We start from the raw sequence: 57,671 nt of genomic DNA on the forward strand, positions 1-57,671 counted from the left end.
AGTGCAGGAATCGCCAGAGCCTGTATTACATAGCCTGTGATAACAAATGTCCAGTATTTCTTCGTTTTATCTGCTATAAATCCGGATATGAGCCTTAGTGAATACCCGCACAATTCTCCTATACCGGACACAAATCCGATGGTTGCAGCGGATGCCCCTGCGAGGTTCAGATATTCGCCCAATATGCTTCTGGCGCCTTCATGAGTCATGTCCGAAAACAGACTTACGATTCCCATCAGGGTTATAAATATTATGGCGCCAGACAAAGCCCTTTTTTTATCCATGTTCTACTCCACTAATCCCGATTTGCTTATTTCATTATCCTGAAATTCAAAGTTTTATTATCGTCGCAAGTTTCTTTCCGCATAGAATTCCAAATATGCAGCAACAACAACTCAGTACCACATATAATCCGCCATTCATATATTGTTTCTTCTCAAACAAATTAAAAGCTTCAAGGGAAAATGTAGAGAATGTGGTAAAACCTCCACACACCCCTGTCTTCCAGAAAAGAATGGTATTATCAGATACACTTTCTCGGTTACTGGTAATTCCAACAACGAATCCAATTAGTATGGCACCGAGGATATTTGTAATCAGAGTTAATATCGGAAAATAAGTCTTAACAGGAATCAGACTTATTGCATATCGCGCTACTGCACCCAAGGCACCACCAAGTGCTACAAATAGAAAATTCATATCAACCTCTCTATTGTCATATATACTGAAATTTAAAAAGTATTCTCTGCCTTACTCTTAAGATAGCTATCAGCCTTTTTAAGCATCTCTTTTTTGTTATCATACTCTATGGTATTGATAGCATCTTCAAGTTTAAGAATCTTCAGAGCTTTGACCTCGTCTGGTCTTGTTATGCTCGGAGATGAGTCTTTATACTTAGCAAGGAAATAAACTACCTGCTTTGTCACTCCAGGTTTTTCTGAAAGCGTATACTGTTCGCTTGCTCTAAATTCAGTGTCTAACTCGACTTTCAGATTTGTTTCTTCCTTTATTTCACGAAGCGCAGTTTCTATTTCAGTCTCGCCTTCTTCCATATGTCCTTTTGGAAAGCTGTGAGATCCGCTCATTTCCTCAACTAAAAGATATTTTATTACTCCACCGTCTATAGTGTATACTATTGCCCCGCAAGATTTTTCAAACTTATCATTGAATTCTTTTTTACCCAGTTCCATGTAAATATAAAGAGAAGGATCTTCTCCTAAAGCAATAACATACTCAGGCATTTCTTTCTGAATAAATCCCAACTTACGGTACAAATTTATTGCCTTGGCATTAGCTGGATGGGGATCAACCCACAGATTTTCAGCTCCTTGTTTAAAAGCTTCTTGAATAGAGTATAGTAGCGCCTGCGTTGCAATCCCTCGGCCCCTGGCAAATTCAAATAACTTAATATCCAAAGAAGCATTTTTAGTTTCCGAATCAATACGATATTGAGTCTCACCGCAGTATTTGCCATCTTCAAAAATTGAATAATGATTTTGCTTTGGTCTTGCAGATATGAATCTATCTAACCATTCTCGTACTGCTTCCCCTGTCTCATGCAATCCTCCTGGCCAGATATACTGCATGACGTCTTCATCTGCCCACAGGTTTTGTATATTCTTGATATCATCATATGTTGATTCTTTAATAGTTATCACTTAGTTCAGCCCCTAAATCTTTAGTTTGTCTTAGTCAGTTTTAACTGAATTCTAATCAGCGAAATGAATCACTTCTACAGATTATAATGTCCTAATTTTCTCCACAACTTTTTTAAACTCATCATATCTAATTTGCTCAGAAAAGGTTTCATACCCTTATTTTTTAATAGTTGAAACAAATAAAGAAAAGCCTTGTCATCAAGGCCTTTCCATTATAAAATCCATCTTTAGTTATCAGTTCTCGAATCGGCGAATTAACAAAAATATTGCGTCTTTGGGCTAACCTTCTAGGATGTCCAGTTCATCATCAATAGCTCTGGATACAAACTGGTTTATTGTGATTCCTTCATTGGCAGCATATAATGCAATTTTCTTGTGCTGTTCGGGTTTAATACGGACATTGAAGGAGCCTTTAAACTCACGCTCAGGCTCTTTACCAATCTTTTTGCAGTAATCCAGGTAATTATCTATACAGTCATGCATTGACTGGGAAAGCTCTTTTACCGATTCTCCATGAAAGTTCAGAGAATCATTGATTCCGAGAACATGACCGATAAAAATCTGATCTTCCTGGTCAAATTCTACCTTTGCATGATATCCGTTGTATTCCATCAGTGAACTTATCATTCTATCTCACCTACTTCCTTAAGAAATGCTATGACCATCTTTACATGATACCTGTACAGCTCATTGCCTGGGTGTGGACCGTCAAATTGAAGGATGCGCTTGGTTTCAACATGATAATAGCCTATTCCTGATCCTCTTCCGCCCTCGAACTTTTCGCAGCCACATTGCTTCATAAGTGCGTCCAGTTCTCTTATTGTAAAACTTGTCGGTGCGGGTTTGGACAGTATTTTTTCTAGTAATTTTGATTTCTTTGGCACAGTAATTCCTCTTGCAACTATTTTCTAGTTACAATATAACACTTTAGCCCTACCTCGTCAATTCCAACAGAGTAACAGCTAGCATTTCCTTATTTCATACATATCTTCATGTTTCAGATACAATACCTGATATGTCGGGATTATTAGTGTGTTCCATGGATCAGATATATATACTCCGCCTGTAGACGTTGCTGATTTCTTGAACTGGATCCATAGGTCATCTATCATATCTGACATGATGAAAAGTTTAAGATAAACTTTATCTGCTTCAGATTCGCCAATTTCGTAAAAACGTATCCCACCTACACAAGTAACATCTTCCAGAGTATATGACCGTAAATTTCTTTGCATTACAGGCCGGATGTTGTGTCCAAGGCAGGCTGCGCTGATAGCATCACCGGGCTCTTCGAAGCCCTGCATTATCCATGTGAAGCATATTGCGAGCAGTGTCATATCCGAATCACGGATACTGTCCACGTAATGTAAGGTGTTAACATCGTTTTCTGACAGTGAGAAAATGCCCTTGCCTATGATAGACATATATTTTGCGAATAAAAAGCAGTCAACCATATCATAAGAGTCATACTCTGCAGGCATAATACGGAAGAACTTCTTTATGCGCTCAAATGGGTTATATACTACATTCTGCTGATTAAACCACGTGAAGAAACCCGCTTGAAAACAATTATATGTTTCCGGGCGTCGATCAACATACATTTTCGATATTATAGGCGTTTTATCTGCTTCTTTAGAAAGAATAGGTGAATAAAGATAACTTATATTTGAAGTGTACACTTTCCCATATTTTTCAAAAGATCTATTGATCACATCTGTATCATAAAAGTCATTTGGATTAGTCCTGCAACAAGGAAGGGGTAATAAATAAGCATTAAATCCTGTCCCTTTCTCATACGGACTGCATCTGATTCCTTCAGCGTGATAAAAATTATGTTCAAAAACAAATCTCCCATCCGTCCCTGTTCCCGGGTGGAAAGGGCAGGTCTTTACATAATGGAACTGATGGATTATGCTATGATATCCATCTTTCAGGCATTTGGGGCATATTCGCATATGATATGTACCAAAATAAGATCTTGCAGTGTTATAATCCATATGCGCAAAGATTTCCATTTTGTCTATATACCACTGGGGCAAAATTTTATTAAGGCACTCGATTGTTTCTAAACTGTTTCTGCAATGTCCATCCATCTGAAATCCTTCTATATATTTCTTCTCGTTGGTCGCTTCAGCTCCAAGCATTTTGAGCGCATGTTTACTTGAACATATGTTGACCCTGCAAAAGTTTGCAAGAATGCTGAATATGGATTCATAAGGTCTCACCCATTTTTTATCCCATCTGTATTTTCTGGAAAAAAGTAAATCCTCTTTATTTAGTGTATTCATCATCTGATTCACCATAGCCCGAAAGCGCTACACAACTTTCAAGTTCCTTTCTCGTAGGGAATGCAATTGGACTGCTTCCCAGTTTTCCATGCTTATTGAGGCAGATCACCAGTGAATCTATGAAATATTTCATGGGAATATCTTCTGCCGCAATCCTCTTTTGGATCCTTACACTCTGAAATGCTTCCCAGAAGTCATTGCTGATATCAAAAAAGGTCTTACCATCTGCGTAAGGAAAATAAAAATCCACAAGTCCATCCGATAATATTTCATAGTCTGTAATGCAAACATGAAGTTTATCTACCGAAGCCATGCAGAACTGGAGCTCTTTGGGATCCTGTATACCAAAGAACTGGCTTTCATTGATCATGAAACGTCCAACTATCTGATCTTTGCCCTGAAGTTTAAAGGAATGCTTAAGATCCTTAAGTTCCCTTGTCCCGTACATGAACACAGATAACTGGATATCTTTTCCGCTAAGATTGTTATATAAATCCATAAGCCAGTAAAAATCCTTTTCCCTTAGTTTCCAGGCTTCATCAATGAACATGACTGCTTTCTTAAAGGGGGTCTCGTGAGCACGTAATATAAGCTCATTAAGAACTCGTTCTTTTAGTATTAGTGCGGTACTGTATCTGGGACATTCATAGCCCATAGCCATAAGTATCGAGGCATAGAAGTTTCTCTCAGTTTCGGGGTGATCAGTCACATTCCATATAATGACCATTTCACGGCTCCCATATTGATTTCTTATGGATTCAGCTACATAGTTCATGCACACCGTCTTGCCTATCCTGGCTCTTCCATAAGTAATACTCCCACAAGCTCCTATGCCGAGCCATGAATTGATTCTCCGTTCTTCATCAAGGATGCTCTTAGTCGGAAATACAAGCTTACGGGAAGTAAGATAGCGGATAGTCATCTGTGATATGAACTGTTCTGATATATTATTAGCTGATACAGCTTCTTTTGCAGAATACACGCATTAACCCTCCTTTCTGTTTTGGAACATCAACGTATAAAGGTCTTCCGGTGAAAGACCTTTAATATCTTCATATCTTAGTACAGCCCCAGTTTCCTGTTTTTTACGTACAGTCTCCAGGTTAAATGTATTATCACTTTGCTGTTCTGCTGCTATGCCCTTGCTAATCTCACGTCTGACTATATCTGCCCTGGTAGCGTTTCTCCGGCTTTTCTTTCCCTTGACATCAAGGCTTGATATATATGCATCTATCGGTGTATCAAATATTAGTTTTGATCTCCCACGCTCTCTGGCAAGCTTCAGGGCATTCTTTCTCGTCCTGACGGAATGTGATTTTGTACCGAATTCCCCACTTGCCTTAAGCGTGTCTATATATCTGCCATCCTGATCATATGCCTCAATACTGGAAATATCCCTGGGGTCATAAAGGATGGTCAGTGACTGTCCAAGGTAGAGTTCAGTGGCAGAGAGTATCTTGCTACGATACTCAGTACCCATAAACTGAATATATGCGTGTTTGCCATGTGCTGCCCTACCTCTGACAGTGCGTTTGTCCATCCTCATGTTCAGACGTTCTATGACTGATATGATCATATCTTCGTCAGCCACATATGGGTAAAGCCCTGCTTGAAACAATTTGCAGCTCATGCACTCTAAGGGTGAAAGTCCATCTACCCCTTTATGGGGTGTGTTATTATACTCAGCTATGAGAACATCTATCAGTTCAGTCATCTGTTCATATGTGACATCATATTTTATTGCATTTTTTTCAGGGTTTTTTCTGACAGGATCTTTGGTATCTGACCCGGTTGTTGATGGCAGCATATGGAATCCTCTGGACTCTAGCGTTCCGAAAAATCTTTCAACAATTCCTCTTGTTTCGGGAGTTGCAACAGATCCATAGTTAACGCAGCAGCCAAGCTCATCTACAAGTTTTCCTACCGTGTATGCTGACAGATGCGATTTTGCATTATCCAGCATTATTGAATCAAAGACTGCATATTTGAAATCAGAAAACGCGGTTGAATAGAAACCGCCATTAGATGGATACTGAAGTCCTTCGATGGTCAGATCCAGCAGAGTTTTCGGTATGATGGCATTTTTAATAGCATCCATGACATCATACTGGTCGTAATTAAATTCCTGAGAAAGGGAATATCCAAGGATACATCTTGTTGCTATATCTATCACGGCTATTAACCACGCCCTTGTAGCAACAACCTTGCTAACAGTGCCGTCTGTATTGGGTACATCAATTACATATTCGATATCTATGATGTGGCCGTCAATCTGTACTGTAGCAAAAGGAGCCACCGGATTGACTGTAAGCCTGTGCCCAATCCCTGTAGACGCAAGCTTCTGGGCAGTATTTTTATCAAATCTTCTGGTATTTAAAGAAATGTTATCAGCTTCAAGTTTATGGACGTAGGCACACATGCTGACATATCCACGGTTTTCTGTAGTAAATGGGTACTGCCACTCTGTGATGCCAAGATTGCGGCATTCTTCAAGAAATAACCTGTGAAGTGATGTTATGTTCATGTTCCTGACAAGCGTATATTTCCTGTCACCAAAATAACACCCTATTATGAACTCTTTCAATTGAGGATACTTCTCCAGAAGCTGATCAAACTCTCTGCCATGTCCTGATCTCGTTTCTCTAAAGGGTTTACTTCCTGTTAAAAGACCGTGATATCCAAGAATATTCCCTGCATCATTTGAAGAAAGACATCTTTCTATCAGCGATACCATTCTCGAACCGGGGATACCTGTCATTTCAGTAATCTTTTTTACAGATTCGCCATCTATGTACATATCTACAGCCTGCTTATTTAGCATATACCTACTTCTTTTAGATTCAGGGACAGTACTGATAAGCGGTTCAGTCCACATGCTCCTTGCCTGGCGGAGTTCTTCGATATTATATTTTTTATTAGCCAATGGAGATCACCTCCGTATCTGCAGAGATGCAGTCTGTATTCATATTGCTCAGTGTGACCAATCCTCTATAGTACAGATCTGAAATATAATCCAGCGCTCTGTACTTTTCTAGGCGCCCCATCTTTTCAAGTTCACCGATACATATATGCCTTTTTGCCTGGATAAAACTTAGGAAGATCCTGTCTGCATTTAATCCACAAGCTGTGAATCTTCTGGCCCTGGCTGCAAGAAGCGATATATTTCGGATATAGAAAGGTCCTATTTCAATATTCTTTTCGTTTCGGAATACAAAATTGACATCATTCTGTAAGCACCACGCCGACTGGCAGGCAACCTTCACATGATCCTTACTATCATCAGAACTGCAAAGATATGCAACACCTTGATATTCTTCTGTTCCGTCTTTATATTTTACCCATGCATTGAACAGAACCTTTGACTCCTTCCCTCCTATATAGACAGTAGTTTCCAAAGGATATTCACAGTACCACTCCACATCAGGATTCATCTCAAGAGTAAGAATATTCTCATATTCAAGGTTAGAAAATACTGCTACTCTTCTCCGAAGTTTTCTGCTGTGAAATACCCAATAGTTACTGCCATAGCTTGAACTTCTCAGCCTGAAAATAGGTTCCTCGTATCGATACATTTTTAGTGCACCTCCTATCGATAAAATTAAGTTTATATAACGATAATATTATCGGCATAATTATATCCTTGGCACTCATATTCGGCTTTTTACACTTTTATCTTTAAAATTACGGCTTTTTACAAAAATAGCTTAAATGGTACGGCTTTTTACGATTTTTAGCTTTAAAAATTTAACCTAAATGGAGAGTAATGTAAAATGTGAAAAAAAAGAAAGCCCATGGTTGTGAGCTTTCTCGTATATGTATATTTTACTGTTTTAGGTTAATCTGACACTACACAATACCAGACAAATTATTCCCACTACTATCCATATACATGAATTTTGCTAACACGTTATTAAGAAACTTCATTACAAAAGCCGGATACCATGAGTGAAAGGTGATGTCATGATATCCGACTTGTTATATGTTTTTTACTTATTATTTTGTAACTATCTCTCCGCCGAGGAGCGCAAGAAGGCGAAGGAATCCGCAGTAGCCCTTGTTGTCAAGGAGCTTGTTGATGTCATAGCCTGCAGGGATCACAACGCTGATCTTTTTGCTTCCAAGAGGGAAAAGAACTTGCATATCCACGTTACTTATCTTGGCAAAAGTTTCAAGCATTTCTCTGTCAAAGCATGAGATCCTGTCGGTCTCCAAACGGAAGAGTCCGCCTGCCGGTGTAGCAGATAAGTTTTTGATGACAGCGTCCTTGTACTGTTCATCTGTCAGCTTTGCCATCTTAAGTGTTATTGCTCTTGCAGCCTCACGGCCTCCTGCTGCTACTGCTGTAGCCTGACTTGTTGCCGGAAGGGCAACTGCGATGGCATCAGTCGGGATCTCAGCTGATGAGGATCCGGATGACTGGCTGCCACTTTCGCCTTCACTTGGAACTACTGTGATGGAATCATCTACTACAACGACAATATTTCCACCACCTGATCCGCCATTTGATGTGTTGCTTCCACCATTTTCATCATCAGGATTACTGCTTCCGCCACCCTGGATTGCTCTGGCGATAAGTCCGAGCTGTGCCAGTGTAAGGCTTGTAACTCCTGTAACAGAGCTGACTGTCAGGATATAACCGTCACCACTCTGGTTTGGAGTAAGAACGTATGAACATGTGGCTGTCTGAGCATTAGAAACAGGAGCATCTGATATCCTGTTTTCTTCAGCAATAGAAATGTTTATTATTCCTGATCCGACAGTATCTTCCAGATAATACTTATCAGTTGCATTTCTGTGTACAAAATCACTGGCGTCATTATCTTGATATCTATCAAAGGTAACTGTGTTATTTCCGACATCCGTAATGGTAACTGACCAGTACTGCACTTCAGCAGGATTGCCGTTTTCTACAGTGGCATTGTCGTAATTACCCACAACTGTACGGTTATTATTTTTTACGGTTCCGAAATTATTAGTTACTGTGCCATCATTTATCTCTACGGTTCCAAAATTGTTACTTACTGTTCCCTCATTCTCAGTAACTTTGCCCTTATTCGTTTTTACCTGAGCTACATTTCTTCCAACAACTCCGGTTTCTTCATTTAATGTCAATGTACCATCATTAAGAGTAACTGTCCCATTATTGGTGTCTATGAATCCAGCGCTGTTTTCCCCTACGGTTCCATTATTGATAGTTACATGAGCACCAGAACTATTTCTAGTAATATCACCATTATTTTCACTTACTGTTCCATCAGTTATCTCAATAGTACCTTTATTATCTATGACAGTTCCAGCATTACTATTATTACCAATTATGCCGCCATCATTGTTATTCGTAACTTCTCCATAATTATACCCTATTGTTCCGCCATCATTGTTATTTGTGACAGTTCCCCGATTGATCTCGACAGTTCCGTTATTATCAGTCAGAGTTTCACCCTCAGGAATCTGATATAAGTTAGATCCTGCAGGATTTGGATCATCAAATGCCCTTACAGTTAACGGAGTTGCCATGATCATTGTTCCGGCCATCATCATTGCCGTGCTGACAGCAGCCAGCTTTTTTATTGTACCCTTCCTGTTCACCATTTTTCCCTCCATAAGATTGCCAATACAATATGAAATATAGTTTCAATTTCCACAACAATTTTATCAATTATTAGTCAGTTTAGGAAGTAACTTTCTGTTACCTTTTTTGCATTTCCCTATAAAGTTGAAAGATTTGTTATAAGATTCATCGTTCCGTGTATAAGCCAGCCGGGAATAATTGAACCTCCACATTTCTTTTCATTGATAATTGCAAGAAATACAGCGATGATCATAGGAACTACCATTAGAACAATGCCCTGGACTAAATTGATATTGCTAAGATTAAGCACAACATGGATTGCTCCAAACACGAATGACTGAATAAATGTACCTACAGCAAAGCCAAATTGCTTTTGAAGTCTCTTTTGCAGAAATCCACGAAACAAGATTTCTTCTGAAAATGCAGTATGAATGTATGAAAAGATAATTGCAGCCGGAATCCCTGCAGCTCCTACCCCGGCATAACCTTGCTGATTCCAATCAGCTTTCATAAATAAATTATATAAGAGAAACCCGGCAGCTTCACAGATTACAAATACGCAAACAATCCAGATCAATATATTCCGCCTGTTTCCTACCGGTTTTTTGAGCCCGATCCATGAGAAGAAGCTCTCCTTTTTTCTGGCTGTTACAAGCCACCAGATAAAGGGGATCAGGGAAAAAAGAATTATCTGTACTACTGCGCTGAATAATTCACCAAGTGTCATTGCCATTGTTTATTTCTCCTCCTTGAGTAAAAATTTCATATTTATTTCAATTTATTGTAATTTTATTTCACAAATAATAATGCCATAAATGCATAAAAAAAGAAAGCCCATGTTTATGAGCTTTCTTCCAAATATTGTTGTGTCTTTAGTTGTTTTACTGCTGCTCGTAAAGTGCTGCAAAATCTACCAAACGGTCCCTGATATTTATATGCTGGGGACAGTTCTTTTCACAAAGTCCGCATTTTATGCAATCCGATGCCTTTCCGTGATTCATGGAAAAACGCTCATAGTACATATTGGACTTGTTTCCGGTTACAACGTGCATATTGAAAAGACCGAAATACTCGGGAATATTGATGTTCTTTGGGCAAACTTCCGTGCAATATCTGCAGCTGGTGCATTGGATGGTTCCCGTGCTGTTCAAAATCTCGGTTATTTCATCCACCAGCTTGTACTCTTCTTCGGAAAGAGGCTTGAAATTCTGCATATAACAGGTGTTATTATTCAGCTGCTCCAGATCGCTCATTCCGCTGAGCACAATCTGCACATTCTCAAGAGATGCAGCGTACCTGATCGCAAGAGATGCAGGGGTCAGCATCGGGTCATTCATAGGTTTGTAGAAGTCATCAAATTTCTTAAGTGCTGCCTCCGGAAGCTTTACCAAAGCGCCGCCCTTTATCGGCTCCATGACCATCACCTTTTTGCCGTGTTTTTTGGCAATCTCATAGCAGGGTCCCGACTGTATTGCAATGCTGTTCCAGTCCAGGTAATTGATCTGAAGCTGCACAAAATCCACCTCCGGATGATCTGTAAGTATCCTGTCCAGGGTTTCTGCGTCATCATGAAAAGAGAATCCGATTTTCCTGACATATCCGGCCTTTTTGAGCTTTTCGATAAAGCCGAAACCACCGAATTTCTCTGTATTTATATACCTGTCTCTGCCCAGGTTATGAAGCAGATAATAATCAAAATATTCAACGCCGCAGCGTTTTAGCTGGTCATCAAAAAAGACCTGATAATCCTCAGATTTTGTGACCCTGAGAATAGGCATTTTATCCGCAAGAATAAAGCTGTCTCTGGGAAATCTTTTCACCACAGCCTCTTTTACAGCTTCTTCAGAGTGCTCCTGATGATAGGGATAAGCGGTGTCAAAGTAAGTAAATCCGCGCTCCATGAAAAGATCTGCCATCTTCTTGAACTGCTCAATATCGATTGAGGCAGGATTCTCCTTATCCGTTAGTGGCAGTCTCATTGTTCCGAATCCAAGCTTCTTAGTACTCATAGAACGGCTTCTCCTTTCATTTGGACATCTGCATGACCTGCCCCTGCGCGGCTTCTTTTGCTTCTTCTGCCTTTTCGTCTTTGGGGGATTCTTCTCCAGTCTTCATTTTCTCGACATATTTAATGTCGTACTTCAGCTCTTTTGCCAGATAAAGAAGTCCTCCGAACTTCTCGACATCTCCGCTCTCGTGAGCAGCCTTGGCATACACTTCCATCTTCTCCTCACGCATACGTCTGGGATAAGTCTTAAGCAGATTAACTGCCATGTAGAAATACGGCTCATCGATGTTGCCCAGGCAATCAAAGAGAAAATCGCAGCCCTCGAGGTTTTTGGGTTGTCCGATCTTTTTTAACAGCTCAATTGTGTTGCAGACAGCGTATTCATTCTTGTAATCGTTGAAATACAGGTACTTTCTTATATCTACATGATTGTTTTTTACTGCGTTAACTGTTTGTTCCAGCTCATAATCTGAGAGCACCCTCTCAAAAATATCGGTACTGATGCTGCCATCATAGGCAATTACGGAAAAGTTCGATTTTGCAATCTTATCAGGATATTTTTTACTGTCACGAAGCAGCTCTTTCTCCCACTGATATCGTATGGTTCCCCAATTTTCGATGGCCAAGGCGGAATCCGGCTTGCGGAAGCTGTCATGGAACTCGTCACGGGCGCCTTGAGGCATTTGCTCAAAATAATATCCTCTTTCCCTGAAAAACTTCTCAAGTTCTCTTCTGACGCTGTAAAGCCCGGCTTCATCCGGAAGTTTGATGATGACGCCATCTATCGTGTAAAGCTCATCTTTTCGTTTGTTATAACCGCATATAAGGTCCACCGGAAGATGGCCTCCAAGTAATGAAAACCACTTGCCCGATTCACTGACACTCAGAAAACGCGCCTGTTTCCCATCTTCAAAGATATGCAGATGAAAAGTCTCCTCGCTTAACAGCTCCTTTATTTTTTTATGGCCAAACATTTTGTCAAAATGCGGTGTCTCCCCGTATTTTACTACGTCATTCCAGCTTAATATGCTGCTATATTGTCTTCCTTGTGTTTGCTATTGTATTTTCTTTTTACGCTTGTGTGGCAATCCGACGAGCATTAAAAATGGCAGTCCTAATGTGCAGGCAGGCATAAATAGCAAAATATTTAAAGTTGTAAGTGCATCTGATCCTATAAGAGACTCTATTCCCATGCAAATGAAGATGGAAATAAAAAAACCAATGAACCCACCTATTCCCATAATTGAAAGGATTGCAAATGTAGCCAGCGCACGTCTTAAAACACCGCCTTTATTTGCAAAATCATATAACTTTTGAAGCATGTATTTCTTGTATTTCCTATTCTAAAAATTTTGAAAGGCTCAAACCTCTGCTTTTGCCTTCTCCAAGGCTTCGATCACCCTGTCGCAGAACCTGTCAAATTCAGGATCCTCCTCGTACTCATCCGGGTGAGCGAGGACGTAATCGAGAGCCATGCGAGCGCCTTTGTGGAAAGGTATGTTTGTCGTCATCTGAGGAACAAGTCTCTTTAACTTGCTGTTATCAAACACAACTGATACAGCCTTGTCTCCCAAAAGCCCGCCTCTGAAATCGTAGCCGTACTTCTCTCCCGCTTCACTGAGGAAATCAGAAGATACGTGATAGGGCTTAAGTTCCACGCCAAGTGCATCGGCAATTGTACCATAAATCTGATCCCAGGTCAGTATCTCATCTCCTGTTATCTGGAATGCTTCGCCGATAGCGTGTCTGTTACCCATAAGTCCCGTAAAACCGATCGCAAAGTCGCTGTTAAAGGTAAGCGCCCAAAGAGACGAGCCATCCCCCTGAATAATCACGGGCTTACCCTGCTGCATTCGTCTGATAACCTGATAGAACCCCTTATTTCCGTGTACTCCCAGCGGAATATGCCTCTCATCATAGGTGTGACTGGGCCTTACGATGGTGACAGGAAAGCCCTCTTCGCGGTATTTTCTGAGTAAAAACTCCTCGCAGGCAATCTTGTTTCTGGAGTATTCCCAATATGGATTGGCCAAAGTTGTTCCTTCTGTGATCACGTATGAAGCTGCAGGTTTATTGTAGGCCGATGCAGAGCTGATGAAGATATACTGCTTCGTTCTTCCGGAAAAGAGCCTGTGATCACGCTCTACGGCTTTGACATCGAAGGCGATAAAATCGCTGACAACATCAAAGGTCATACCTTCAAGTTTGCTCTTTACATCAGCTTCGTCATTGATATCAGCTGTTATTTGTTTCACGGAAGACGGCACTTCGCTCTTTCTGTTTCCTCTGTTTAAAAGAAATACCTCCCACTGAGGATCCTGTGCCAGCCTCTTAACTATTCCCATGCTTATGGTTCCGGTTCCACCGATAAAAAGTGCTTTCATGTTATACCCCCATTATCATCTAAGTAACTGTTATCCCAATGCGTTCTGATAGATCCTGTTAACGTCAGCTGCTTCAAGAGGTCTGATCCTTGAAAGCTTCACTGTATCCTGCATTGTCGCGTCCAGTGAAAGAGCCGAAAGATCTTTTTCCGTGGGTTCGATTCCAAGGTCACGAAGGCTTACAGGCATTCCGATGGACCCAAAGAATTCAACAGTCTTCTCAATACCCAGTACTGCGGCTTTTTCATCGTCTGCTTCAGCTATTTCCCATACTTTTCTTGCGTAGCGGGCAAATCTAGGAAGTGCCTCCTTGTAAAGCTCTTTTGCCCAGGAACCCCAGACTGCTGCGAGGGAATCACCGTGGGTTACGTCATAGCGCGCAGAAAGGGCATGTCCGAGCTTGTGCACCGAGAAATCCTTGCCTCTTCCGCATTCTGTGAGATTGTTGTGTGAAAGGCTTGATGCCCAGAAAACTTCGCACATTGCGTCGTAGTTGGTGGGATCTTCTACTGCAATCCTGCCGTTTTTGATGACTGTTCTGAGAAGCCCCTCTGCGATCTCGTCTGTCATGTCGCAGTGACTGTCGGGGATGAAATATCTCTCCATTGTGTGCATCATGATGTCTGTAACTCCGGCTGCTATCTGATTCTTGGGAAGGGTTGCACCCAGCGCCGGATTGACGATAGCAAATCTGCATCTGTTAAAGTCAGTATTTATGCCTGCTTTCTTGCCGATTTCTTCGTTGGTAAGAACTGCGGAATCGCTCATCTCGCTTCCTGCCGCAGCTATTGTGAGCACAGCTCCCACGGGAAGGGACTTGGTAAGCGGAACCTTCCTGGTCCAGAGCTCCCAAAGGTCATTCTCCGGATTTGCAGCCCCGTGAGCAATGGCTTTTGCTGTATCTATCGCACTTCCACCGCCTATACCGATTATCATGTCGGCTCCGAATGAAAGAGCTGCTCTTATGCCCTCTTTGGCATGAGCAAGCGTAGGATTTGGCTTGGCTCCACCGAATTCCTGATACGCAATTCCGGCATCCGCAAGAGATTTCTCGACTCTCTCAAGGAGACCGCTTTTTACAACGCTCCCCTTTCCAAATACGAGAAGTGCCTTGGTTCCGTATTTTTTGGCGGTTTCCCCCGTCTCTTTCTCAACTTCTTTTCCAAAAATCACCTCTGTGGGTGCATAAAATCTGAAATTATCCACGATGGTCCTCCTATGCTTTACTTTATGTCTTATATTTTGTGCAGATATATTCTGCAAATTTCTGCATAACTATGTATTCTGATGCTCCCATTAATTCTAAATTCTACGCCTCTAAATTGCTATACTTTGGCGGATAAAATTTGCATAAATATTCCCTGACAGTGTTTTCTACTTATACGAAAAAAAATAGTCTGTGGGCGTAGAAAGCCAACAAGATAAAATTTGCATAAAGAGTTATTTTCTACCTATACAGACAAAAATGGCCTATGGGCGTAGAAAGTCGAAGAGATTATTCTACCTATACAGTAAAAAGTGGCTTATGGGCGTAGAAAATTTCAGATCAAATGAATTGTAATGATATTTCTTTCTACCTATACAAACAAAAGTGGCCAGTGGGCGTAGAAAAAGCAGCCAACCGAAAATGTAGCTCTAAAATGGTCCCTTGACTCCGTCCCTAGGGACCAAAAATGACCCCTGGGGGACGGGGTCAGGGGACCATTTTCAGAATCAAAGACCAGAGAGCATTTGGACAAGATTAAGGTAGACGGGCTTGACGTTGACGCGCTTGGTGAGGCCGCCCTGAAGAGACATGTGGTCGCCGACTGTGACGGGCATGACATTCCAGATGCCGGGTTTTATAGCCGCGCCATCTGTATACTCGGCAGATGGCGCGCCGATAGGCGCACCTGCAGAAACAGTGTTCACCAGGCCATCGTTTTGCTGCCAGGACTCATCGACATAGAATCCACCTGCAGTCGTTCCGGTGTACCTGCTCATATACGTGGATCCCTTCATAAACAGGCTCTCCGTGATCGCCGGATCAGGCTCTAACAGCCCGTCATCTCGCACCCTGGTCGATGCGCATGGATATGCAAAATAGTAAACATCCTCAAATGTAGTAATGCTCTCATTTATCGCCAGCGCATTATCAATATGCATATCAAACGAAGCATAGTCCCATAGCTCTCTCCCGTCATACACAGGCGTGGATACATTGGACATGGCTTTGCTCTTCTCGATGTACTCCTCAGGCACTTCTATCTTAGACACATCAAATGACTCATCTTCATACAGATCGTAAGCAGTAGTGCCGTTGGTTGGTGCAGCAAGTGTAACTACCGCCAAAAGCCCCTCTCCGGATCCTCCCTTAAAGAAGCCTGACAGCTCGGCGGGATCCGTAGCCGTAATCTCCTGCTCAGCCCCATTCCTCAATATCTCCGAAAACAGCCTGACAGTAACTCCACCGAAGGAATGTCCCAAAAGCACAAACTTTGAACCCTCAAAATCCTCCACCAAAGCATTTCCCGAATAATCTCTTCCAAATCGCTCATGCCCTGCCTTTTTGCTGTGCGCTGCTCCGTAGTCTACTCTTGTCCCTGTAAGCTGCGCATATAGCTCGCAGGCTCTGTCCCAGGCGCTTCCCTTGGGGTCGACAGAAGCCGCATAGCTCTCGTATCCCTTTTCATTCAGGTATCTTATGACATCACCGTGGGAAGTCCCCCAATAAGGGAAATACTCATACTGTGCGTCATAGCTCCCCCAACCGGAAAGCCCGTGAACGAAGATAAACTTCACATCAGACCGCTTAGGTCCGTGAAATCCTACGGCAAAAGACATTGCGCTCACCGCCGCTAACAGACAGGCCATCCATACTACGGTCATCTTAACTCCGTTGCTCCTTATAAGGAAAAACGGATACGGTCCTTCAATACGTTTTGTGTAATTGAAATACAGCATAATAAGCCCGTAAGCCAGCGTTACAGCAGCCGGAAGCCACACCCAGGCCACTGAAACTCTCTTTTCAAAAAACTCATATGTAAGCGTAGAAACAATGGGAATTACAAGATGATGGTAAAGACCGCTTCCGGAAAAGAGAAGTTCCCTCGCCTTTCCCGACATAGGAACCAGGATACATGCCGTCACAAAGAAGGTCATGACAAGCATGCATACACTGAGATATCGCAGCACTTCCACAGGCTCTTTTGCCCCAAAGATCACCAGAAGTATTGCAGAAATAAGTGTGATCAGATTGGAAATCTGCGTGTAAAAGATGAAGTTTTTCTTGAGCCCGTGCCACTTAAGGCTCTTTTTAAACGCTATAAGTTCCAGGATAATAATGATAAAACACAGAATTCTTGCCATACAAAGCCCTATTCTTCCACCATTTTTCTGATGGTCTCCCAGTCATAGCAGCGCCTGAAATTATCTCCGGGAAGCTCGCATCCCTGATTCCATGGGCGGTCAATGACAAAGACCTTCAGTTCCGGCAGATGGCTGAAAAACTGAAATGCAGCCGGAGAATCCTCGATGGCCACATCAAACTTCATTTTGTAATAATCTTCCAGCTCAAGACTGAAATCACTGTTCTTGATAAAGCTGTCTCGACCGTACTTGTTGAGACAGTACAGCTTGACATCGGCGAGGTTATGCTCATCCAGCCACTGCCTGGATGCCTCATATGCACTGTACGGGCGTCCTGTGATTATGGAAATTTCATGTCCCTTATCAATCCAACCCCTGATGGTCTCTACGGCCCCGGGGGTCTCGTCATATGATAAAAGAACTTTTGACGAATGCCCTTCGATCATCATCTTCTCATACTGCTCATCTGTCAGTGAAAAAGTCTTTTGAAGATTAAAATCCCTGATATCCTCATAGGGCACATTCAAGTCGAAAAGTTCTTTCACAAGCTGCGAAAAATGCCTGCCTGTCTCGCACAGACAGTCATCGTAGTCAATATAAATATTCATAGTCAGTCTCTTTTGGTCTCTCCCTTAGCTGTATTGTATTTGTAGACATAATTTACTTTTACGCCTTTTCCCTGCTCCGTATCATGGAACAGATTCGTTATCCTGTTGATAACCTTCTCTATATCTCCCTTGCTGCACTCTGTAAGCATGATCAGGAAACTCAGACTCCCGTTCTGCACCATTATATCACTCATTCTAAGGGTCTTTTCCGCAACGTTGCAGAACTGGTCATCAATCTCCATGACATGCTGGGCGTCAGTGTCATCGGTATCGAGCTCAAACAAAAGAATTGCCGCATCTCCTCCATATCTTCTGTAAAAGCGCATGATATACTTGTAAACCGCTGAAAAATAGTCTTTTCCAAGCAGCAGAGCTCCTGATTTGTCGTTCCTCTCCTCCAATATCTGAACCAGACGATCGAGCCTGTTCTCAGTGCACTCTACATTACCGTCGCCGGCGCTTTCAGAGCCATAAATCGCATAGCCATGCTTGCCGTTTTGCTTTACTTTGTAAAGCGTATTGTCCGCCATGGCAAAAAGGTCATTGTACTCTCTGCCATGTTCGGGAATCATGACAACACCTATGGATATCCCCAGTGGAATTCCATGATCCGCTCCCAGGATTTTCCCGGCTGCTGTCTGAAGCTGCTTGTTAAGACGATTGGTCAGGGATCTGACAGCTCTCTCCTGCGTCAGGTCATCGTAAAATCCCATGAATTCATCACCGCCGATTCTACACAGAGTATCGGTTTCTCGGGAATTCTTGCGCAAAATGTCCGAAAACGCCTTCAGTATCTGGTCTCCTTTTTCATGACCAAACAGGTCGTTGACCAGCTTAAAGCTGTCAAGATCCAGGATCATAAGAGCGCCGTTCTTTCTATTACACAGCTTGGATACACGCTCAGTGCCCTTTGCCTTGTTCAAAAGACCTGTGAGCCTGTCAACGGTGGCCTCTTCCTCAAGGTTCTCCATCCTTCTGCTGTTTTTGATTGAGTTATCGATACGTCTTATAAGGACATCTTTGTTGAGCGGTTTTCTGACAAAGTCAGATGCACCCATGACAAGGCCCATCTCTTCAACTTCACTGTCATCTTCTCCGGATATGAAAATAACCGGGATCTTGGGCCTGCCTGAGTGTTCTTCAAAACGTCTGATCATGATGTACGTCTCAAACCCATCAATTTCAGGCATCATAATATCAAGCAGAATCAGATCCGGTGTGTTGTTCTCTATGTACTTCATAAGCTGCTTCCCTGAACTGACGCAGGTCACATGCATTTTTTCTTCTGCGAGAAGCATCTTGGCATGATTTAAGCTGACCGGGTCATCGTCCACAACCACAATATTGTATTCAAGCATTGATTTTCCTCCGGATAAAGAAAAAGAATGTCCAACTACATTATATTAAAAGAAGAGCCGCATGGATACCCTTAGTATTCATGCGGCTTTGCATCTTAAGTATTGTCTGATTTGTCTTCCTTCATAGTCTCCTGGCCGCTGGCCCTCATTATCTTTATTCCCTCAAGAGCAACCTGATATATCATGGCCATCTCTCTGGAAGCCGGATCGTTATAACTGCATTTGGATTTAAGTGCCTTGAAATGCTGCTCTGCTTTTTCGATAACAGGCTTGGTTATCATGATTCCGTCACAATACAGCGTTCCTGTCTCCGGGTCATATTTTGAATCTTCATACTTGGTCTTCGCAAAATCCCCTGCGCCCATTGATGCTGCCAGTTGATTTAAAAGATCCAATTTATCTGCCATATGCCGCCACCTCGTTTCAGAATGTAGTGTATAATCTGCAAAAACACTAAAAAAAGTAGATATGTATATTATAATTCCTCTTGCATTCGGTGCGCAACCCTTCTACAATATTCTTATAAGCGGTTACAAGTTAACGCCATTTTGCACAAGAAGGGAGAAGTTTTATGAACAAAGCAGAACTTATCGAAGCTATCGCAAAGCAGACAGGTCTTTCAAAGAAGGATGCTGGCGCAGCAGTTGGGGCATTTACCAATGCTGTTTCAAAAGAGCTTAAGAAAAAAGGCAAAGTTCAGTTAGTTGGATTCGGAACATTTGAGACAGCTAAGAGAGCAGCCAGGGCAGGCAAGAACCCTCAGACAGGCAAGGCTATCAAGATTCCCGCAGCTACAGTTCCTAAATTCAAAGCAGGCAAGGCTCTTAAAGAAGCTGTTAACGGCAAGAAGAAATAATTCATATTACAATAAATCAGGCCCTATAACCAATCGGTTATAGGGCCGTTTATATTATCAGGATTTGATCACATCATCTGCAAACCGTAAAAGCGCATCTTCAATTCTCTGAATGTCCACATCAGCAACAGCTGAGATATCGTTGTTATCCTCAATATACTTCATTTCGTATTTACTGTCCATGGCTTATTCCCTCCTTCTCTTATGTAATATTTCATCTATGTATAGGGCAGATGATATATCTCTTCCTGTAGATTCCGAACATTCTTAAAATCATATCAAGTATCATCATTTCTTAACCCTCCATTTCTCTTGCTCTTTATTATGTATTTATCTTAGCAAAAGAAATGTCACAGATTTATCACACACGAAAATGGCTTAAACACAGGGTTCTGAGGGTGCTGTCACATTTATCTGATTCTTATGTCTGTCAATGCAACTCGATCACCGGTAAGAGCCACGTAAATCTTGGCCGGATTCTCTTTTATCACAGTAACATTTTCAATGTAAATACCGAGATTCTCTGTGGTTGTGATAATGCTGTTGCCCTTGCGCTCAAAGGTCACTTCACATTCTACTCCTTCTTTGTTTTTCTCCTTCCATTCTTCCCAGCCCGGGAAGTTATCTTTTTTCTTCATGGTGAACTCGTTCTCGGAATAATGATCCTTGATCTCATTCTCACCATTGATCTTGATAAGTGCGTACTCATGGTAGTTCTCACCGAAAACCTGTCCGTCATCGGAAGAAAAAATTGCAATATACGGGCAGTGCCAGATAAAGCTCGCTACAGGCAAACTCATGGCATGGAAATTGATCCTGAGCCTGTTTTTAAGCTCTATACCTTCTGTGGCAGCTGATCTGGTCTGACTTATCTGTATGTTCTTGATGTCAGATTCCATATGATCGATATAGCTTATTTCATCGGATATTCTCGGTATGGATTTCTCGTCAACGACTTCATCTGTCTGCTCGATGGTAATACCGCTTATTTCACACTTTTCGCCTGTGATACCGATATATACTGAAGTCGAACCATCCGTAAGCGCAATGATATCCTGCTTTTCGTGGTGAGGTCCTCTCATGATGATTTTGACATGATCATCATACTTGGCTGCAATGATCTCATATTCATCATCTCCAAGCTTCTCATATCCCGCAGCATCATCAAGCTGTATCTCCATTATCCTTCTTGCATGAGTGGTTATGCTGCTGTCATCAAACCATATCTCCCCATATTCAACGTAATGATATGCTTCAATGGCTTTTTTGTTGTCATGAACACGTCTGTCATATGAGTCAAAAAGGATGATCGATGGGCCGCCAAAGCTGCTTTCTGACTCCCTGTTGTCTTTACTTTTGAATCTGATCCTGATTATGTTACCACTCACAGGAATACCCATTGAGATGTTATCTCTGTAAGCATCGCAGGTGAGCTCTTTTTCTACCAGTGATATATCGTCATGCTGCTTACCGCTTGATTCTTCATCAATGATCTTGACCATAAGTCCCGCAAACTCAGGGTCAAACTCAATTCCGGCTCCTTTGACAAAGGCTTCTCTGGCTACGAAATCGGGCTTGGCATCGCGATATCTCTTTTTACTTGTCATTGTGACATAGGCATCTGCGACAGCAATTATCCTGGCGATCTCAGGTATGTCCTCACCTTTAAGACCCTCCGGATATCCGGTTCCGTTATATCTCTCATGACTGTAATAAGCGCCCACACTCAGGTACGGGAACTCTGTGATATTGGACAATATCTCTTTTCCGATGGCAGGCTTTTGCCTGAAGGTCTCCACATCCCATTTACCCGGATCCTCTTCATTCTTAATGACCGAATCGGGAAGTCCAATGAGCCCGACATCATGAAGAAGCGCTGCATAGTACGCCTTGTCGCACTCTTCCTTGTCCAGGCCGCAGCGTGCGGTTATTTTTCTTGCATATTCCGCAACCTTTACCGCATTGCCCTTGGTGAAATCATCTTTTTTCTCAACCGCAGATACAAAAGCCTTGGCAGTCTGATCGAACAGCCTCTGCATTCGCTGGTGCTCCCCCTGCATGTTCTGCAGTTCTACGGTATGAGCGTGTTCAACTGTATTGTTGATATCAAGATAAGTGAAGATGTACAGGCTTACAGAAACCGCTACCATGGCCATATTCACTATTGAGACTCCATATGCGAATATCTGCAGGATTCCACATATTATCGGAACAAAGATATAAAGAACCAATGAGGTATAAATAAGCTTGCTGAAATGCTTTTTATTCTGCCTGATGACAGTGTACTGTACAAGCGGGCATACTATGGGAATAATATAAGCAACGAGGAATCCATGCCCTCTGTGGTATGTGTTGTTGGCGTCAAAATAATAGTAAAAGTCATTAAATGCAGATGCGATTGCCAGAACCATTCCAAAAAAGGACGCTACACCCACCGCCGTCAGGCGCTTAGATCTGATTTTCTGCTCTTTTTCGCCGGTCAGAAGATCCTGTAGATATAAGTTGAAAGAGAAAACTACAGCCGATGTAAGGACGAACACCGCACAGTTGCTGACTCTTACCATAATATAACCCTTGCTGCTGACATCCCCGGCATAAATATATGCAAGTCTGTCAAACCAAAGCAGGAAGAAGGCAACTAATTCCATGGTAAAAAGAGTCCATTTCCTCCTCTTATCCAAAAATCTCGTAATAAGAAGCAGAATGGCCATCATCCCACATGCACCACACAAAAGAAGCATGATATTAAGTTGGTACTCCTTCAAAAAGCCAAATATCATATGCAACCCTTTTATTTGCGGAGAATAAAGAACTCGTTAAGCTTCTCCAGAAGCTCATCCTTCTGAATGCTTTTAAGAAAATACCCTTCAGGTTTCAATGAAACCACCTGCATAACGCTTTCCTTGTCACTTTTTCCGGTGAGGAACATTACCGGTATCGACTTCGTCTCGTCGTCACTTCTCAGCATTTCAAGTACCTGTGGTCCACTGGTTACAGGCATCTCATGATCTAAGAGAATAAGATCAACAGTGTTTTTTCCAAGCCACTTTATTGCCTGCAGTCCGGAATTGGCCATAAATACCTTGTATGTGTCTTTAAGCCATTCGCGGACAAGATTGAGGTAATTGGGATCATCATCCACAACAAGAATGCTCTTCTTGAAGTCACCGTTTCGCTCTTTTTCAAAATAACTCGTCACAGTTTTAAGATAACCGGCGTTATCTACAGGACGCGGGAACACTTTGTGGATCAGGTGCGGCGGGATGTGTTCTGTAACCTGCTGAATATCCAGCTGCTCGCCGATCAGGATCATTTGCATTTCCCTCTCATTCATGGCGTCAGTTAAATAGTGCAGTACATCCTCCTGCACAATCAGCGAATCATCCATATACAGGGTGATCAGCTTTACCCCCTCAATGTGAGCATTGATGTCATCAATAGTATAGGGAACAAATTCGCAATTGACACCCGCATCCTTTGCTTTCCCTACAAGCACCCTCACTATAAACGACTCTTTTTCTGCTACAACGATCATGTGGTCCTTAAACATAATCTCTCCTTTTTATGGAAGTTCACTGATTGACCAGCGCTTCCATCCCTTCCCAATCAAATACTTTAAGCATTTTAGACAGCTCAGTCATTTTATCCTTGTCTTCCTTAGGAAGCTTGTACTCCTTAAGCTGACCAAGGATCATCTCTACTGCATCATAATCCATCTGCGGGATCACATCCCTCAGTGCCCCATATGCATCCTTGAGCTCATCTTCAGGGATCTCCTTCTTGTCTGAATCATCCTCTTGAGCTTCGCTCTCGTCAAGGCGTGCAAGTTTATCCTTGAGTTCAAGATAACCCTTAAGGAGCTCATCATTGTGCATAACGATAAACTCCTTATTCTCCTTATTGCCTGCATCCTCCAGGCTCTCAGCAAGCCTGGACATAGCTGTTGCTCCGATAATCCTGCAGGAGCTCTTAAGGGAATGTACCTTAATGGTATAGAGCCTTATATCCTCTACCTCATATGCATCGCTTATAACCTGATAATTGCCGTCCACAGTCTCATAGAACATATGAAGGGCGTTAATATACTGCGAAATTCCGCCGGAATTCTTAATGCCCTCATCGACATCAATTTCCTTAATGTCATAGATCCACTTAAGCTCCTCCGGGATACTCTCAAGATCTGCCACGGCATCAGCCTGTTCCGGTTTGAGCATAATTTCCTCCGGAAGATGCTTCATAATGGCCTTCTCAAGAGCCATACTGTCTATAGGCTTCGACAGGTAGCCCGTAAAGCCCTTGGACTTATAGAATTCCTCTCCGGCGGTGGCATTGGCTGTAAGGGCATAAACCGGTATATCAGGATCTGTTTCCCTGATATGTCCCACCGTCTCAATTCCGTCCATCTCCGGCATCATATGATCCAGAAGAACCACATTAAACTTGGTACTCTTCATCTTCTCAAGACACTCAGCACCGCTTGTGGCAGTGGTAACGAACATCTTGGTCGCCTTCAAAAGACCCTTGATAACGTTGAGGTTCATCGGATTATCATCAACAACCAGAATATCAGCATCCGGTGCAATAAACTTAGGCACATACGGTCCCTTTGCCTCGGATCCGTCATGTTCCATGAAAAGACCTGTCGGAGTCGGATCAACAATCCTCTGAGGCAGGCAGAGAATAAACTCCGAGCCCTCACCGTATACACTCTCACAGGTCAGGGTTCCACCCATGAGTTCAGTGAATCTTCTGGAAATATCAAGGCCCAGGCCTGTTCCCTGAATTCCGCTGTTTTTCTGCTCATCAAGTCTCTCGTAAGCGGTAAAGAGCTTATCCATATCCTCCGGTTTAACACCTATACCGGTATCCTTGACGGAGAAGCGTATCTTGGCCTCATCGCCATGACGCTCATCCATTGAAACAGACAGAATAACGCCACCCTTACGTGTATATTTTACCGCATTTGTCAGCAGATTTAACACTATCTGCTTGATCTTTCCATCATCACCGTAGAGACGTTTTGGAATAAGCTCGTCCACCACGACATCAAACATCAGCTCTTTTTCAGTACTCTTGACACGGATCATGGAGACAATAGACCGCAGTTGTTCCTGAACATCGTACTCCTGCTCCACAAGATGCATCTTGCCGGACTCAATCTTGGAAATATCCAAAAGGTCATTGATAAGGCCAAGGAGCGTCTCCGATGCATTTCTGATATCAAGGGCATAGTTGACCATGGACATGAAATATCCTCTGGGAACATCCTTAGGATTTTCTCGAAGGATCATCTCGTCCATACCCATAATAGTATTGATAGGTGTACGTATCTCGTGTGAGATATTTGCCAGGAATCTTGTCTTGGCTGTATTTGCACGCTCAGCATCATCTCGCGCCTGTCTGATCTCATCATACTGCCTTCGGATAACAGTACTCTTCATAAATCTCCATACCATCAGGCCTGCAAAAAAAGCTATTAGAATCGTCGTAAGTATCCTGACGATCAAAAGATCATAAAGGCGTGCCTTCTTGTTAATATTTACGGTCTCTTCAAGCACAACATTTTTCTTGGTATGATCCAGAACCTGAATATGAAGCTCATGATTTCCACTGCTCATTCCGGTATACTCAATATCCTGAAGCTTACTTCTTGGAGTCATGAATTCATCCTCTTCATTTCCTTCCATGTAGATCTTTACAGGAGGATCCGTAAGAGAATAATCAAGAACAGAAACAGTTATCTTAACACGACCGCTGCCTGAAGGCAGATTGTACCTGCCCTGCGCATCCGGAAGTATCTTTTTGTCGCCGATATAAACTGATCTGACTTTTGCTTTAACCGACATCTCCTCTTCGAAGAAATGCTTGATATTCACCTTGCACACGCCAAGTCTTCCGGAAAGATAAAGGTTTCCGTCCTTATCCAGGTCACTGTGAGAGTTGGATGTCGGAGTTCCGGTAAGGCCGTTGGCAAGAGTATAAAGCCTGTAGTCCGTTACATTATCGTTAACCATCTCATCAGCATTTACCATGTAAATACCGGCTGATGAGATAACCCAAATATCATCGTCTTCATCAAAGATGATGTCATAGTTGTTTTTATATGGAAATGACGTAACTTCTGTTATGATATCATCCTTGATATACTGAATTGAGTTGGATGTTACCAGCCAGTACAGACCTCTGGTCTCATCCTTTTTGATCCTCATGATGACATCACTTGTAAGACCGTCATCTCTTCCGATCCTTCTGATTCCTGCGCTGCTGATGACATAGATTCCATCTCCGTCAGTCCCCACGTATACCTGTCCGTTATCGCCCTCTTCAATGGCAAGAAATACCGTGTTCTTAATGGCCGGATCATCTGCCACAACGCTTATAACAGCACCATCACGGATTCTGGCAAGGCCTATATTTGTAGCAGCCAGAACAGAGCCATCTTTCGACTGGATGGTACATCTAATTTCATCGCTGGGCATTCCGTTATCTGTGGTAAATTTGGTTATCTCTCCGTCTTTTGAATAGCATACAAGGCCAAGGCCTTTTTCAAATGTCGATATCCAGAGGTTATCGCTGTCGTCCACCATCAGGCAGCGAACCCTGGCACCGCCTATATATTCGGTCAGTTCATTGTCGATAACCCTGCCATCTTTACCAAGAATACTAAGCCCCTGGTTTGATCCGACATAAAGATTCCCATTAAACGTGCATGTAGTATTGACTACATCCCGTTGCAGATCTGTCCTCTGACACATATCAATGAAGTTACTGGTAACCAGCTTCATTGCACCCTGTGTAGATGACGCAACCCAGATATTGCCCTGATAGTCTGAAGTTACCATCTCAATTCCGCTATCAACCGGAAGATCCGTTACCAGATGGAAGCTGTCTTTGAGGTCGAGATATCCTAACTGGTTGATAGATGAAACCCATATCCTTTCGCAGTCATAGTTGAGCCAGTGCACACCGTTAAGTGGAGCAACAGATATATGCGCCATTTTCCCGGCACTCTCACCAAACTGTCCGTAATAAACTTCGCTTCCCTCAGTGCCTATATAAACATATCCGGCTCTATCAGGATCTGTCAGGATATTCGAGATCCTGTTTTCCATTCCCAGCTCCTGACTGCTGAAGCACTGTGTTACCATCTTATCTTCAATGCTAAAGACAAATCCGTTCTTGGTCTGTCCGTATACGATGCCTTCAGAATCAGTATTAAGGCTCAGAACCCTCTCTTCATTTATCCTTGCATCATAGATTTCGTGTATGGTCAGCTTGGAATCCGCATAGCATACACCCGCAGTTGTTCCTATATAGACATTACCCTCTTTATCTTCTGTGAAAACTCTGATAGAGGAAGAAGGAAGACCATCCTTATAGGTGATCCATGTCACCTTTTCGCCGTCAAGTACGACGACGCCGTTATCATTAGTTCCAACCCATATCCTGTCCTGGCTGTCTTCAAACAATCCTCTTCCGCTGGTAAGTCCCTCAGATGAGGTGATTTTCTCAAACACTGTGCCATCGTAGCGTATGATTCCACCATAACTTCCTATCCAGACATATCCGTCGCTGGAACCCAGAATATAGTTGGCATCAGAAGTAGGAAGGCCATTTGTTGCATCATAAATAGTCGTGGCATATCCAACTGAACCGATCTGCCCCGTTACAGCATAGCCTCCACCCAATTTAGGCGTATTATCCGCGTCATTTGTCTCCTGCTGAGCACTTCCTTCTGTGGCAAAAGACATTACAGATGAAGCACACGCAAGCAAAACAAACATCAGCGCACCAAGAGAAGCCGCTATGAAGTTTTGAATTCTTTTCATCTTCATCATGCTGCTCCTTTATAAATCTCTGTTGTATTTCTTCAAAATAACCTTGACCTCAGGCAGATTGTCCATAAAGACTTCTACACACTTGGGGTCAAACTGTGTTCCCGAACCTTCGTTGATGATAGACAAAGCCTTGTCCAAATCAAAAGCCGGCTTATATACTCTCGGTGAAGTAAGAGCATCGAATACATCCGCAACAGCCATAATACGGGCTGAAAGAGGAATAACCTCTCCGTGCAGACCATCAGGATATCCCTTGCCGTCCCATCTCTCGTGGTGATAGGCTGCCATATTTCTGGCTTCTTTCAGGTAGTTTTCTCCCATTACGGTACTGATGGCATCTTCCATGATCTTCTTGCCGGAAGTAGTATGAGTCTTGATGATCTCAAACTCTTCATCAGTAAGCTTGCCCGGCTTGTTGAGAACGGCGTCGGGAATATTGATCTTACCGATATCATGAAGAGGCGCAGAACGTATTACATCGGAAATAAACTTTGCATCAATCTTCTCTGCGTAATACCCCTTCTTCTGCAGTCCTTCCACTATTATCTTTACATAAGCAGCAGTCTTCTGAATATGGGCACCTGTATCGGAATCCCTGTTCTCGACCATGTCCGCCATAGTAATGATAAGTCCGTCCTGCATCCTGGCTGTAGTGTCGGACAATCGTCTCAGATCTCGCATCTGCTCAGACAGATTCAAAGTCATAGTGCAGATAGAATTGTAAAGCTGCTCAACCTCATCTTTAGTTTCAATATGAAGCGCCCTGATACTTCTGACATTTTTATCCAGCTGTTCCTGCTCATAGCCGAGGTTTGCGAAATTATCTACACACTTAGCCATACTCCTGATGGGATATACCATTGTCACATTGGTAACCCAAAGATTATGAGCAATTACCAGGATGAAAAAGCCAAGGAGTATGAAGAAAGCTTTAATTGAAAAGCTCTTTAAATAGCTCTGCATATTGGTTATGGAAACATCTGCTACGCCATAACAGGCGACATGCCCGTTATCATCCTTTATCGGATAAAAAATAGATCTGGTCCAGTGATTGATACTTCCGTGCTCAAGCGGCTCTATATTCTCTCCCGCGAGAAACTGTGGCAGATGCTCACGAAAATCCTCGTCATATTCGAGTTTGGCCGGTATTATCTCAACGCCATCCCCATCAAGATTAAATATTCTGCGACCTGCATCCTTTTCAAATTTAACGAAGAACAAAGTCTCTACCGACTGCGAATGACTTTTGATCTTTCGCAAAATAGCCTCTGTCTCGGCATACCCCTCTGCGCCTTCCCCGGCAGCAATATAATCATTGATCCTGGCAGGGTCTATGACATCAGCAGAGAGTTTGAGTACATTTAAAGCCTCAATAGTCTTCTCTTGCTTGGTGTTATTAAAGTACAAGCCAAACCCGATCCATCCCGTTACAGCTATCAGGAGCAGGGATGTGGAAATAACAATGGAAGTGGTCCTATTGCCCATACTGTGCGCGGTGCCTTTGCCCCATTGCTTAAGATCCGATAGTTCTTCACTGCTAAGCGGCTTCTGTTTCCAGTTCCCCCGCTCATACTTCTGCTTGACACTCTCCGGAATTATCTTTAAAAGAATCCACGCAATAACGGCAGATATGCCCTTATCCAGGATATTTCTTAGTATGGTGTACAGGTAATAAGCCAGGAACAGATTGCCCCCGATAGAAGATGCGAAAACTGTGGTGGGATCAGTATTTTTGGCTATCTGAGCGCCATCCAGAAGATTCCAGTTTATAACAGTACTTACAGTGGCAGAAGTAAATGCCACCGAAGCGATATAGATCAGTATGTATTTTATTCTTTTAAAAGGGAATTTTCTGACATACCAGGCCGTGAATATGGCTACGATTGCATTAAGAAAGCCAAAATAAATCGCATTCTGGTTGAAGATGCCGCAGATCGCGTTGGTCATTACCGCGGTGAATATTCCGGGAAACAGACCTCCCACCACTGCGACAGTAATGGTGCCGACTGTATCAAGAAACATGGGCATGCCCAATTTTCCCATCACAAAAGCAAGCAAAACATTGACCGTTATTCCGATCAGTGCAAGCAGAATTCTGGTTCGGGCTCCGCCTTTTGTTGAACTGGGATATTTGTATTCAGCCATGATTCACCATTCGCAAAAACAAGAGTACGATAAAGCGCACGTCTATTATCATTTTACCATAACCAGTGCTTCTATACCGTCCCAATCAAAATTTCTTAACAGTTTTTCTAAATATTTAACCTTTTTTTCATCATCTGCAGGCATTGAATACTCATTTAACTCTGAGAGTACCATTTCCACTGCCTCGTAATCCATCTGTGGAGCAAATTCTGCAATAGCATTAAATGCATTTGCAAGTTCTCCTGCAGAGATGGCAGGCTTATCAATATTAGTGACCATGTCTGTATTGCTGACCGTTTCAATGGGTGCGAGCTTTTCCTTGAACGAACCACATATTTCCAGTAGTTCAGGGGTTTTTCCTTTGATCTTTTCAAGATCATTTACATTTCCGGCGTTTTCAAGCTCCTCCGCCAGTTTCGAGAGCTCTTTTGCCCCCATTATCCTGGCCGTGCTCTTGAGAGAGTGTACCTTGATGGTGTAATTCTCGATATCTCCGCTGTCAAAAGAGTCCCTTATCTCCCGGATCCTGTTCTCAAGGGTGTCAAAAAAAGTTCTGACAAACTTGATATACAGCTCAGGTTTACCGCAGTTCTCTATACCCGACGCCGGGTCAATGCCCTCCACATCGCTCATCCATTTCAATCGTTCAGGTAGTTCCATTGCCTATTCCTCTCAGTTGATCTTAGTACCAATATATAATAATAAGATATTTATATGATTAATGCTAATAAAACTAAGACGAATTTTAGAACTCAAGCTCCTTTCTCCTGAAGATGAGCAATGTTATCCCCAACGCTCCGAGGATGTATATCAGCACTGTCAGCAAAATATATCCAAGTCCGCCTGTATAATCTCCCATAATGAAATTCGAGCTCGCAACAGACATCATACCTGCGACGTAGTATCTCTCTGCGTGGTACTTGGAGAGGTTGGTAAGCTGTAAGATCAGCTCAAGGGAAACAGGTATTATGATCTGGAATGTAAGGTACGCAAACAAGCCTACTGCCGCATTTTCCGAAAGGAAATAGAAGAAGGCCGCTATTGTAACATAGGCAATTGTCTCAAAAAATCCAACTATAAATGTCACGATCAGGAACCTGTTTTCAATTGGGGCAAATGTCGCTCCAAATACAGCCTTAAGCACATAAACATAGATAATGGTAATGATCTGCATAAGCAAAGTCATAACGCAAAGATCAAGGAATTTTCCGAAGACAAATTTATCTCTGGATAATCCCCTTCCTATTACCCCTATCATGACCATGGATTTAAACTCATCAGCATATATTCCAAGAAGTGCTGCAAATCCTATTATCGTCATTGCAAAAGAATGCAATCCCGCAAGCTTACTTAGGACACCAAAGCTTTTATCCGGGGTTTTATCCAGTGAGGTGACAATAGAAACGGTCTCAAATATGAACCATGCTACAAGCAGTATCCATGGGAGTATTTTGACAAGGACACGCTTTAGATCGGCTTCAAGTAGTCTTCTCATAGATCCATCTCCCTTCTGTCAAATGTCGCAACATTGATGGCCACAACAATAGCAAGATAAATAAGTGCCGGTATGATAGTGATCCCAAAGTTTCCAGCCTGGAAATCGGCAAAAGAGGAATCCAAAAGGCCCAAATAACTCATATCATAAACCGGGAGCTTAAATCTATCCTGAACCACCTTTAAAAGCCCCGATCCAACAGCTCCTGCCAGCACCAATACCAGCATGCCTCCGGCAGCACTCATTGTCAGGAAAAGAACCAGTGACGCCAGTGCCATTATTCCAAGTCCTCTAATGACGCAGAACAGGCAAAACAGAAGCAGAAACGCGTTCTGTTTGGGAGATATCGGAAGACCTGATATGACATTCTTTACCAGTGCGGCACAAAACAGGATAAGATACGTCCCGCAGTACAGCAAAAATGCATCTTTGAGTTTGGTAAGCACGATCTTCCTGCGCTCCATTCCCATTCCTATCATGCTTATCATGATCCCGCTCTTTATCTCGTCAGAATAAACCGAGAGGAAAATCGGAATACTTAGGAATATAAGGCCTATGTTTCCAAACAATTGCTTGTACAGATCCATCTGAGCTGCTGATGTATCAGCGGCATCCTTAAACAGTATAAAAACTGTAAGTAGAATCACAAGCACGTACATTGACGGCTTAGCTATTATCCTTTTTAAATCTGCTTTCATTAGTCTGTTCATTGATTTGAACCTCCGATCAGCCTGAAGTAAACATCCTCAAGGGAAGACTTCTCAGTAATCTCACGCATTACCTTGATTCCGTTTTCTTCCAGGACTTTCTTGGCCTTTTCAATGTCATCCACCGCAATTTCAACTGCAGGCTGATTTTCCTGAAGATCCTGCTGTGTGATCTCTTTTACAACATAACCCTCATTGACTATTCCAAATCTGTCTGCTGTATGCTCAAGTTCGCCCAGGATGTGGGATGATATAATAACCGTCATTCCAAATTCATCGCGGAGTTTCTTGACCAGATTACGGATATCGGCAATACCCTGGGGATCGAGTCCGTTGGTGGGTTCGTCCAGGATAAGGATATCAGGGTTTCCAAGAATAGCATTTGCTATCCCAAGTCTCTGCTGCATACCAAGGGAGAAGGATTTAACAGGCTTATTGACACCTTTAAGTCCAACTATCTCAAGAACCCTTGCAATCTCCTGCTTACGCTCTTTTCTGGGTATTCCCTTAACAGTAGCAAAGTACTTAAGGTTCTTTTCCGCATTGAGATAATTGTAGAATCTGCATCCAACCAGGAAGCCTATCTTGCTTCTGTTCTTAAAAAGCTCCTTTCTGTTGGTAGATCCCACAATAGATATGTTTCCTGAGTTTACCTCGGACAGGCCCAGGATCATCTTAAAGATCGTGGTCTTACCTGCGCCGTTTCTGCCCACAAGGCCGTAGATATCGCCCTTGTTTACCTGCATATTTACGTTTTTCAACACTTCGTGTTTGCCATAGGCTTTATTTACATTTTCCAGTTTAATTACAGCTTCGCTCATCTTATATCCTCCCTATCACCAAACCGCGATCCTTTTTTCAGGCTCGAGATACATGCCATCGCCTTCAACTATTCCGTATGTCTCATAAAACTTATCAAACTGCTGTAAACCTACATTTATTCTGTAGAAAGCAAGAGGATGAACGTCTCCTGAGAAATAGTTCTTTTCCGCTTCCACAGGAATGTTTACTCTCCAAAGCCGTGCATAGGAAGTAAAGTACAGATCGTAGTCAAAATCAGGAACCTTGGATGCCAGATAGAGAGTTGCTCTCAGGCCTCCCATATCGGCAGTGGCTTCTCCGGTGAGGTTTGATCCTTTATATAAACCGGAACCCGGGAATGGTGTAAAGGTTGAATAATATGAAGCAACTTTGTCGTTGAGATCGGAAAATGCCACCTGATCCTTATAAGGCATCCAGGAATTCTTTATACCATCCTTGTCGTAAAGAGCTCCGTTTCTGTCAAAGCCGTGAGTGATCTCATGACCTACTATGACGCTAAGTCCCGCAAGCTTCTCTTCATAAGTCATATCAGGAGAATAGCTGTAAGGCTCACATATTCCGGCACAAATGTACATTCCGTTGGTCGCAGGGTTGTAAAACGCATTTATTGTGGTTGTGGATGTGCCTTTTGCTATCGGATCCCAGTAATCTTTACTAAATTTCTGTTCCGAGAGAAACGCTCTGTGATGCATTAAATATCTCTGCATTGCGTAGTAGGCATCCAAAAAACTTCCACCCTCTTCTTTTGACTTGAACGGAGTCCTGCTGTAATCAAGCACCTCAAAGCTCTGGTAAGCTATGTGTATCCCTATATTATTCAACTTTTCAAGGCATAAAGCTTTACCCTCGTCAGAAAGCCAGGGTTCCTCTGCAAAGATTACGTTATATGCGCCGATAACGTCCTCTGCCAGTTTCTTCAGCTCAGCTGTGGTTGCATCATCGAAATAGTTTTCAACATAAGTTTTATTTAGTGCTCCCAGCATCGCAGTCTGACCGATATAATAATCAAACTGCAGCGCGTCTTCACGCTGCTGCTCCGTCTGACCAACGTCAATAGGCTGCGAGGTTTTGGATTTGCTGAATTCACTTATTGTTTCTAATGTGGTCCTGTCAAGACAAAATGAGCTTTCAATGCAATAATTAACTATCAGATAATCCTTGATTTTTTCCAGATTACCCTTATTACAGAGCCTCTCAAGTCTCTTTGTATAAAACTCCTGAATGACCAGATATTCTGCATTGGAGAATCCCCAGGCATCCAGAAGATCAAGAAGCGGGAAATCGCCTGCAATTTTCGCCGCCTCATCCCTGGTCTTTGTACTCTTTACAAAATCCTCAAAATTCATATCTATGGTAGCAGAAGCAACTTTTTTCTCCCACTTAAGACAGTTCTTAAGGATCTTTCTCGCATCTCTCTCTGTATAACCAAGCTGCTCCAGCATGTACAGAACTTCGTTCTCTACTGCTTCGTACATCTCAAGCGCTGATGCTGAATTAAGCTTGTCATAAAAAGACTGCCCGTTCTCGGCCTGCAGAGAAAGCTTCGGGGCACCTATCAGTGTAAGATTGATATCGGGGTACTGTTCAATATGATATGAATCCATTACGTCCACCGCTATCGGTGCCAGTGCAAGTGGATTCCTTTCAAGATCACCAAAGAATGCATACAGATCATCCATGCTGCTGATGGATTCAATGTCTGCGATATAGGGCTTTAGAGGTTCTACGCCCTGACTGTTTCTATAATCCCAGTCTGAAGAAAGCGCATAGTACTTTCTGAGTACTTCCGCTTCTTCACCGGGGATGGATTCATCCGTAGCGGCTTTTTTCATCTTTTCAGTGACCTGATCAGAAATGTTCTGAAAAACGCCGTAGTAATTATCTCCTATTTCCTGCTTCCACGCCTTATTTTTGGCCGCTGCAAAATCATCCTGTGGACGGTACTCTACATCTGCCTTTACCGAGTCAATTAGATCAGAGTCCACCCACCCCTTGTTCAGCGCAGCATCCAGCCGTTCCTGAAAACTGCCTCCCGCAGCCTCCTGTGAGCCTGCAGAACACGCAGTCAGGACAACGGCCATCACCAGCGAAAGCATTACTGTCGTCGGTCTTTTCTTCATTAGCCCTACTCCTCTCGTTACCGTGTCATTTTAAAAACTTAATACATCTCCTGTTTATCATTATAATATATGTTTGTACACGATATTTCCTAAAAGAGTATAAACTTTTGAATCAGTAGGGCTTTTTCACTTTTTAAGTATCAGCACCCCGTTTGGTCCCAGCTTTCCATCATTCCATTTTCTGGAATATACAACTCCCTCAAACCCACTGATATCAATATCTACCGCGGTCTCCTCACAGTTGAGATAAACCTGAATGCTCTCATTTTCCCCTATCTTGGTAAAAGAGATCACCCTCTTCTCCTCAATATCGTTGGGGAAATGGAAATTTCTGCTCTTGCAGGACTGCAAAGTCTTTCTCATGTTGATAAGGCGCTTTATCTCTGAGATTTCGACATCTCTTTTACCCGCATCAATCTCATCCCATGGCATGCAGCGTCTGCAATCAGGGTCGTAAGAGCCCTCCATTGCCACCTCGGTACCATAATAGATGCAGGGACTGCCCGGCATAGTGAACAAAACAGCAAGCTGCTGGTAAAAGATATCTATGTTGTGCCCTGCTTTATCCAGAAGCCTGTTGGTATCGTGCGAGTCCAGAAGGTTGAACAAAACATCGTTCACCTGCGCATAATACATGGTAAAGCATCTGTTTATGTCGTATTCAAAGGACTCACGTCCTCTGCTCTTGTATACCCAGAAGTCAGAAATAGCCGTAGTCAGGGGATAATTCATGACAGAATCATACTCATCTCCTCGCAGCCACGAGATCGAATCGTGCCAGATCTCGCCAAGAAGGTAGAAATCATCCTTCATGTGACAGGTCATGTATCTCACAGCCTTAAGGAATGAATGTGAGACCTCGTTTCCGACATCAAATCTAAGGCCGTCGATATTGAAGGTCTCGATCCAGAACCTGATGATATCCAGAAGATAGTCCTGAACCTTGGGATTATTGGTATTGAGCTTGGGCATATATTCTGCAAAAGCAAAAGAGTAATACCTTCCATCCCTTGTATCTCTTCCCTTCTCAAGAGGCCACTTGTTTATCATGTACCAGTCGGCATATTCAGACTCCTGCCCCTTCTCCAGAATGTCCTGCCACATGGGATGATCGATGCCCGTATGGTTAAATACCGCATCCAGCATGACTCTGATGCCCATTTCATGAGCCTCATCCACCAGCGCACGAAGATCATCATTGGTACCGAACTGAGGATCAACCTTTTTGTAATCCCTGGTATTGTATTTATGGTTACTGTGCGCCTCAAATATAGGATTTAAGTATATTCCGGTGATGCCAAGGTCTCTGAGATATGGCAATCTGTCTCTTATACCCCTGATATCTCCGCCGTAGTAATCATGAAAGCCGACCTCCCCTGTCTGCCAGGCCATAACGCCCTCAGGGTCTATGCTCTTGTCACCGTTGCAGAACCTCTCCGGAAAGATCTGATACCACACAGTATCGTTGACCCAGGCAGGTGTCTTGCATACATCCGCAGAGTTCATCCAGGGCATGATGAAGTATGAAAGGGTCTTGCCCTCAGTATTCATCTCTTCCTCGGTATAAAAGCCATCCTCGAAGAAGTACATGATTTCCTCGCCTGCATGAAGCTCAAAATAATACTTGCACCTCTTATATTCAGGGCGTAGTGTTGTGGTCCACCAGATATGATCCTTGAGCCTTTTCTTGAAGCATATTTCTTCCTTCTTTCCGCTCCAGCGCTCATTTCCGCCCATTATTCCGGCGTCATACGGATCTCCGTAGTAGATATATACTTTATCCACATCATATCCGGTTTTGATATTGATGATAAGCTGCTCCGAATCTAACGGATAGCAGTACTGTTCTGACATTCGATGGTAAATTGCACTTAAAAACATAGGCATCTCCTTTCGGAAAACGTTTTCCGTAACAAAGACACTATATCTTATTCTTTTTCAAATTGCAACCCGAATATACAAAAACCGCTCCTTACGATATTGTAAGGAACGGCGTGATTTTATATGTGCCATATATGTTATATATCTTATTTAACATTTCTATTCTTCGGGATAGTAATTACAGCTGTTGTTCCCTCTCCTTTTTTTGCTGTCGTATTCCAGCTTTCCTCCAAAGTGCGCCAGCGTTATTTTTCTTTTTAGGAATAATAATCTCTACTGTTGTCCCTTTCCCCGGCTCTGAAATAACATTCATTTCAGAATTCTTCATGATTCTAAGCCTGCTTCTTACATTTTTGATTCCAATCATATCGTTATCATGTTCACTCCGGGCATTGTATTCGTTAACATTAAACCCAACACCATTGTCAGCAATGATCAATTTGACAAATCCATAGCCATCCTCTGTCCTTATTGTGATGACACCGGGGTCATCTGGAGTCTTTTTGCAAACACCGTGTTTTATGGCATTTTCAACCAGAGGCTGAACTGTAAGCGGAGGGATTTCAAAGTTGGCGACTTCTATGTCATACTCTACGACAAACCTGTCACCAAAACGCGCTTTCTCAATTTCGAGGTATACATTGGTATGATCAAGTTCTTTTGTAAAAGGAATTGGTTTACCCGAGTCAATGGACCCGATATCCGTCCGCAAATACTCTGACAGATTACTGATGAGCTTTTTGGCCTGTGATACGTCCTTGTCACACAGGACATAGATAGAATTCAGTGCATTATACAAAAAATGCGGTTTTATCTGAGAAATAGCGATCTGAGTCTGCATGTCCTCCAATATCCTGTCCTGGTTTTCGATCATTATTCTCTGTTCCACCAGTTTCTGAGTATTATAAGTAACCGCCTGCCCAAAGAGTATGGCGGATGCTATGATGATCGCTATATTTGAGAGGGAGAATCCATATATAAAAATCTGCAGGATAGTTGCAAGCAGTGGCAGAAGTATGAAGCTCATGATGGCCAGAAAGCGCCTTCTCTCCAAATATCTCCTCTTAACAATGAGATAGATAATATTCCCTGCAACCTCGATCAATATGAGAGCAGACCACCAGCCAAATCCCACGCCTCGCCGGTAAAGATTTGTATCCGGGTCAATGCTGAAAATGAAGTTCCTGGACTGCGTTATCATGTAAAACAGGCAGTTGTATGCACCAATTCCGCCTATTATCATCAAAATCCGGTTATTTCTGTACTCTTCTTCTATAGAGTACATAGTGTAGGCTATAACTGCCACCGGCAAAAATGCATTACATAAAATTGCAATATAGTTGGAAAAAACCAGAATCGAATAAGAAAAATATCCGGGAACGCCTCTGAAGAACCAGGCAGCCGCATCAAAGAAGAGCATCACCCCCACAATCAGCTCTAAAGCTCCCAGGGTGCGATACTGTTTTCGTATTACAGATTTGCTGAGATAGAGGTAGATTGCAACAGCATATGCAAAAAAGCTACCCCATAATTCCAGGCAGGTATACAGATACTTTAATTCCGGCACTTCTCTTCCTCCAATATGGAGATCCTGTCTTCACCCCAGCTGTACTGAGACATGTACTCTCCATGGAACGCGCGCTTTTCTACTTCCCCACCGTTTTTAAAATCATATAGATCACACTTAACCTTATTCACATCTACTCCAAGCATTCCTCGCTGCTTGAGCAGAACATCTTCTATTCCGCTTTTCTTAAAGGTATTTGTAAGGTCAGATTGAAGGTTTCTCATTTTTGAATACAGACGGTTTTTCGAAATTTCATGTACTACATATATAGTATATCGTCTTTTGAGGGCAAAATAAACAGGAGACCCAAAGGTCTCCTGCCAAAAATCCAAATTATTCCTCTTTCGTTATTTTAGACAGTTCCTCCGTACCCATGCTCCTTAAAAAGCTTCATCATCTCATTGGTAAGGCTGTAGTCCATTGGCTGAAGAACTATCTCCTCAGGCAGGTTCCACTCAGCGTATTTAAGCTCCTGATCATCCATCTTAATCTCAGTATCGCCGGTCACGTCACAGAAAAATCCTGCAAGTACATCACTCGCCATACCCCAGGGCTGAGACTTGTAATACCTGATATTGGTGACCTTAAGCCCCACTTCTTCCATGACTTCGCGCTTTACAGTCTCCTCGAGTGTCTCTCCAATCTCTGTAAAGCCCGCCACCAGCGCATTGTGTCCAAATCCTGTCCTGTATTTGGTAAGCACCAGCCTGTTGCTCTCTTTGTCCGTAACCCCGATAATAACTGCGGGATTTATTCTCGGATAAATCTTATTGCCACACTTGGGGCACACTCTGGCTCTCTCTGCCTTGTCATTGACGTTCTCACTGCCGCATTTCCCGCAGAATCTTGTCACATCGTACCACTCTGCAAGGTGAAGCGCCGTAAAGGCTGCATACACATAGTGTTTAGGTAAAAAGAACTTGCTCCTGACCTTGGAAAAATCTGTAAATGAAAAGCGGGATCTGTCATATGAAAGTCCTGCAGCATTTCCCAAAAACAGAAAGAACATCTCATCTCCTATCCCGAATATATACACCAGATCTGATTCAGCAGCTCCCTCAAGCTCAGAAAGATGAGGATATGCTATTTCCCCGGTCTCTTCGTTAACCGCAAGCAAAAAGCTCTTTTCCGAATAAACCACAACCGGGCTATCATCATCTGCCTTAATATTCGGATCATAATGATTATTCAGCTGTAATGGATTTATATCCTGTATCATTGGCAAACCTCGTCAGTCAAAATCTGCATATTCATCAGACTCATCATATTCGTCACGACCACGGTGTCTGTCACCGTTACCTGACTTCTTTTTCATTATAAGGTGATATATCTGGCGCCCGTGGTGCAGTACAAAAACTGCAGCCAGAAGGAATATGTGTGTATAGAATACTCCTACTATATAATAATTGCGCTCTAAAAGATATCCGGCAGTAAATCCAAAGAAGCTCATGCCTCCTGAAATCGCCAGGCCCAGCACCAGAAGCGGGGTTCTGACAATAGTTCTTTTCATGCATGCCAGAAAGTCCATAAAGGATGCGTCAAAGTACACGAAACGTCCAACCATAAGGCCCAGATAATACATCATTACCGGGCTGTACTCACTCTCATCTCCGATAACATTGAGATAAAGCAGCACAACAATTGCATAGAACATGCCAAGCATCCTTACAGATGCGATCTGGTCTCTGGAAAGCCCTTTTATGGGTATTAAGAATTTATCAAGAAGCGTATTGAGCACACAGGAGAGGCAGATCATCAGAAGAAGTACGAAATCCTTCCAGTTCTCCCAGGCATATAGAAAAGTTCCTAAAAGTCCCGCATGATATGACCCGTGATACAGGTTGTACACATGGTTCAGTACTACATATGCACAGGCAAAAGACATTACAGAGGTGGCAGAAATTATCAGCTCGTAGAAGTATTCGGACATTCTGTAATAGTTGTCCTTACGGCGTCTTTCTGCACTTCTTCCCTTTCCCGGTTCAGCTATCCTGTTCCAGGCAAGGATCAAAAGATTACCGATCACAATGGCTATCAGAGCCACCAGGAAAAAGATCAGTTTTTTAGGCCACGTAAAATCCGGATTGATATAAGCTTCGATTGTCATTTCTATTCACGTCCTTTTATATTCAATATGATCAGTCCATGACCTTCATGGGCTTAAATTTCAAATAATCTCCGGAAACCAGACTGTACCTGACTCCGTCAACTTTGCCAAGCAAGCTGTCATGGAACCTTTCTTCTCCGTGACAGTGGGCATATATCACCTGCTCTACACCGTAGGCCTTAGCCATAAAGGTGAACCGGCTTGTCTTTTCTCCGATCCCGGTAGGCGGATAGTGAAGAAACATCACAAATTTCTCGTATCCGTCAGCCCTTGCTGCTTCAAAGGACTCTTTTAACCGCTTTGCCTCACGCTCTACCAGCATGGCTGCATGTTCACGGGTATCGAACCCCTCGTAGCAGTATCCTTTGGTTCCAACCAGGGCATAGTCTCCATACGGGTAGTAATTATTCTGTAAAAAGAAAAGACGACCCTTGTACTTCTCATTGAGGCGATTTGTTTTTTTGGCTTGCCAGAAGGTATCATGGTTCCCTCTGATAAGGACCTTTTTGCCCGGCAGATCCTCAATAAACTGAAGATCCAGCTGACAGTCCTCAAGCTTCCTGCCCCAGCTATGGTCTCCCACCAGCACCAGGGTATCGTCATCGGTTATGAACTTGTTGCAGTTTTTGTCGATCTGCTTGTCGTGATTTCTCCAGACCTTGCCAAAGATATCCATGTTTTTGTCGGACTGGAAGGAAAGATGCAGATCCCCCATGGCATATAAAGCCATCTTGTTTCTCCTTTATCAGAGTATCTTTTTGAACTTAAAGAAAGCCAGATTTCCCACGACGATCAGAACACTGAGTCCTATAACTATAGGATACCCCACTCTTGATTCCAGCTCGGGCATGTACTTAAAGTTCATTCCATACCAGCCAACGATAAGCGTAAGCGGCATAAAGATGGTGGTAACCACTGTAAGCACTGTCATGATACGGTTCTGTCGTACATCAAGCTGTGACTGATACAGGTCATTGAGCTGGATGGTATAGTCACGAAGGTGAGTGGCTGTATTGTAGAGCCTGTCTACACGTCCGGAAAACATGCTGAAATATCTCAGATTCTCCTCTTTAAAGAAGCCGTTCTCATTCTCTTCAAACTCCTGCGCAAGATCCAGGAGCTGCTCATAGTGGATACGAAGATCTCTTATGTCGCCTCGAAGTTCGTTGTTGCGCTGTATCTGCGCTTCCTCGGCATCATTCATGATCTGCTTCTCTATCTTATCCAGCTCCAACTCATATCTCTGCATGATCTGAAGATCGTTATGGATTATAAGTTCCAGAAAGTCATATAAAAACCGCTCCAGACAGGGCTTTTTCCACTTCTTGAGTCTCTGGATCTTCCTTATAATATTGATCACGGTATCTCCCTGATCTATGAAGACTATTCCTGTTTCATCGAGAACATAAGAAAAACGCTGCAGTTCAGCTGCACCCGAAGACTGGGTGGGAATCACAAAGGTTCCTGTCAGTGAATCATAGTTGACCTCAGCTTTGGTAGTAAGAACCTCATCGTTGTTGAGATCGAAGTCTATCCCCATATCGAAGTCTTCATTCTCACTGCCCCACTGTTCCGGTGTAAGCACGGCCACATATGGTGATGCAGCATCGTGACACTGTTCAGCACTGCATTCTTCAAGGATGTTTTTTATCAGAAAGTACATTCTGTTCTTCCCCTTTCATACACATATACTTTATAATAGCATAATACGGGAAAAAAGGAGGTTAAAGTATGAATGAAGTAGCAGCCAAAAAGGCATATTCAAGATTTGGCTTTACATATACGGCCATGTACTGGATATATGTAGCGGTTATAGCCTTATTTTTAATTATCAGAAACATTGTGATCTCAGATGGTTCAATGAGCGATCAGATACAGATGCTAATCTATTTCGGCATCAGATTTGTAATCATCTATCCGCTGATGTATTTTTTCATCCGAAAGCTCCCCAAATTTGAGATAAAGAAAAACAAGCTAGGAATCAGCGGATTTATTGCATGTCTTTTTATAACTTATTTCTTAATGATAGTCGCAAATGTGGTAGGCATGATGCTTAATTCCCTGATCGGCAATGCCACGGGAAACGGCGCAGTCAATCCCCTTATGGATGTGGTTGATGGCATGTCACCTATAGTAATGATTGTGATTGTCGCAGTCCTGGCACCTGTCTGGGAGGAGCTTTTGTTCAGAAAATTCCTTATCGACAGAGTTGTAAATTACGGTGAAGTTACTGCAATGCTCATGTCCGGCGTGATGTTCGGTCTTTATCACGGTAATCTCGCTCAGTGCACATACGCATTTGCAATCGGATGTTTTCTGGCCTTTATCTACATCAGGACAGGCAAGATCGGTTATACCATAGCGATCCACATGTTCATCAATGGATTCAGCACCTATTTGACCAAATTTATGCTCAGCGGAGTCAACATCGCCGAGATGCAGGGATATCTTTTAAATGGCGATACCGAAAGCTATACAAAATTTGTCCAGGAAAACATGACGGCTCTGGCAGGTCTTGCTATGGTCGGTTTGTTTGTCATCGTTGCCGTTTTTGTAGGATTTATCCTTGCCATTGTATTGCGTAAGAAATTCGTATTTGAACACCACGAAGAAGAGATTGAGAAGGGCAAAAGATTTAAAACTGCCGTCCTCAATCCCGGAATGATACTTTATATGATCTACTGGATCGCAACAGTTATCCTGACCCAGTTTAACATCAGTGTGATTGAAACCTTTTTGGAGCAACTAGGAGGTTAATACCTGTAAACCCTGGCTTCGTAGGGTTTTAGCCAGTCATCCTTAAGGGGTTTATCCGAGTAGTTACAAAGAACCAACTCTCCGGTTTTACCCTTGTAGGGATCAGGAGTTCTCATTCTATGCGGAAGCCTTGAAAACGAGCACACAATAAGGTATCTCTCGTTATTTAAAACTCTTTCATAGATATAAAGCTCCTTATGCTTCGGGAAGAACTCATTGTACTTACCGTATATCAGCGTATCGGAACTCTTTCTGAGGGCGATACAGCGTCTGTAGAAATTCAGGATGCTGTCATCGTCCTTTTCTTCTGCCGCCACATTTACTTTCTTATAGTTTGAATTAACAAAGAACCAAGGTTCAGCTGTAGAGAAGCCTGCGTGAGGACTGTCATCCCACTGCATGGGTGTTCTGGAGGAATCCCTGCTGGAGACATGGATTCTCTGAAGCCGCTTTTCTACGCTCTCTTTTAAGTGATACGTGTTGTAATTGGTCTTGCTGGAAACATCCACATACTGATCTATAGAGGTCAGTCTGATGTTCATCATTCCAATCTCCTGCCCCTGATAGATAAAAGGTGTTCCCTGCTGGAACAGATAACTTACTGCCAGCATGGTTCCGCTCTCACGCCAATGATGCTCGCTTCCGTAACGACTGATGATCCTCGGATGGTCATGATTCTCAATGTAAAGCGCATTCCACCCTTTCCCGTCCAGAGCTTTTTGCCATTTGGTGAAAGCTTTCTTGAGCTTAACAAGTGAAAACGGTCTGTGCATGTACTCTGTAAAGAAACAGTCCGCCATCATATGGTCAAAAGAAAACATCATATCCAGAGATTTAGTGGGTCCCGTCAAATAATTTAATGCAGATTTAACAGTCGTCATAGGACCTTCTCCCAGCTGGAAGCAGTCGTACTCGTCGCACACCTTGCGAAACTCCGCAAGATACTCATGGATATGCGGACCATCTTTATAATGCGACATTCCCTTAGCTGCAGGCAAGAAAGGCAGACCATTCGGAAGGCCTTCCCTCTTTGAGATAAAGTTGATGACATCCTCTCTGAAACCATCAACTCCCATATCAAGCCAGAACCTCATTATAGATTTAACTTCTTCCCTCACCTTGGGGTTATCCATATTAAGATCCGGCTGTTTCTTGGCAAAAATATGGAGATAATACTGACCTCTTATCTTGTCGTACTCCCAGGCTTCGCCCTCAAACAGGCTGTCCCAGTTGTTTGGCTTATCTCGCCAGATGTAATAATCGCTGTAGGGATTATCTTTTCCCTTACGGCTCTCTATAAACCAGGGATGTTCATCGGAGGTATGATTTACAACCAGGTCCATTATGACCTTCATCCCAAGTTCGTGAGCCCTGTTTAAAACTTTTTTGAACTGGTCCAGATCTCCGTATTCGGGGTGGATGTTCTTATAATCGGAAATATCATAACCAAAGTCTGCATTTGGAGAAGGGTATATGGGCGAAAACCAGATCCCGTCCACACCAAGGCTCTTAATATAGTCGAGCTTATCATAAACCCCATACAGGTCTCCGATTCCGTCTCCGTTTCCATCAGCAAAACTTCTTATCCATATCTGGTAAAAGCTCATACGCTTGTACCAGTCTCTATTCCTGACCTCTGACGATGAACTCATCGATTTTCTCCCTTATTCCATGCAACTCGTCCCTGATCTCACTCTTTACATCATGAAGTCCGTCCCTGACTTCTCTCATCTCACCTCTGAACTCCTCGAAGTTCTCTCTCATGCCCTCCTGAATACTCCTTGAGGTGTTAAAGATCTCTCCCGTACCGCTTATTATCTTGGATGCAGAATCAAGAAGCAGCTCCGTACCGGACCACTTCTTTCTGGGAAGCGTTCCGTCTTTATACATCTGCAGTATCTCATCATATCTGTTTCTGGCTTCTCTTACGCTCTCATCCCATGAAATATAGATTTCATCCATGGCATTCTGCCCCACCTGGGCAAGGTGCAATAAGTCTTTTGAAGCCTCTTCCAACAATGCAGCCATAGAATGCGGATTCTCTTCAATGATGAAACCGTTTCTGTCATGGGTAATTCCTTCGGCAGCGCAGGAATCCTTGATCAGAACACTTGCAAGGCCACAGGCCGCAGCCTCCCTGACAACAATACCGTTTGTATCATAGACGGAGGGGAAAAGGAACAGATCTGCTCTTGTGTTCCAAGCGCGAAGCTTGTCCCTGTCATGTATAGGTCCTGTGAAGATCACGCTGTCGGAAATACCGTATTCTCTTACTTTTTCCTGCATCTCATCCGCATCGGCTCCGCCGCCCACAAATACCATGCGATATTTTATTCCCTTGTCGGAGAGTTCTTTCAGAGCGTCAATGATTATGGGGATTCCCTTATATTTCATGATCCTGCCCACAAAAAGAAATACCGGTATCCCTTCCGGGAGATCATAGCCGGCAGTAGTCTCTTTTACCAGAGCATCCGAAGTCTTACCTTTTTGGAAATCTACCCCGTTGGAAACAACGCGGTATTCGCCCTCATAACCCAGGGACCTTAGATTCTCACCTGCACCTCTGGATACAACCCAGACTTCATCGCAGGCAGAGATGTTGGCAACCATGGCTTTTATGGTCTCTTTTTTGAGGAAGCCCTCGCCCACTGCCCTTGCGATATCCACATCAAATTTGGTGTGGTACGTAAAGACAATCGGTACATCGAGCTCCTTTTGAAGGATCCTGGCCATAATTGTAGATGAGGCCGGACAATGAGTGTGAATTATCTCCGGCTTAAAATCTGAAAGCTGCCCGGTACCGCTTATGGAAAGCGGATTTCCGGTCCTATAGCCCTTTACCAGATCGGTGGTATCCACACTAGAATAGGCTACCACGTCATACGGGTAGCCACTGTAATCAACATCAGGATAGCGCGGAGTTCCGACAATGACCTTATCTCCGAGATTTTCAGTCATTATCCTCGCGTAATTCATAACAACATTTGCAACGCCGTCTATCACAGGCGGAAAGGAGTCATTCAAAAGACAAACTCTCACTTTATTTTCCCTCCAAATCAGCCACTCTCACAGGTTCTCCGTTAAGAAGAATATATCCCTTTGGAAGCTTGGATGCATCTGCCATTGAAGTATAATGATTCTTCTCATGCTTGTGAGGCATAGTTCCCGAATCATTTCTGGGAGACTTTTTGTTATATGTCTCGTACACATTGGCCGGCTTGTGCTGATGAGGCATCGCACCGGGATTATTTATGTTGATCTTTTTAATCTTATTCTTTCTGCTGATGATCACAACTGCGATGATCACTACATAAACGGCTATACTTAACAAGCCTTCCATATCTTCTCCTCCTTGAATACGCTGTCATCTTCCCATTTTTGACTCGAGTTTATCCTTGTACATAAGCGAATCTGCACGTTTGAACACATCATCCATTGAAATATCTTCTCCGGGCCGATAAACAGCCATTCCCATTGCTGCTGAATATCTCTCCCAGGGTTCTTTTGACATATCATTATATGTCTCACTAAATTTGGCCTTCAGTTCTGCCAAAAGTTCTTCCCTGTGCTCAAAATCCGAATTCTCCAGAAGAACAACGAATTCGTCTCCCCCAATCCTGAACACCGGTGAGTGCTGGAATACCACACAAATCTCATGACACGCTCCGGTAATATATTCATTGCCGTGCTCGTGTCCATAGGTATCATTTACCTTTTTCAGGTTATTAAGGTCGCTCATCAGTATGGCAAATACAGCTTTGCCTGAAGCTATGTCTGAATCCACTCTTTCTTTTATCTTGTCATACCACGCTTTGTTCTTAACATGGGTCAGCGAATCCTGATATGCCACCATATCCATGTGACTCACCTTGCTCGCCATGTCCTTTACTGTCTCCTCTGCGTCCAGAATGCTCCTAACATAATCCCTCATATCAGTAGACATCTGTGCAATAGCGTCAGAAAGCGCCTCAACTTCATTGTGGGTATGGATATGCGGATCCTCGTAATTAAGCTGTCCCGGGTCTTTCTGATTATGTGATCTCTCAGCAAATGAAACTACACTTTTTTCAAGTTTACTTATAGGTATTGTGATATTTCTGTTCATCCATATAAGGAACAGGCTTATAAATAATAATCCAAGTACAATAATTAGTATAACATTTGTTATTGTATGGACCCTTATTTCACGCTCCATCTCATATACATTTACATCAACACAAAGCGCGCCATAACAGTTTCCGTCTTTGTCGTACAAATTCTTTAATCCGGTGTAATCGTAACCCCAGATACTGACATTCTTAAAGTATGTGATATCATGACCGACTGCCATAGCTTTTTTATAAAGCAAAATGTCTTTTTGTTCATAGTCATCCGGCATAAGGGTGTTTAGCTCAAGACCATCCGGCTCAGTTTCCCTTCCGATAGCTGTATCTGCCGACAGTATATTCATCATGACCGGCTGCCCGTTTTCATCCGTAACAGGCATCAAAATATAGAGATAATGAATGTCAAAATCTTCCATTATCCCATCCATAAAGTCTCTTAATTCATAGTATCTGTCAGACTCAACGCCGGTCGCAACACATTCAGCAAGATCATCGTTGTCTATGTGACTTTCCACATACGCTATGATGTCCTTCATGCGTTCCTGATATGCGCTGTAAAGAGAAGCTGTGTAAGTCCTATAGGTCAAAATGCTAAGAATAAAACACAGCAGAACTATGAATACTGAGCATCCTATGAAAATACTTTTTCTAAGCGGCCTTTTGTTTTTTTGCATCTGGTTCTCCAGATATTTATTTCATTGCGTCCTCTTCAAGGTCGTAGCTTATCTCATCAAGCTCGGCATGGTAGAACTCTGACCAGCTGTACTGGTTCATATAATCACCCATGTACTTGTATTTGGAGTCATTGCCATTATCAAGCCAATCATAAAGATCACATTCTATCCTGTCTTTGGCGATGGCCATACTTCCACGCTGCTTAAGAAGAATTCCTTCCAATTTCAATTTATTAAATGTATTCTGAAGGTCCTGTCTCAAGTTGCACAGATATGAAAGTTTCTTTTCGGGATCGCCGTCGTCTTCCCACAAAGAAGCGATGATCTCACCGTTTGTAGTCTGGGCTCCTCTGTTATTGACAAGAAGCGCAACGATTTCTTTTGTCCTCTTGTACTTGAATTCCACCGGCTGTCCGTCAACAAAAAGCTCAAAATTTCCGAAAGTCTGAGCAAATACTCTCTTAAATTTCTTGCGCATCTCAGGATATCTGAGGGACTCAAGCTCGCTCTGTACTTCCTTGTCACTGCCGGGTTTTTTCAAATATCCACTGGCATGAAGCCTCATTGCTTCATAAGCATAATCGGTATCTTCAGTAAGGTAGATCAGGTTTACATATGGATTCAGTTCTTTTAAATACCTTCCCAGGTCAATACCCGATAGCTCGGGCATTTCCACATCAAGAAAAGCCACATCTATTTCTTCCTCTCGGGCTTTCGCCAGTGCGGAAAGAGATTCCTCATAGAAATAACATGTAGCATCAGGCAATGTTTTTTTCAGAATGCCTTTTATTTTCTTTAAGGAGGCGTTGTCGTCGTCTACAGCCAGTATTGTCACTGTTCACCTCCTGTTGTTGGTAGAGTGACGGATTTAACCTTCTGGTTTTGTCTCTGCTCCGCTGTCATATGCAGTGGATCGGCTTCTCCAACCACAAGAGTATCACCATCATTAAGAGCAGCATCATGAAGCGGGCCACAGTTCATGTCAGCCAGCACCAGTGCTGCGAATCTGTCATAATTATCGTCATCGATAACAGGAAAATGGTACTTCATGCGATACCAATGCTCCGGATCATAACCGGTGCCTCCTATATAGAGCCTGTCAGCGGTATCTGCAACTTCATCCACTCCTGCTTTATCGCCGGGTTCAAGTCCTGCTTCTTCACAGAAAAGAACGCCATAAGCCTTCAGTATTCTGTCCCTTACGGTCTCATCGCTTCCGCTCTTATTCTTTCTGCCGGTCAGCATATCCATGACCTGATAGTAGAAGTCCTGAGCCTCTTCGCTCTCATCGAAGTGCACGATTGCATCATAAAACTGCCTGGGATCAATATCTTTTGCAATTGATGCCATTTATATCCCCCTTTTAAGCCCACGAATAACCCATGCTGAAGATGTTCTTACCATCTTTGCGTTCATAGCTTGTCTTATCCATACTTTTTTTCACGATAAAAATACCAAGACCGCCGATTTCTCTTTCTTCTGCGGACAAGGTTACATCCGGATCCTCTTTTGCCAAAGGATTGTAGGGTATACCCTCATCGATAAAAGTAATTGTCACATAGCTGTTGGCCGGGTCAGTATCCACCTCAATCGTACAGCTTCCGCTCTTATCCTCATAGGCATAGCTTGCCACATTAACGAAGATTTCCTCGACGGCAACATCGATCTGCATCTGTCCTTTCATGGAACATTCCGCCTTTTCGAGTTCTTCATCAATGATAGAAAGAAGCTGTGGCAGGTTTTCAACTTTTGCATCCAATACAATTTCTTTCATATTCTTATTCCTATAAGAAATAAGCAAAAGGCATAATAATGCCTTTTGCCTGTACCATATGCAACAATTTATTCGATTGTGAGAATATCTACGAAACCTGTTACTTCAAAAATCTCGTTAATCTCCTCGCTGACATTCTTTATTACCATGCTTCCCTGCTTATTCATGACCTTCTGAGCTGAAAGCAGCACTCTGAGTCCTGCAGAAGAAATATACTCAAGTTTTGAAAAATCAAACTCAAGCTTCTCAACCCCGGCAAGGCTGCCCTTAAGCTCGTCATCAAGCTGGGGCGCTGTTGTAGTGTCGAGTCTTCCTGCTAATGAAATAATAAGATCTTTTCCATTTGCTACTTTGTTAATTGTCATTGTGCGATTTCTCCTCTCTCTTTACGCTCATGAATTGAGCCCATATACCATTGTAATATCTATTCTATCACCCTTTACCCCAACAAGAACATCCTTAGCCAGGCTGGCAACGATAGACTTTTCAAGTTCATCCCATGCCTCTTTTGCACTGGGATCTGTTTCCTGCTCGTTTCCAAGTGATTCTCTGTAGTCGCTCAGTGACCACATGATTCCGGGATCCGAACTACCTTCCATTATACCGTAAATTCCCATAGAACCAAAGCTTACATATCCGGTTCCGTATTGCTGCTGAAGCTTCATAACCTCAGAGTAATTGAGAAGTCCGTTTTCAACAACATCGCTGACTTTGCTCATGAAGCCCTTAACAGCACTGTTTCCTTTATCTGAAGATACCGTCAGAAGATCTTTCTTCTTGGATGCATCCATCAGAGTTTTGGCTGTGAGCTTGAGGCAGCATACATTTTTGTATTTCTCAAACCACATCTCTGCACGGAATTCAGCGGTCATAGCCTTGAGCATTCCCACAGTCTCCTCAAACAAAAGCTTTAAGTGAACTGCATCTTTGGGGGATACTTCAAGCTCTTCAATAAGCTCGTCTGCTCTTGCATAAATCTTGCCTTCATCAACCTTGGAGCTGTCAACAAATGTGAAGTCACTCTTGGCGATAGGCACTCTTGAGCCGATGGCTCCGAGCGCTTCTGAGAAGTCCTTGGTAACCACCATCTGAACATCGTCCTTGCCTACGCCGACTTCAATATCATCGGCCAGATTGGCTACCAGCGATCTCTCCAGATCATCCCACGCTTCCTGAGAATACTTATCCTCTTCCTTCCTGCGTCTTAACTCTTCCTGATAATCCTTAAGGGACCACTTGCTTGTATCCGGAACATTCATCACAAACAATGATCTCAGCTTGCCAAAGAATCCCTGCTCAACGCTGTTTTCTCCGGTTGTGGATACAGAGATTAGCTCGTCCTCTCTTGTCTTATCCATGTGATTCTCGGCTGTCAGGTATATCTTGGTAACTCTGGAATTACCTTCAAGCCAGAAATTCATTATTCCATATCCGATTATAGATTTTGCCAGACGAAGAACTTCTTCTGAGAGAAGTCTTAATCTTAAGGCATCTTTGCCTTTGATCCCTGTGTCAAAGATGTAATTCTCAACTACTTCCTGAGCTACGTCCATCTTAGATTCGAGATTGGCAATCTTTATGTGCTCTGATTGAACGAAACGCATATCCCCCTCCTCGTTATGCAAATACTTTCTTACTATAAATTTTACATCTCTTTTTGCAATTCTTCCACATTAAATCATCTTCTTCCGGCTCTTCTCTTATATTTCACAAGATTCACAAAGCATATTACTGCCAGGATAAATGAAAGGAATGCAATAACCACTACTCTTAGTACAAGTCTGTTTACGTTTATTGCTTCATAGGCAATTGCATATTCTGAGAATCTGTCTGTCTTGAATGTAACTGTATTAGGGTCATTTCCTATGTCCTCAAGAATATCAACAACACCGTTGTGGTTTCTTATTACAAAGAATTTTCTTCCTTCCTTTTTGAACTGCTCGGGAATATGTACCACTACTTCGAGCTCTGCGGAAGTATTATTGATAACCGATGTTGTTCCGTTACTGGTCTTCATGATAAGAAAATCAAAGTAGCTTACAGGCTTATAGCCGATCTTTTTCTGCATCAGTTCCTTGGTTCCGGCATCAACGGTCTCAGTATTCTCTGTAATATCGATGTTGAAGGAAACCGGAGTTCCTGTAAGAACCTGGTATTTTTCTTCCGGTGTAAGTGTTTCAGCTATAACATCTTCGAAATTAAGAAGTGTAGGCTGACTGTAGTAGAGCTGTACGGCTGTCTCCTGCTGATCTGCAGCATATGTATTATTAACCGTGATCTGAAGAGTTCCATCCTCAAATGCTTCCCTGAGCATCGGAAGAACAGCATCGTCATCGATAAGAATTCTTAGTGTAGCCTCATCAATATTGTGTTTAGCCATTACGCTTCCGGTCATGGCTTCAGGTACATCTTCCGAAGTCACGGGTTCTGCGGCCTCAGTATATACATCCTCTGCATACTGCTCATCATCCAGAGTTTCTACCTGCTCAGGTACCTTTTCATCGACCACCTTCTGCTCGGTAACTGCACCCTCTGCAGCAGTTTTTTCGTTGAACTCGGTCTTTTTCTGTGCTCCTTTTACATCCGGCTGATTATCAGCGTTCTTCTTGGTTGTTGATCCTGAAGTACCTGACTTCTTTGGAGCTTCCGGAATCTTCTCAAAGCTTGCTGTAATGCTGTGAGCACCTCTTATATTGTTGAAGGTGTAACTGGATACCGCTCCGATATTCTTGCCATCTACCGTCACAGCTGTAATTCTGTAGCCTGCCTGGGCCATAATGTTGTAGGTTACGCTGCTTCCTTCCGGTATATTGAAATCACCGCTCGGAGAAATTGTACCTCCGGCATTGGTAATGCCTGCTGTTACTCTGTATGTTGTTGTGTTTATCTTCATGAAGTTTGCAACAACATTAACATCGCTCTTAATATGCTCAATCGTATATTTATCGTCTCTTGAAACTGTCTGGCTGTTTATGGTCCATCCTGTAAATTCGTATCCGTCATACGCTTTTGTACGAAGCACTACCTTATCGCCTTTATTATATGTACCGGCACCTTCGTATTTACCGGTATCCTGAGGATATACGGACACGTTCACCGTGCATCTGTCTCTATTGAAAACAGCTGTTATGTTTCTGTCGGTTATGATGTTGTTAAGTTCTATAGAAGAAGCTGTACTTATAGTCTTGTTGTCCTCAACAAAACCTGCAAAGCTGTAACCATCATTCGCCTTAGCCGTAATAGTCATCTTTCCGCCGTATGGTACGCTCTGGCTTCCGGTTACAGATCCGCCGTCGCCGTTATTTACACTTGTCCTTACGTAGCATGACTGTCTTTCAAACTTTGCAACAAATGTATGATCGGAAGTAACGTTGCTAATGTTTGTCTGTCCTGTGCTTGAAATCAGATTTCCACCTTCGTACCATCCCTTAAATACATAATTATTGTTAGGTGATGCTGAAATGGTGCAGCTTCCGCCGTCTCTTACCGCTCCGCCTCCGGCGATAGCTCCGCCTTCAACAGGGTCAGCCTTGATACTGATAACATGGTCGATAACCGCTACGGTTACAACACCTCTGTCCGACTTGGATGGGTCCTGCCTTGAAGTAGCAACTACCGTGAATGAAGAAGCGGTCTCGTTTGGACTGATCGTCACTGTTCCATCTGCATTAACAGTTGTTCCTGTACTCTGATTTCCTGCCAGTGACCAGGTTACGGACGGATCATAATTGTTTCCGCCCTTTACGTTGGCATCAAAGTCAAAACTTCTTCCGATCGGAACTGTTGCTGATGCAGGAACAACGTCGACACTCGTAATATATGGTGTACTGTCCACTACAGTGATTGTTACATCAACAGTTGCTGTATGATGTCTTCTATAATCATTAGCTGAAAAGAATGTATATCTTGCCTGATATGTTCCGGGGGCAAGTCCTTCATTCGGTGAAACAGAAAACAGAATCGACTCCTGAGGCTCCATAACGTCATCCGGAGAGATTGATCCAACGTTAAAAGCAGTGTAGGGATCAACTTCTTCCCATGTCAGCGGGAATGTCGTAGTTCCTATATTTACAATTGCAAACTGCCTCGCATAAACTACGTCACCGGCGTTTACTTTCCCAAAGTTTATTGTTGGTGTGTAGCAGGCCAACTCGTAATCAAAAGGATCTGGCTCAGGTGCCGGTTGTGGCTGAGGCTCCGGTTCGGGTTCAGGTTCAGGTATCGGCTCCGGTTCAGGTTCAGGCTCCGGTTCAGGATCCGGCACAAACCCTGTTCCGTGTTCGGGCTCGGGATCCGTCTCAGGTTCAGGATTATCCATATCATTCTCCTGATAATCCTCAGCGTAGACCTTGATGATCTGAACTGCTGTCGCACTGGTAAGTGCAAAGCAGATTACAAGGAGTATCGAACAAATCCTTAGAGCAATTTCTCTTTTCCTCATAACTTCCACCTCTCTTTTCGGCACATATCTTCACGTTTCACTTCATTCTACTAAAGTTTTTATCACAGAAATATCACACAAAATGTGATAATATTATTTGGAAAAAGATCTTTCGGAGTCTGATATGTATATAAGTATTAAGAAACACGTTCTCTCAAAAGCAATAATGTCTGTGGCCGTTGTCAAGCTGGTCGCAGCCGTAATTGAAGGTGTTGTGCGCTTCCTTTTGGAAAAAAACAATTCTTCCAGCCCTGATATGCTCGACATCATGCTGTGGCATTCTCAGCTGATCATATCTATTATACAAATTGCAATAACAGCCGTTATTTTCTTTGTTACCTGGAAAAGGCTCAATCACTATGTAAGCGTTATTCCCCCGGAGGATCGCAAAAGTATGGGCGATCTTCAGAAGGAATACTTTGGCGATAATATCGCTTCGCTTTCCGTGTCATCAGTAAACAGACTGCTTCAGCTCTGGGCTGTGATCTTCGTTGCCGCCGAGCTCACATATTTATTTACATCCATAATGTACAGAAGATTTATCGGAATACTTATGGATGCCCTCTCCAACGGAGAAGCCATGACCGACGGAACCTTTATCATGCTCTACAACATGACCCACGGCTTTAAGTATCTTGAGATACTCTCTGCCATACTTTTAGGTGTTGTTATGACCGGCATCTTTTTAAATGACAGGTATATCAAGCTGGGATCACTGGCTGTTCTTCTTCTGTTTCTTGTATCATTTGGGGCTCTCCAGATGCAGACCGTAAATCTGTTGGGAAGAGAAGTTGGTATTGTTTGGACGTCTCTTATCTATCACATCACAGAGACCTTGGGATTATTTATGCTGTCAATTTATCTTTCAATCAGGTATAAAGGGCTTTAAATAACCTGCCCGTTCTCCTTTGACAGCTCTTTTATAAGCCTGTTCGACCGAATCATGCCCCAAAGGAGCATTGTCACTGTCAGATCAACCAGAAATGATGCTATCGTTGTATCCTGGATTTCTATATTTGACAGATCCCCGATGTTACCGGCATAACTCAACAAACCGATAATATTACACACGAAAAATATTCTTGCCCAGATCAGGTATCCTTTCTTTTGACCGCCACGGCTTGCCTTTATCGCTCCGATTCCAACGTAAAAATGCATGCCGAGCACAACAAACGTGGCGCATGCTATTATCACAATCAGAAATGCCATCACGGCAGGAATCTCCTCAGGGGCTATTGTCTGATCCTCCAGCAGCTCCTTCAGCGCATGGTCCCTCAAAAAAGCGACCATAATAACCTTTAGGACTGACCATATTCCGAAAATGATATAGCCGGCCCCTGCTGTTGCGAGCTCTGTTTTACATTGCCGCAATTTTATGGCATTTGCACTGTTTTCTGCGATTATCAAGGCTTTTCCCCCGAATGAATTTTTGTTTCATAAAAATTCTATCATAATTTCACGCCCGTACAGGCAGTTTATAGTAAATTAAGAAATGGACGCCCCTGAACATTATCATTCAAGGTCGTCCATTATTCTCTCTGCTGCTCTGCGCCTGGATATCCCCTCATTCATAGCTTCATTCCCTATGAATCTGTGGGCTTCATCCTCTGTCATATTTTTCTTTTCAATCAAAAGAACCTTCGCCCGGCTCACTATTCTGACTTCCTCAAGCTTCTCTTTTGTCGAGGAAATCTCTTTTGAAAGCTTCTGTAATTTATTCTGTACAGATATAAGGAACCTGATGGATTTATTCAAAAGACCTCTCGGAAAAGGCTTCTGAATAGCCATGATTCCACTGTCTGTAACCCTGTCAAGCACATCTCCATATATGTCGGGTGTAGTGACTATGAGGACGCTGATATTTGTGTCCTCCGCAATGTCCATAGCAAGATCGATTCCGCTGTCATCCGGAAGAGGCGTATTTATGATCACAATGTCATAGTACCTCTCCAGGATATTGCGCCTGGCCGAGCTTGCGCTCCTGAGAAAGTCGATTGTCATAAAATCTCCTTCGGGGAGCGACCTCTTCACCACCGGATCGAATTGCTCAGACCCTGACACCACTAACATGGAGTGCTGAAAGTCATCCTTTCTTGGCATAGCAATCCTCCAATCAGTGGCCCATATATGCTCCTATGAGATCCTCAGGTACAAACTCTTTTACAAAGCTGCTCTCACGGGCAAGCTCTTCTGCTTCCTTCTTGGACTTCGGTAAAAGAATGCCATCCTGATTTGTCTTTTCCGAAAGTACCATTCGATTTTGGATACCGTGCAGTCCTGCCCTGATGAGCAGCGCATACACAAGATACGGGTTGCTCAGAGCATCGGGTGAGCGGAGTTCAACGTGTGTCCTGCCCTTGTAGGTTTCAACAAACATAAGCTCGGATTCTCCGGCATCTGACCAGTTAACTTTATCCGGTGCCATGTTAGTACCAAGTCTTGCATAGGACTCTGTACTGGGATTCATGAAAAGAGTGATCTCCCTTATCTTCTCCATGATTCCTGCCGCTGCGTAGCCCGCCACATCATTGCCGTCCTTGTCAACGGCGTAGATATTGATGTGATAGCCGTTTCCGGGTTTGCCCGGAAGCGGAACAGGTGAAAAATCCGAAACCAGACCGTATCTGTCGGCTATTGTACTTACAACCATCTTGAAGGTGGTCATCTGATCCGCAGCCTTTAAAGGTTTTCCGTAGTGGAAGTCAATCTCATTCTGTCCCGGGCCATGCTCATGATGGCTTCTCTCTGGTGTCAGTCCCATTTTCTCTATTGTCAGGCAAATCTCACGCCTTATATTCTCGCATCTGTCAGCAGGTGCAATATCCATATAACCCGCAGTATCATAAGGAATCTTGGTTGGATTTCCGGCTTCATCCTTGTTAAAGAGATAAAACTCCGTCTCGGAGCCGAACTTGAATTCAATTCCTTCTTTTTTTGCCTCTTCTACAGCCTTTTTCAGCACATTCCTAGTTGAAGAGAGTATTTCCTGTCCGTCGGCGCTATATACATCGCAAAACATACGGAGTACTCTTCCGCTGTCAGGTCTCCAGGGAAGTACTGCCAGCGTTGAAGGATCAGGCTTTAAGTAAAGCTTGGCATATGGGCTTCCCCTGAATCCCGCAATTTCCTTTGCACTTATGGGAGCACCGTCCTCAAA

The 57,671-nt window shown here is 43.0% G+C and carries 51 protein-coding genes and 1 pseudogene (1 of these 52 running past the window's edge); 3 read left to right on the forward strand and 49 right to left on the reverse strand.

The genetic code is table 11. The features are described from left to right. From G590_RS19735 to G590_RS0114345, 19 genes and pseudogenes are all read right to left on the reverse strand, one after another. A pseudogene (locus G590_RS19735) lies at positions 1 to 284 on the reverse strand (MFS transporter); the annotation flags it as partial. Positions 285 to 330: 46 nt separating this feature from the next. Next, a complete protein-coding gene (gene crcB / locus G590_RS0114250; RefSeq protein ID WP_013282473.1) occupies positions 331 to 699 on the reverse strand; it encodes a fluoride efflux transporter CrcB in 369 nt (122 codons plus the stop codon). 32 nt (positions 700 to 731) lie between these two features. Beyond that, the gene (locus G590_RS20840; protein ID WP_013282472.1) at positions 732 to 1,658 is read right to left on the reverse strand and encodes a GNAT family N-acetyltransferase; all 927 of its coding nucleotides are present in this window, start codon (positions 1,656 to 1,658) and stop codon (positions 732 to 734) included. A gap of 279 nt (positions 1,659 to 1,937) precedes the next feature. Continuing rightward, positions 1,938 to 2,285, reverse strand: coding sequence for a type II toxin-antitoxin system HicB family antitoxin (locus G590_RS0114265; RefSeq protein ID WP_022766333.1), 348 nt, complete (start codon positions 2,283 to 2,285; stop codon positions 1,938 to 1,940). Continuing rightward, a complete protein-coding gene (locus tag G590_RS0114270; RefSeq protein WP_013282470.1) occupies positions 2,282 to 2,542 on the reverse strand; it encodes a type II toxin-antitoxin system HicA family toxin in 261 nt (86 codons plus the stop codon). Before G590_RS0114270 ends, G590_RS0114265 begins: the two co-directional genes overlap by 4 nt. A gap of 78 nt (positions 2,543 to 2,620) precedes the next feature. After that, positions 2,621 to 3,949, reverse strand: coding sequence for a hypothetical protein (locus tag G590_RS0114275; protein WP_022766334.1), 1,329 nt, complete (start codon positions 3,947 to 3,949; stop codon positions 2,621 to 2,623). Beyond that, positions 3,930 to 4,928 (reverse strand): ATP-binding protein, encoded by a 999-nt coding sequence (locus G590_RS0114280; protein ID WP_022766335.1) that lies wholly within the window; start codon positions 4,926 to 4,928, stop codon positions 3,930 to 3,932. Before G590_RS0114280 ends, G590_RS0114275 begins: the two co-directional genes overlap by 20 nt. Before the next feature lie 3 nt (positions 4,929 to 4,931). Further along, complete coding sequence (locus G590_RS0114285) at positions 4,932 to 6,869, reverse strand: Mu transposase C-terminal domain-containing protein (protein WP_022766336.1); 1,938 nt, start codon at positions 6,867 to 6,869, stop codon at positions 4,932 to 4,934. Further along, positions 6,862 to 7,518, reverse strand: a complete 657-nt coding sequence (locus G590_RS20845; RefSeq protein WP_022766337.1) for a hypothetical protein — start codon at positions 7,516 to 7,518, stop codon at positions 6,862 to 6,864. The genes G590_RS0114285 and G590_RS20845 overlap by 8 nt, the downstream gene beginning before the upstream one ends. A gap of 421 nt (positions 7,519 to 7,939) precedes the next feature. After that, positions 7,940 to 9,538 carry a hypothetical protein gene (locus tag G590_RS0114295; RefSeq protein WP_022766338.1) on the reverse strand — a complete coding sequence of 533 codons (1,599 nt, stop codon included), beginning with the start codon at positions 9,536 to 9,538 and terminating at the stop codon, positions 7,940 to 7,942. A 116-nt stretch (positions 9,539 to 9,654) separates the two neighbouring features. After that, positions 9,655 to 10,251 carry a CPBP family intramembrane glutamic endopeptidase gene (locus G590_RS0114300; RefSeq protein WP_022766339.1) on the reverse strand — a complete coding sequence of 199 codons (597 nt, stop codon included), beginning with the start codon at positions 10,249 to 10,251 and terminating at the stop codon, positions 9,655 to 9,657. A 148-nt stretch (positions 10,252 to 10,399) separates the two neighbouring features. Then, the gene (locus G590_RS0114305; RefSeq protein ID WP_022766340.1) at positions 10,400 to 11,527 is read right to left on the reverse strand and encodes an aldo/keto reductase; all 1,128 of its coding nucleotides are present in this window, start codon (positions 11,525 to 11,527) and stop codon (positions 10,400 to 10,402) included. Positions 11,528 to 11,543: 16 nt separating this feature from the next. Next, positions 11,544 to 12,359 (reverse strand): hypothetical protein, encoded by an 816-nt coding sequence (locus tag G590_RS0114310; protein WP_155828776.1) that lies wholly within the window; start codon positions 12,357 to 12,359, stop codon positions 11,544 to 11,546. Between the two features lie 528 nt (positions 12,360 to 12,887). Then, positions 12,888 to 13,910 carry an NAD-dependent epimerase/dehydratase family protein gene (locus G590_RS0114320; RefSeq protein ID WP_022766343.1) on the reverse strand — a complete coding sequence of 341 codons (1,023 nt, stop codon included), beginning with the start codon at positions 13,908 to 13,910 and terminating at the stop codon, positions 12,888 to 12,890. A gap of 30 nt (positions 13,911 to 13,940) precedes the next feature. Continuing rightward, a complete protein-coding gene (locus G590_RS0114325) occupies positions 13,941 to 15,116 on the reverse strand; it encodes an iron-containing alcohol dehydrogenase (RefSeq protein WP_022766344.1) in 1,176 nt (391 codons plus the stop codon). A gap of 507 nt (positions 15,117 to 15,623) precedes the next feature. Beyond that, the gene (locus G590_RS0114330) at positions 15,624 to 17,258 is read right to left on the reverse strand and encodes an esterase/lipase family protein (protein ID WP_022766345.1); all 1,635 of its coding nucleotides are present in this window, start codon (positions 17,256 to 17,258) and stop codon (positions 15,624 to 15,626) included. A gap of 8 nt (positions 17,259 to 17,266) precedes the next feature. Continuing rightward, positions 17,267 to 17,866 (reverse strand): 5' nucleotidase, NT5C type, encoded by a 600-nt coding sequence (locus G590_RS0114335; RefSeq protein WP_022766346.1) that lies wholly within the window; start codon positions 17,864 to 17,866, stop codon positions 17,267 to 17,269. A 2-nt stretch (positions 17,867 to 17,868) separates the two neighbouring features. Then, entirely contained in the window at positions 17,869 to 19,224 is a 1,356-nt protein-coding gene (locus G590_RS0114340) for a GGDEF domain-containing response regulator (RefSeq protein ID WP_022766347.1), read from the reverse strand. A gap of 95 nt (positions 19,225 to 19,319) precedes the next feature. Beyond that, entirely contained in the window at positions 19,320 to 19,631 is a 312-nt protein-coding gene (locus G590_RS0114345; RefSeq protein ID WP_022766348.1) for a hypothetical protein, read from the reverse strand. A gap of 164 nt (positions 19,632 to 19,795) precedes the next feature. Between G590_RS0114345 and G590_RS0114350 the strand changes: the two genes are divergently transcribed. Beyond that, positions 19,796 to 20,080: an HU family DNA-binding protein gene (locus G590_RS0114350; protein WP_022766349.1), complete on the forward strand. Its 285-nt coding sequence runs from the start codon at positions 19,796 to 19,798 to the stop codon at positions 20,078 to 20,080. Positions 20,081 to 20,137: 57 nt separating this feature from the next. Here the strand turns inward: G590_RS0114350 and G590_RS21770 are convergent, their stop codons facing one another. The 17 genes from G590_RS21770 to G590_RS0114435 form a co-directional block, all read right to left on the reverse strand. Further along, on the reverse strand, positions 20,138 to 20,263 hold the full coding sequence (locus G590_RS21770; protein ID WP_022766350.1) for a hypothetical protein: 126 nt from the start codon (positions 20,261 to 20,263) through the stop codon (positions 20,138 to 20,140). Between the two features lie 227 nt (positions 20,264 to 20,490). Next, the gene (locus tag G590_RS0114360) at positions 20,491 to 22,860 is read right to left on the reverse strand and encodes an HD-GYP domain-containing protein (protein WP_022766351.1); all 2,370 of its coding nucleotides are present in this window, start codon (positions 22,858 to 22,860) and stop codon (positions 20,491 to 20,493) included. 11 nt (positions 22,861 to 22,871) lie between these two features. Continuing rightward, positions 22,872 to 23,630 (reverse strand): response regulator, encoded by a 759-nt coding sequence (locus tag G590_RS19750; protein WP_022766352.1) that lies wholly within the window; start codon positions 23,628 to 23,630, stop codon positions 22,872 to 22,874. 22 nt (positions 23,631 to 23,652) lie between these two features. Next, positions 23,653 to 27,909, reverse strand: coding sequence for an ATP-binding protein (locus G590_RS0114370; RefSeq protein ID WP_242829787.1), 4,257 nt, complete (start codon positions 27,907 to 27,909; stop codon positions 23,653 to 23,655). 18 nt (positions 27,910 to 27,927) lie between these two features. Further along, on the reverse strand, positions 27,928 to 30,063 hold the full coding sequence (locus G590_RS0114375; RefSeq protein WP_022766354.1) for an HD-GYP domain-containing protein: 2,136 nt from the start codon (positions 30,061 to 30,063) through the stop codon (positions 27,928 to 27,930). A 48-nt stretch (positions 30,064 to 30,111) separates the two neighbouring features. Beyond that, positions 30,112 to 30,723: an Hpt domain-containing protein gene (locus G590_RS0114380; protein WP_022766355.1), complete on the reverse strand. Its 612-nt coding sequence runs from the start codon at positions 30,721 to 30,723 to the stop codon at positions 30,112 to 30,114. A gap of 85 nt (positions 30,724 to 30,808) precedes the next feature. Further along, entirely contained in the window at positions 30,809 to 31,558 is a 750-nt protein-coding gene (locus tag G590_RS0114385) for a hypothetical protein (protein WP_022766356.1), read from the reverse strand. Continuing rightward, complete coding sequence (locus G590_RS0114390; protein WP_022766357.1) at positions 31,555 to 32,268, reverse strand: hypothetical protein; 714 nt, start codon at positions 32,266 to 32,268, stop codon at positions 31,555 to 31,557. Before G590_RS0114390 ends, G590_RS0114385 begins: the two co-directional genes overlap by 4 nt. Further along, complete coding sequence (locus G590_RS0114395) at positions 32,265 to 33,086, reverse strand: ABC transporter ATP-binding protein (protein WP_022766358.1); 822 nt, start codon at positions 33,084 to 33,086, stop codon at positions 32,265 to 32,267. Before G590_RS0114395 ends, G590_RS0114390 begins: the two co-directional genes overlap by 4 nt. Before the next feature lie 15 nt (positions 33,087 to 33,101). Further along, the gene (locus G590_RS0114400) at positions 33,102 to 35,207 is read right to left on the reverse strand and encodes a M13 family metallopeptidase (RefSeq protein WP_022766359.1); all 2,106 of its coding nucleotides are present in this window, start codon (positions 35,205 to 35,207) and stop codon (positions 33,102 to 33,104) included. Between the two features lie 126 nt (positions 35,208 to 35,333). Further along, positions 35,334 to 37,088, reverse strand: coding sequence for a glycoside hydrolase family 13 protein (locus G590_RS0114405; protein WP_022766360.1), 1,755 nt, complete (start codon positions 37,086 to 37,088; stop codon positions 35,334 to 35,336). Between the two features lie 178 nt (positions 37,089 to 37,266). Further along, complete coding sequence (locus G590_RS0114410) at positions 37,267 to 38,655, reverse strand: sensor histidine kinase (RefSeq protein ID WP_022766361.1); 1,389 nt, start codon at positions 38,653 to 38,655, stop codon at positions 37,267 to 37,269. Next, a complete protein-coding gene (locus G590_RS0114415) occupies positions 38,643 to 38,879 on the reverse strand; it encodes a hypothetical protein (protein ID WP_196802504.1) in 237 nt (78 codons plus the stop codon). Before G590_RS0114415 ends, G590_RS0114410 begins: the two co-directional genes overlap by 13 nt. A gap of 128 nt (positions 38,880 to 39,007) precedes the next feature. After that, a complete protein-coding gene (gene nudC / locus G590_RS0114420) occupies positions 39,008 to 39,874 on the reverse strand; it encodes an NAD(+) diphosphatase (protein WP_022766363.1) in 867 nt (288 codons plus the stop codon). 12 nt (positions 39,875 to 39,886) lie between these two features. Continuing rightward, positions 39,887 to 40,762, reverse strand: coding sequence for a hypothetical protein (locus tag G590_RS0114425; protein WP_022766364.1), 876 nt, complete (start codon positions 40,760 to 40,762; stop codon positions 39,887 to 39,889). 31 nt (positions 40,763 to 40,793) lie between these two features. After that, positions 40,794 to 41,492 (reverse strand): metallophosphoesterase, encoded by a 699-nt coding sequence (locus G590_RS0114430; protein ID WP_022766365.1) that lies wholly within the window; start codon positions 41,490 to 41,492, stop codon positions 40,794 to 40,796. Positions 41,493 to 41,507: 15 nt separating this feature from the next. Then, positions 41,508 to 42,425, reverse strand: a complete 918-nt coding sequence (locus tag G590_RS0114435; RefSeq protein ID WP_022766366.1) for a magnesium transporter CorA family protein — start codon at positions 42,423 to 42,425, stop codon at positions 41,508 to 41,510. A gap of 68 nt (positions 42,426 to 42,493) precedes the next feature. On the opposite strand from G590_RS0114435, the gene G590_RS0114440 reads away from it, so the two are divergent. Next, on the forward strand, positions 42,494 to 43,519 hold the full coding sequence (locus tag G590_RS0114440) for a CPBP family intramembrane glutamic endopeptidase (protein WP_022766367.1): 1,026 nt from the start codon (positions 42,494 to 42,496) through the stop codon (positions 43,517 to 43,519). On the opposite strand, the gene G590_RS0114445 is transcribed toward G590_RS0114440, so the two are convergent. From G590_RS0114445 to G590_RS21405, 10 genes are all read right to left on the reverse strand, one after another. Continuing rightward, entirely contained in the window at positions 43,516 to 45,171 is a 1,656-nt protein-coding gene (locus tag G590_RS0114445; protein WP_022766368.1) for an alpha-glucosidase, read from the reverse strand. The two genes, G590_RS0114440 and G590_RS0114445, sit on opposite strands and share 4 nt — an antisense overlap. Further along, positions 45,143 to 46,558: a glycosyltransferase gene (locus G590_RS19755; RefSeq protein ID WP_022766369.1), complete on the reverse strand. Its 1,416-nt coding sequence runs from the start codon at positions 46,556 to 46,558 to the stop codon at positions 45,143 to 45,145. Before G590_RS19755 ends, G590_RS0114445 begins: the two co-directional genes overlap by 29 nt. Position 46,559: 1 nt before the next feature. Beyond that, positions 46,560 to 46,859 carry a hypothetical protein gene (locus G590_RS0114455; protein ID WP_022766370.1) on the reverse strand — a complete coding sequence of 100 codons (300 nt, stop codon included), beginning with the start codon at positions 46,857 to 46,859 and terminating at the stop codon, positions 46,560 to 46,562. 24 nt (positions 46,860 to 46,883) lie between these two features. Further along, a complete protein-coding gene (locus G590_RS19760; RefSeq protein WP_022766371.1) occupies positions 46,884 to 48,299 on the reverse strand; it encodes a GGDEF domain-containing protein in 1,416 nt (471 codons plus the stop codon). A 16-nt stretch (positions 48,300 to 48,315) separates the two neighbouring features. Then, a complete protein-coding gene (locus G590_RS19765; RefSeq protein ID WP_022766372.1) occupies positions 48,316 to 49,134 on the reverse strand; it encodes a response regulator transcription factor in 819 nt (272 codons plus the stop codon). Next, entirely contained in the window at positions 49,131 to 49,649 is a 519-nt protein-coding gene (locus G590_RS0114470) for a hypothetical protein (protein ID WP_022766373.1), read from the reverse strand. Before G590_RS0114470 ends, G590_RS19765 begins: the two co-directional genes overlap by 4 nt. Positions 49,650 to 49,662: 13 nt before the next feature. Beyond that, on the reverse strand, positions 49,663 to 50,073 hold the full coding sequence (locus G590_RS0114475; protein ID WP_022766374.1) for an ATP-binding protein: 411 nt from the start codon (positions 50,071 to 50,073) through the stop codon (positions 49,663 to 49,665). 68 nt (positions 50,074 to 50,141) lie between these two features. Then, entirely contained in the window at positions 50,142 to 50,438 is a 297-nt protein-coding gene (locus tag G590_RS0114480) for an STAS domain-containing protein (protein WP_022766375.1), read from the reverse strand. Between the two features lie 27 nt (positions 50,439 to 50,465). Next, complete coding sequence (locus tag G590_RS0114485) at positions 50,466 to 51,677, reverse strand: hypothetical protein (RefSeq protein ID WP_022766376.1); 1,212 nt, start codon at positions 51,675 to 51,677, stop codon at positions 50,466 to 50,468. A 74-nt stretch (positions 51,678 to 51,751) separates the two neighbouring features. Next, entirely contained in the window at positions 51,752 to 54,514 is a 2,763-nt protein-coding gene (locus G590_RS21405; protein WP_022766377.1) for an InlB B-repeat-containing protein, read from the reverse strand. A gap of 124 nt (positions 54,515 to 54,638) precedes the next feature. Here G590_RS21405 and G590_RS0114495 point away from each other — a divergent pair, with 124 nt between their 5' ends. Then, positions 54,639 to 55,403 carry a hypothetical protein gene (locus tag G590_RS0114495; protein WP_022766378.1) on the forward strand — a complete coding sequence of 255 codons (765 nt, stop codon included), beginning with the start codon at positions 54,639 to 54,641 and terminating at the stop codon, positions 55,401 to 55,403. Here G590_RS0114495 and G590_RS0114500 read toward each other — a convergent pair. The 3 genes from G590_RS0114500 to G590_RS0114510 all read right to left on the reverse strand — a co-directional run. Beyond that, positions 55,400 to 55,921 (reverse strand): hypothetical protein, encoded by a 522-nt coding sequence (locus G590_RS0114500; RefSeq protein WP_022766379.1) that lies wholly within the window; start codon positions 55,919 to 55,921, stop codon positions 55,400 to 55,402. The genes G590_RS0114495 and G590_RS0114500 overlap by 4 nt on opposite strands. 105 nt (positions 55,922 to 56,026) lie before the next feature. After that, the gene (locus tag G590_RS0114505) at positions 56,027 to 56,614 is read right to left on the reverse strand and encodes an ANTAR domain-containing response regulator (RefSeq protein WP_022766380.1); all 588 of its coding nucleotides are present in this window, start codon (positions 56,612 to 56,614) and stop codon (positions 56,027 to 56,029) included. Positions 56,615 to 56,627: 13 nt separating this feature from the next. Beyond that, a protein-coding gene (locus G590_RS0114510; RefSeq protein ID WP_022766381.1) for a glutamine synthetase family protein crosses the window boundary here: on the reverse strand, positions 56,628 to 57,671 show its 3' portion. The gene runs 132 nt beyond the window's last position; only the last 1,044 of its 1,176 coding nucleotides appear in the window; its start codon lies off the right edge, out of view; it ends in the stop codon at positions 56,628 to 56,630.

The sequence above is a fragment of the Butyrivibrio sp. XPD2006 genome, from assembly GCF_000420865.1.
In the GTDB taxonomy this organism is placed as follows: domain Bacteria; phylum Bacillota; class Clostridia; order Lachnospirales; family Lachnospiraceae; genus Butyrivibrio.

What these genes read in the sequence shown, in the direction of transcription:
- crcB (WP_013282473.1), bottom strand. Translation starts at nt 699, where the DNA reads ATGAATTTTCTATTTGTAGCACTTGGTGGTGCCTTGGGTGCAGTAGCG.
- G590_RS0114265 (WP_022766333.1), bottom strand. Translation starts at nt 2,285, where the DNA reads ATGATAAGTTCACTGATGGAATACAACGGATATCATGCAAAGGTAGAA.
- G590_RS0114275 (WP_022766334.1), bottom strand. Translation starts at nt 3,949, where the DNA reads ATGATGAATACACTAAATAAAGAGGATTTACTTTTTTCCAGAAAATAC.
- G590_RS20845 (WP_022766337.1), bottom strand. Translation starts at nt 7,518, where the DNA reads ATGTATCGATACGAGGAACCTATTTTCAGGCTGAGAAGTTCAAGCTAT.
- G590_RS0114295 (WP_022766338.1), bottom strand. Translation starts at nt 9,538, where the DNA reads ATGGTGAACAGGAAGGGTACAATAAAAAAGCTGGCTGCTGTCAGCACG.
- G590_RS0114300 (WP_022766339.1), bottom strand. Translation starts at nt 10,251, where the DNA reads ATGGCAATGACACTTGGTGAATTATTCAGCGCAGTAGTACAGATAATT.
- G590_RS0114305 (WP_022766340.1), bottom strand. Translation starts at nt 11,527, where the DNA reads ATGAGTACTAAGAAGCTTGGATTCGGAACAATGAGACTGCCACTAACG.
- G590_RS0114320 (WP_022766343.1), bottom strand. Translation starts at nt 13,910, where the DNA reads ATGAAAGCACTTTTTATCGGTGGAACCGGAACCATAAGCATGGGAATA.
- G590_RS0114330 (WP_022766345.1), bottom strand. Translation starts at nt 17,258, where the DNA reads ATGGCAAGAATTCTGTGTTTTATCATTATTATCCTGGAACTTATAGCG.
- G590_RS0114335 (WP_022766346.1), bottom strand. Translation starts at nt 17,866, where the DNA reads ATGAATATTTATATTGACTACGATGACTGTCTGTGCGAGACAGGCAGG.
- G590_RS0114340 (WP_022766347.1), bottom strand. Translation starts at nt 19,224, where the DNA reads ATGCTTGAATACAATATTGTGGTTGTGGACGATGACCCGGTCAGCTTA.
- G590_RS0114345 (WP_022766348.1), bottom strand. Translation starts at nt 19,631, where the DNA reads ATGGCAGATAAATTGGATCTTTTAAATCAACTGGCAGCATCAATGGGC.
- G590_RS0114350 (WP_022766349.1), top strand. Translation starts at nt 19,796, where the DNA reads ATGAACAAAGCAGAACTTATCGAAGCTATCGCAAAGCAGACAGGTCTT.
- G590_RS21770 (WP_022766350.1), bottom strand. Translation starts at nt 20,263, where the DNA reads ATGGACAGTAAATACGAAATGAAGTATATTGAGGATAACAACGATATC.
- G590_RS0114360 (WP_022766351.1), bottom strand. Translation starts at nt 22,860, where the DNA reads ATGATATTTGGCTTTTTGAAGGAGTACCAACTTAATATCATGCTTCTT.
- G590_RS19750 (WP_022766352.1), bottom strand. Translation starts at nt 23,630, where the DNA reads ATGTTTAAGGACCACATGATCGTTGTAGCAGAAAAAGAGTCGTTTATA.
- G590_RS0114370 (WP_242829787.1), bottom strand. Translation starts at nt 27,909, where the DNA reads ATGAAAAGAATTCAAAACTTCATAGCGGCTTCTCTTGGTGCGCTGATG.
- G590_RS0114375 (WP_022766354.1), bottom strand. Translation starts at nt 30,063, where the DNA reads ATGGCTGAATACAAATATCCCAGTTCAACAAAAGGCGGAGCCCGAACC.
- G590_RS0114380 (WP_022766355.1), bottom strand. Translation starts at nt 30,723, where the DNA reads ATGGAACTACCTGAACGATTGAAATGGATGAGCGATGTGGAGGGCATT.
- G590_RS0114385 (WP_022766356.1), bottom strand. Translation starts at nt 31,558, where the DNA reads ATGAGAAGACTACTTGAAGCCGATCTAAAGCGTGTCCTTGTCAAAATA.
- G590_RS0114390 (WP_022766357.1), bottom strand. Translation starts at nt 32,268, where the DNA reads ATGAACAGACTAATGAAAGCAGATTTAAAAAGGATAATAGCTAAGCCG.
- G590_RS0114395 (WP_022766358.1), bottom strand. Translation starts at nt 33,086, where the DNA reads ATGAGCGAAGCTGTAATTAAACTGGAAAATGTAAATAAAGCCTATGGC.
- G590_RS0114400 (WP_022766359.1), bottom strand. Translation starts at nt 35,207, where the DNA reads ATGAAGAAAAGACCGACGACAGTAATGCTTTCGCTGGTGATGGCCGTT.
- G590_RS0114405 (WP_022766360.1), bottom strand. Translation starts at nt 37,088, where the DNA reads ATGTTTTTAAGTGCAATTTACCATCGAATGTCAGAACAGTACTGCTAT.
- G590_RS0114415 (WP_196802504.1), bottom strand. Translation starts at nt 38,879, where the DNA reads ATGAGAAACCTTCAATCTGACCTTACAAATACCTTTAAGAAAAGCGGA.
- nudC (WP_022766363.1), bottom strand. Translation starts at nt 39,874, where the DNA reads ATGATACAGGATATAAATCCATTACAGCTGAATAATCATTATGATCCG.
- G590_RS0114425 (WP_022766364.1), bottom strand. Translation starts at nt 40,762, where the DNA reads ATGACAATCGAAGCTTATATCAATCCGGATTTTACGTGGCCTAAAAAA.
- G590_RS0114430 (WP_022766365.1), bottom strand. Translation starts at nt 41,492, where the DNA reads ATGGCTTTATATGCCATGGGGGATCTGCATCTTTCCTTCCAGTCCGAC.
- G590_RS0114435 (WP_022766366.1), bottom strand. Translation starts at nt 42,425, where the DNA reads ATGTACTTTCTGATAAAAAACATCCTTGAAGAATGCAGTGCTGAACAG.
- G590_RS0114440 (WP_022766367.1), top strand. Translation starts at nt 42,494, where the DNA reads ATGAATGAAGTAGCAGCCAAAAAGGCATATTCAAGATTTGGCTTTACA.
- G590_RS0114445 (WP_022766368.1), bottom strand. Translation starts at nt 45,171, where the DNA reads ATGAGTTCATCGTCAGAGGTCAGGAATAGAGACTGGTACAAGCGTATG.
- G590_RS0114455 (WP_022766370.1), bottom strand. Translation starts at nt 46,859, where the DNA reads ATGGAAGGCTTGTTAAGTATAGCCGTTTATGTAGTGATCATCGCAGTT.
- G590_RS19760 (WP_022766371.1), bottom strand. Translation starts at nt 48,299, where the DNA reads ATGCAAAAAAACAAAAGGCCGCTTAGAAAAAGTATTTTCATAGGATGC.
- G590_RS0114470 (WP_022766373.1), bottom strand. Translation starts at nt 49,649, where the DNA reads ATGGCATCAATTGCAAAAGATATTGATCCCAGGCAGTTTTATGATGCA.
- G590_RS0114475 (WP_022766374.1), bottom strand. Translation starts at nt 50,073, where the DNA reads ATGAAAGAAATTGTATTGGATGCAAAAGTTGAAAACCTGCCACAGCTT.
- G590_RS0114480 (WP_022766375.1), bottom strand. Translation starts at nt 50,438, where the DNA reads ATGACAATTAACAAAGTAGCAAATGGAAAAGATCTTATTATTTCATTA.
- G590_RS0114485 (WP_022766376.1), bottom strand. Translation starts at nt 51,677, where the DNA reads ATGCGTTTCGTTCAATCAGAGCACATAAAGATTGCCAATCTCGAATCT.
- G590_RS21405 (WP_022766377.1), bottom strand. Translation starts at nt 54,514, where the DNA reads ATGAGGAAAAGAGAAATTGCTCTAAGGATTTGTTCGATACTCCTTGTA.
- G590_RS0114495 (WP_022766378.1), top strand. Translation starts at nt 54,639, where the DNA reads ATGTATATAAGTATTAAGAAACACGTTCTCTCAAAAGCAATAATGTCT.
- G590_RS0114505 (WP_022766380.1), bottom strand. Translation starts at nt 56,614, where the DNA reads ATGCCAAGAAAGGATGACTTTCAGCACTCCATGTTAGTGGTGTCAGGG.